This is a genomic window from Permianibacter fluminis (genome assembly GCF_013179735.1).
Classification (GTDB): Bacteria; Pseudomonadota; Gammaproteobacteria; order Enterobacterales; family Permianibacteraceae; genus Permianibacter; species Permianibacter fluminis.
Genome location: NZ_JABMEG010000001.1, coordinates 1,033,485 through 1,089,853, shown reverse-complemented (window position 1 = coordinate 1,089,853; position 56,369 = coordinate 1,033,485). Strand labels below are relative to the sequence as shown.

Annotated in this window: 54 protein-coding genes (2 of these 54 cut by a window edge); 20 read left to right on the top strand and 34 right to left on the bottom strand. The window is 60.1% G+C overall.

Annotation, left to right across the window (positions count from 1 at the left end):
• The 9 genes from HPT27_RS04865 to HPT27_RS04825 all read right to left on the bottom strand — a co-directional run.
• A protein-coding gene (locus HPT27_RS04865; RefSeq protein WP_172239737.1) for a DEAD/DEAH box helicase crosses the window boundary here: on the bottom strand, positions 1-160 show its 5' portion. 1,235 nt of this gene lie to the left of the window's left edge; only the first 160 of its 1,395 coding nucleotides appear in the window; its start codon is at positions 158-160; its stop codon lies off the left edge, out of view.
• A 352-nt stretch (positions 161-512) separates the two neighbouring features.
• On the bottom strand, positions 513-1,571 hold the full coding sequence (locus HPT27_RS04860) for a saccharopine dehydrogenase family protein (RefSeq protein ID WP_172239734.1): 1,059 nt from the start codon (positions 1,569-1,571) through the stop codon (positions 513-515).
• Entirely contained in the window at positions 1,568-2,425 is an 858-nt protein-coding gene (locus HPT27_RS04855; protein ID WP_172239731.1) for an SDR family oxidoreductase, read from the bottom strand. The genes HPT27_RS04860 and HPT27_RS04855 overlap by 4 nt, the downstream gene beginning before the upstream one ends.
• Before the next feature lie 105 nt (positions 2,426-2,530).
• Positions 2,531-4,564 carry an ATP-binding protein gene (locus HPT27_RS04850; protein ID WP_172239728.1) on the bottom strand — a complete coding sequence of 678 codons (2,034 nt, stop codon included), beginning with the start codon at positions 4,562-4,564 and terminating at the stop codon, positions 2,531-2,533.
• A 10-nt stretch (positions 4,565-4,574) separates the two neighbouring features.
• Entirely contained in the window at positions 4,575-4,862 is a 288-nt protein-coding gene (locus tag HPT27_RS04845; RefSeq protein ID WP_172239726.1) for a hypothetical protein, read from the bottom strand.
• Between the two features lie 52 nt (positions 4,863-4,914).
• Positions 4,915-5,721 carry an SAM-dependent methyltransferase gene (locus tag HPT27_RS04840; protein ID WP_172239723.1) on the bottom strand — a complete coding sequence of 269 codons (807 nt, stop codon included), beginning with the start codon at positions 5,719-5,721 and terminating at the stop codon, positions 4,915-4,917.
• A gap of 119 nt (positions 5,722-5,840) precedes the next feature.
• Positions 5,841-6,548, bottom strand: a complete 708-nt coding sequence (locus tag HPT27_RS04835) for a YoaK family protein (RefSeq protein ID WP_172239720.1) — start codon at positions 6,546-6,548, stop codon at positions 5,841-5,843.
• On the bottom strand, positions 6,545-7,246 hold the full coding sequence (locus HPT27_RS04830; RefSeq protein WP_172239717.1) for a DUF2238 domain-containing protein: 702 nt from the start codon (positions 7,244-7,246) through the stop codon (positions 6,545-6,547). Before HPT27_RS04830 ends, HPT27_RS04835 begins: the two co-directional genes overlap by 4 nt.
• 293 nt (positions 7,247-7,539) lie before the next feature.
• Positions 7,540-8,538 (bottom strand): LysR substrate-binding domain-containing protein, encoded by a 999-nt coding sequence (locus HPT27_RS04825; protein ID WP_172239714.1) that lies wholly within the window; start codon positions 8,536-8,538, stop codon positions 7,540-7,542.
• A gap of 510 nt (positions 8,539-9,048) precedes the next feature.
• Here HPT27_RS04825 and cysG point away from each other — a divergent pair.
• From cysG to HPT27_RS04805, 4 genes are all read left to right on the top strand, one after another.
• Entirely contained in the window at positions 9,049-10,494 is a 1,446-nt protein-coding gene (gene cysG / locus HPT27_RS04820) for a siroheme synthase CysG (protein ID WP_172239711.1), read from the top strand.
• 105 nt (positions 10,495-10,599) lie between these two features.
• A complete protein-coding gene (gene apaG, locus HPT27_RS04815; protein WP_172239708.1) occupies positions 10,600-10,980 on the top strand; it encodes a Co2+/Mg2+ efflux protein ApaG in 381 nt (126 codons plus the stop codon).
• Positions 10,981-11,135: 155 nt separating this feature from the next.
• Positions 11,136-11,942 carry a symmetrical bis(5'-nucleosyl)-tetraphosphatase gene (locus HPT27_RS04810; RefSeq protein ID WP_172239705.1) on the top strand — a complete coding sequence of 269 codons (807 nt, stop codon included), beginning with the start codon at positions 11,136-11,138 and terminating at the stop codon, positions 11,940-11,942.
• 126 nt (positions 11,943-12,068) lie between these two features.
• On the top strand, positions 12,069-12,737 hold the full coding sequence (locus HPT27_RS04805; protein ID WP_172239702.1) for a hypothetical protein: 669 nt from the start codon (positions 12,069-12,071) through the stop codon (positions 12,735-12,737).
• 67 nt (positions 12,738-12,804) lie between these two features.
• Here the strand turns inward: HPT27_RS04805 and folA are convergent, their stop codons facing one another.
• Both folA and HPT27_RS04795 read right to left on the bottom strand, forming a co-directional pair.
• Positions 12,805-13,380 carry a type 3 dihydrofolate reductase gene (gene folA, locus HPT27_RS04800; protein WP_172239699.1) on the bottom strand — a complete coding sequence of 192 codons (576 nt, stop codon included), beginning with the start codon at positions 13,378-13,380 and terminating at the stop codon, positions 12,805-12,807.
• Between the two features lie 65 nt (positions 13,381-13,445).
• Positions 13,446-13,802, bottom strand: a complete 357-nt coding sequence (locus HPT27_RS04795) for an ArsR/SmtB family transcription factor (RefSeq protein ID WP_172239696.1) — start codon at positions 13,800-13,802, stop codon at positions 13,446-13,448.
• A 114-nt stretch (positions 13,803-13,916) separates the two neighbouring features.
• Here HPT27_RS04795 and HPT27_RS04790 point away from each other — a divergent pair, with 114 nt between their 5' ends.
• The 4 genes from HPT27_RS04790 (at position 13,917) to HPT27_RS04775 (ending at position 19,059) form a co-directional block, all read left to right on the top strand.
• A complete protein-coding gene (locus tag HPT27_RS04790) occupies positions 13,917-14,990 on the top strand; it encodes an efflux RND transporter periplasmic adaptor subunit (RefSeq protein ID WP_172239693.1) in 1,074 nt (357 codons plus the stop codon).
• Entirely contained in the window at positions 14,987-18,349 is a 3,363-nt protein-coding gene (locus HPT27_RS04785; protein ID WP_172239690.1) for an efflux RND transporter permease subunit, read from the top strand. Before HPT27_RS04790 ends, HPT27_RS04785 begins: the two co-directional genes overlap by 4 nt.
• A 114-nt stretch (positions 18,350-18,463) precedes the next feature.
• Positions 18,464-18,673 carry a YgaP family membrane protein gene (locus tag HPT27_RS04780; RefSeq protein WP_172239687.1) on the top strand — a complete coding sequence of 70 codons (210 nt, stop codon included), beginning with the start codon at positions 18,464-18,466 and terminating at the stop codon, positions 18,671-18,673.
• Positions 18,674-18,675: 2 nt separating this feature from the next.
• The gene (locus HPT27_RS04775) at positions 18,676-19,059 is read left to right on the top strand and encodes a DUF302 domain-containing protein (RefSeq protein WP_172239684.1); all 384 of its coding nucleotides are present in this window, start codon (positions 18,676-18,678) and stop codon (positions 19,057-19,059) included.
• 198 nt (positions 19,060-19,257) lie between these two features.
• Here the strand turns inward: HPT27_RS04775 and HPT27_RS04770 are convergent, their stop codons facing one another.
• Positions 19,258-19,770 (bottom strand): beta-lactamase hydrolase domain-containing protein, encoded by a 513-nt coding sequence (locus HPT27_RS04770; RefSeq protein ID WP_172239681.1) that lies wholly within the window; start codon positions 19,768-19,770, stop codon positions 19,258-19,260.
• A 213-nt stretch (positions 19,771-19,983) separates the two neighbouring features.
• Between HPT27_RS04770 and trxC the strand changes: the two genes are divergently transcribed.
• Positions 19,984-20,436: a thioredoxin TrxC gene (trxC, locus tag HPT27_RS04765; RefSeq protein ID WP_172239678.1), complete on the top strand. Its 453-nt coding sequence runs from the start codon at positions 19,984-19,986 to the stop codon at positions 20,434-20,436.
• Here the strand turns inward: trxC and HPT27_RS04760 are convergent.
• The 4 genes from HPT27_RS04760 to HPT27_RS04745 all read right to left on the bottom strand — a co-directional run bounded on the left by HPT27_RS04760 (position 20,424) and on the right by HPT27_RS04745 (position 25,890).
• Complete coding sequence (locus tag HPT27_RS04760; RefSeq protein WP_172239675.1) at positions 20,424-23,270, bottom strand: response regulator; 2,847 nt, start codon at positions 23,268-23,270, stop codon at positions 20,424-20,426. The two genes, trxC and HPT27_RS04760, sit on opposite strands and share 13 nt — an antisense overlap.
• 8 nt (positions 23,271-23,278) lie before the next feature.
• Positions 23,279-24,073 (bottom strand): thymidylate synthase, encoded by a 795-nt coding sequence (gene thyA / locus HPT27_RS04755; RefSeq protein ID WP_172239672.1) that lies wholly within the window; start codon positions 24,071-24,073, stop codon positions 23,279-23,281.
• A gap of 65 nt (positions 24,074-24,138) precedes the next feature.
• Positions 24,139-24,945 (bottom strand): prolipoprotein diacylglyceryl transferase, encoded by an 807-nt coding sequence (gene lgt, locus HPT27_RS04750; RefSeq protein WP_172239669.1) that lies wholly within the window; start codon positions 24,943-24,945, stop codon positions 24,139-24,141.
• Positions 24,946-25,077: 132 nt separating this feature from the next.
• Complete coding sequence (locus HPT27_RS04745) at positions 25,078-25,890, bottom strand: sulfite exporter TauE/SafE family protein (protein ID WP_172239666.1); 813 nt, start codon at positions 25,888-25,890, stop codon at positions 25,078-25,080.
• A 55-nt stretch (positions 25,891-25,945) separates the two neighbouring features.
• Between HPT27_RS04745 and HPT27_RS04740 the strand changes: the two genes are divergently transcribed.
• The 6 genes from HPT27_RS04740 to HPT27_RS04715 all read left to right on the top strand — a co-directional run bounded on the left by HPT27_RS04740 (position 25,946) and on the right by HPT27_RS04715 (position 29,076).
• Positions 25,946-26,719 carry an NRDE family protein gene (locus HPT27_RS04740; RefSeq protein ID WP_328820216.1) on the top strand — a complete coding sequence of 258 codons (774 nt, stop codon included), beginning with the start codon at positions 25,946-25,948 and terminating at the stop codon, positions 26,717-26,719.
• Between the two features lie 317 nt (positions 26,720-27,036).
• On the top strand, positions 27,037-27,447 hold the full coding sequence (locus HPT27_RS04735) for an ExbD/TolR family protein (protein WP_172239660.1): 411 nt from the start codon (positions 27,037-27,039) through the stop codon (positions 27,445-27,447).
• 144 nt (positions 27,448-27,591) lie between these two features.
• Positions 27,592-28,011, top strand: a complete 420-nt coding sequence (locus HPT27_RS04730; RefSeq protein WP_211197852.1) for an MmcQ/YjbR family DNA-binding protein — start codon at positions 27,592-27,594, stop codon at positions 28,009-28,011.
• 29 nt (positions 28,012-28,040) lie between these two features.
• The gene (locus HPT27_RS04725) at positions 28,041-28,349 is read left to right on the top strand and encodes a DUF3301 domain-containing protein (RefSeq protein ID WP_172239657.1); all 309 of its coding nucleotides are present in this window, start codon (positions 28,041-28,043) and stop codon (positions 28,347-28,349) included.
• 26 nt (positions 28,350-28,375) lie between these two features.
• Positions 28,376-28,786 carry a hypothetical protein gene (locus HPT27_RS04720; protein WP_172239654.1) on the top strand — a complete coding sequence of 137 codons (411 nt, stop codon included), beginning with the start codon at positions 28,376-28,378 and terminating at the stop codon, positions 28,784-28,786.
• Positions 28,787-28,788: 2 nt separating this feature from the next.
• A complete protein-coding gene (locus HPT27_RS04715; protein ID WP_172239651.1) occupies positions 28,789-29,076 on the top strand; it encodes a hypothetical protein in 288 nt (95 codons plus the stop codon).
• 72 nt (positions 29,077-29,148) lie between these two features.
• On the opposite strand, the gene HPT27_RS04710 is transcribed toward HPT27_RS04715, so the two are convergent.
• Both HPT27_RS04710 and HPT27_RS04705 read right to left on the bottom strand, forming a co-directional pair.
• Positions 29,149-30,186, bottom strand: a complete 1,038-nt coding sequence (locus tag HPT27_RS04710; protein WP_172239648.1) for a DUF1338 domain-containing protein — start codon at positions 30,184-30,186, stop codon at positions 29,149-29,151.
• A gap of 223 nt (positions 30,187-30,409) precedes the next feature.
• Positions 30,410-31,489: a saccharopine dehydrogenase family protein gene (locus tag HPT27_RS04705; RefSeq protein ID WP_172239645.1), complete on the bottom strand. Its 1,080-nt coding sequence runs from the start codon at positions 31,487-31,489 to the stop codon at positions 30,410-30,412.
• 276 nt (positions 31,490-31,765) lie between these two features.
• On the opposite strand from HPT27_RS04705, the gene HPT27_RS04700 reads away from it, so the two are divergent.
• The gene (locus HPT27_RS04700) at positions 31,766-32,206 is read left to right on the top strand and encodes an Lrp/AsnC family transcriptional regulator (RefSeq protein WP_172239642.1); all 441 of its coding nucleotides are present in this window, start codon (positions 31,766-31,768) and stop codon (positions 32,204-32,206) included.
• 33 nt (positions 32,207-32,239) lie between these two features.
• Here the strand turns inward: HPT27_RS04700 and HPT27_RS04695 are convergent, their stop codons facing one another.
• Positions 32,240-32,986: a hypothetical protein gene (locus HPT27_RS04695; protein WP_172239639.1), complete on the bottom strand. Its 747-nt coding sequence runs from the start codon at positions 32,984-32,986 to the stop codon at positions 32,240-32,242.
• Positions 32,987-34,159: 1,173 nt separating this feature from the next.
• On the opposite strand from HPT27_RS04695, the gene HPT27_RS04690 reads away from it, so the two are divergent.
• The gene (locus HPT27_RS04690) at positions 34,160-35,302 is read left to right on the top strand and encodes a hypothetical protein (RefSeq protein ID WP_172239636.1); all 1,143 of its coding nucleotides are present in this window, start codon (positions 34,160-34,162) and stop codon (positions 35,300-35,302) included.
• Between the two features lie 174 nt (positions 35,303-35,476).
• Positions 35,477-36,439 carry an AraC family transcriptional regulator gene (locus tag HPT27_RS04685; RefSeq protein ID WP_172239633.1) on the top strand — a complete coding sequence of 321 codons (963 nt, stop codon included), beginning with the start codon at positions 35,477-35,479 and terminating at the stop codon, positions 36,437-36,439.
• A 67-nt stretch (positions 36,440-36,506) separates the two neighbouring features.
• On the opposite strand, the gene HPT27_RS04680 is transcribed toward HPT27_RS04685, so the two are convergent.
• The 3 genes from HPT27_RS04680 to HPT27_RS04670 form a co-directional block, all read right to left on the bottom strand.
• Positions 36,507-36,722: a cold-shock protein gene (locus HPT27_RS04680; protein WP_328820209.1), complete on the bottom strand. Its 216-nt coding sequence runs from the start codon at positions 36,720-36,722 to the stop codon at positions 36,507-36,509.
• A 287-nt stretch (positions 36,723-37,009) separates the two neighbouring features.
• The gene (locus tag HPT27_RS04675) at positions 37,010-40,495 is read right to left on the bottom strand and encodes a pyruvate carboxylase (protein WP_172239627.1); all 3,486 of its coding nucleotides are present in this window, start codon (positions 40,493-40,495) and stop codon (positions 37,010-37,012) included.
• Between the two features lie 139 nt (positions 40,496-40,634).
• Entirely contained in the window at positions 40,635-41,438 is an 804-nt protein-coding gene (locus HPT27_RS04670) for a patatin-like phospholipase family protein (RefSeq protein ID WP_172239624.1), read from the bottom strand.
• 113 nt (positions 41,439-41,551) lie between these two features.
• Between HPT27_RS04670 and HPT27_RS04665 the strand changes: the two genes are divergently transcribed.
• On the top strand, positions 41,552-42,223 hold the full coding sequence (locus HPT27_RS04665; RefSeq protein ID WP_172239621.1) for a nitroreductase family protein: 672 nt from the start codon (positions 41,552-41,554) through the stop codon (positions 42,221-42,223).
• Between the two features lie 16 nt (positions 42,224-42,239).
• Here the strand turns inward: HPT27_RS04665 and HPT27_RS04660 are convergent, their stop codons facing one another.
• Positions 42,240-42,494 carry a YfhL family 4Fe-4S dicluster ferredoxin gene (locus HPT27_RS04660; protein WP_172239618.1) on the bottom strand — a complete coding sequence of 85 codons (255 nt, stop codon included), beginning with the start codon at positions 42,492-42,494 and terminating at the stop codon, positions 42,240-42,242.
• 120 nt (positions 42,495-42,614) lie between these two features.
• Positions 42,615-43,103, bottom strand: coding sequence for a pantetheine-phosphate adenylyltransferase (gene coaD, locus HPT27_RS04655; RefSeq protein ID WP_172239615.1), 489 nt, complete (start codon positions 43,101-43,103; stop codon positions 42,615-42,617).
• A 78-nt stretch (positions 43,104-43,181) separates the two neighbouring features.
• On the opposite strand from coaD, the gene HPT27_RS04650 reads away from it, so the two are divergent.
• On the top strand, positions 43,182-43,457 hold the full coding sequence (locus HPT27_RS04650) for a PilZ domain-containing protein (protein WP_172239612.1): 276 nt from the start codon (positions 43,182-43,184) through the stop codon (positions 43,455-43,457).
• 78 nt (positions 43,458-43,535) lie between these two features.
• Here HPT27_RS04650 and HPT27_RS04645 read toward each other — a convergent pair whose 3' ends face one another.
• The 10 genes from HPT27_RS04645 to pilQ all read right to left on the bottom strand — a co-directional run.
• Positions 43,536-44,117: a DUF2846 domain-containing protein gene (locus HPT27_RS04645; protein WP_211197851.1), complete on the bottom strand. Its 582-nt coding sequence runs from the start codon at positions 44,115-44,117 to the stop codon at positions 43,536-43,538.
• Between the two features lie 11 nt (positions 44,118-44,128).
• Positions 44,129-45,733 (bottom strand): GMC family oxidoreductase, encoded by a 1,605-nt coding sequence (locus HPT27_RS04640; RefSeq protein ID WP_172239609.1) that lies wholly within the window; start codon positions 45,731-45,733, stop codon positions 44,129-44,131.
• Between the two features lie 491 nt (positions 45,734-46,224).
• On the bottom strand, positions 46,225-46,749 hold the full coding sequence (locus tag HPT27_RS04635; protein WP_172239606.1) for a twin-arginine translocation pathway signal protein: 525 nt from the start codon (positions 46,747-46,749) through the stop codon (positions 46,225-46,227).
• A gap of 33 nt (positions 46,750-46,782) precedes the next feature.
• Positions 46,783-48,201: a coniferyl aldehyde dehydrogenase gene (locus HPT27_RS04630; protein ID WP_172239603.1), complete on the bottom strand. Its 1,419-nt coding sequence runs from the start codon at positions 48,199-48,201 to the stop codon at positions 46,783-46,785.
• A gap of 849 nt (positions 48,202-49,050) precedes the next feature.
• Positions 49,051-49,527 carry a hypothetical protein gene (locus HPT27_RS04625; protein ID WP_172239600.1) on the bottom strand — a complete coding sequence of 159 codons (477 nt, stop codon included), beginning with the start codon at positions 49,525-49,527 and terminating at the stop codon, positions 49,051-49,053.
• A gap of 48 nt (positions 49,528-49,575) precedes the next feature.
• The gene (hemE, locus tag HPT27_RS04620) at positions 49,576-50,649 is read right to left on the bottom strand and encodes a uroporphyrinogen decarboxylase (protein ID WP_172239597.1); all 1,074 of its coding nucleotides are present in this window, start codon (positions 50,647-50,649) and stop codon (positions 49,576-49,578) included.
• Between the two features lie 146 nt (positions 50,650-50,795).
• On the bottom strand, positions 50,796-52,409 hold the full coding sequence (locus HPT27_RS04615; protein WP_172239594.1) for an AAA family ATPase: 1,614 nt from the start codon (positions 52,407-52,409) through the stop codon (positions 50,796-50,798).
• 232 nt (positions 52,410-52,641) lie between these two features.
• On the bottom strand, positions 52,642-53,715 hold the full coding sequence (gene aroB, locus HPT27_RS04610; protein ID WP_172239591.1) for a 3-dehydroquinate synthase: 1,074 nt from the start codon (positions 53,713-53,715) through the stop codon (positions 52,642-52,644).
• Between the two features lie 3 nt (positions 53,716-53,718).
• Entirely contained in the window at positions 53,719-54,240 is a 522-nt protein-coding gene (aroK, locus tag HPT27_RS04605; protein ID WP_172239588.1) for a shikimate kinase AroK, read from the bottom strand.
• Positions 54,241-54,454: 214 nt separating this feature from the next.
• A protein-coding gene (pilQ, locus tag HPT27_RS04600) for a type IV pilus secretin PilQ (RefSeq protein ID WP_172239585.1) crosses the window boundary here: on the bottom strand, positions 54,455-56,369 show its 3' portion. Its footprint extends 149 nt past the window's final position; only the last 1,915 of its 2,064 coding nucleotides appear in the window; its start codon lies beyond the right edge, outside the window — the gene reads right to left on this strand; it ends in the stop codon at positions 54,455-54,457.

Genomic DNA, 56,369 nt, shown 5'->3' with positions numbered 1-56,369 from the left:
CGGCGGTTTTGCCGGTGCCGGTTTGCGCGGCAGCCATGATGTCGCGACCGGTCAACACGGCCGGAATGGCCTGCGCCTGAATCGGTGACGGGGTTTCGTAACCTTGCTCGGCAACGGCGCGCAACAAGGGCTCGGACAGACCGAGAGTGGTAAAGGACATGATTTTTCTCAAAGCTGGCAGAAGGAAATGATGGCGCACACAGGCAAACCATCACACCAGCGGGGTACTGCGGACAGCCGATGGCATCGGCGGCAAGGCAGGAACGGACTGGGCGAAATCGCGGGGCGATCTGGCACATCAAACCGTGCGGTGACGTGTGATACGGGCAACTGCTGGCGGGAGGCCCCATCTACCGGGCGCGCAGACTAACCGATCGGTGCTGATAAAACGAGCAAAACCGCAGCAAGCGGTACGCCTGTCAGGCAACACGAGGGCGTTGCCGGCGCTCGTTGCGAACGCACTTCGCTGACGCCTGATGCAGGCGTCGGCTGCCGGCGCTTGCGGCGGGCGTCTATTGCAGCTGCAGGGCGCCGGCCCCCGGCAATCGGCAGATCAGGTTCGCATCGACCAACCGTGAGGGCGTGAAGGCGCCGCCCGGCCCTTTGTAGTGCTCCAGGTGGGCGACCACAGCCAACGCTGCGTGCACGGTCAGCGTGTAACCATTCGGCACCTCGATGCGGGCGGTTTTGCTCGCGCCACTCGCGTTGCGCGCTTCGCCCCACACGTAGGTGCGCGCCTGACTGCGCACGCTTTCACTTGGCCCGCGCACTTTCTTTTCAATCTGCTTTTTCATGAACGCCTGGACAAAACCGAGGCCCAGCAGCGCCCGGATCCAGTTCAGTCGCTTCAGCTTGCTGACCAACGCAGGCGATGCCGGGATATAGACTTCGATGTTGGGAATGCCGGTGCTGTGATAAGCAGTCGAGACATCGCCCCAGGGAATGGTCATCGCCAGTTTTTCGCCGTTGCCAAAATCGATGCGACGAGTCTTGGCTGCCAGTGGCACCGTTTTGATCACGCCACCTTCGCGGATTTTGCCGCCTTGCGCCAACCCCTCGACCGAGGTCTTGGCGGTGCCGGGACTGAAACTGGAACGGGAATCAAAACCGAGCGCGAGCTGGGTGGCATCCGGCAGCGCCGCTTTCAAGGCACTGGCGACGCAATCGGTTGGCACCACATCAAAACCGACGCCGGGACAGATCACGACGCCGGCTTGTTTTGCGGCAGCGTCCAGCGTCTGCGCGTGTTCAAACACGCTGATCTCGCCGGTGATGTCGAGGTAATTCACTTTCGCCTGCAGGCAAGCCGCCATCATGGGCGCGGCGGTCGCGGAAAACGGTCCGGCACAATGCAAGACGGTTTCGATTCCGGTCAGCTGCGCGGCGATCTGCGCCGGCGTCTCCAGCGCAAAGACCCGATAGGCAAAGCCGAGCTCATTCGCCAAGGCTTCCAGCTTGCCGCGATTGCGGCCAGCCAGCACCGGCTGCAAACCTTGCAGCTTGGCTTGCCGGGCAATCAGTTCGCCGGTGTAGCCGTTGGCGCCGTAAATCAAGAATCCGCTAGCACTCATGACGATTTTCCCAAAGTGGTGGCAGCCTGATTTTTCTGCTGCTGATAAGCGGCCGCTTTGGCGTTACGCTGACGGATGTAATTCAGCATGGCGCGCACATACAAACCGGTCGACAAGCGTTTGAGCCAATACAGCCGTTTGCTTTGCGGCTGGCTGAGCACAAGAAATTTCTTTTTGTCGACCGCGCGAAGAATGTCATCGGCGATTTGTTCGGCGGTAAAGCCGGAGCGCTTGATCAGCCGCTCGACCACGCCGCGCATTTCCGGATTCGGAGTCTGCAGGCTCAGATGCAAATCGGTATCGAAAAATGACGGGCAGGCAACCGTCACCCCGATGCCGTCGTCATGCAGTTCCATCCGCAGCGTTTCCGACAAGGAAATCAGCGCTGCCTTGCTGGCGTTGTAAGCCGCCATGGTTGGCGCATTGGCAATGCCGGCAAACGAGGCGATATTGACCAGATGACCGGCGCGCTGTTGCCGCATCTGCGGAATCACGGCGCGGCAGGCGCGCACCACACCGAACAGGTTGGTATCAAACAGCGCCTGCCAATCGGCAACCGGCGTATCAACAATATGACCGGCGTGGGCATAGCCGGCGTTATTGACGAAGACATCGATGCGACCCAATTGATGCACCGTCGCGTCGACAAAGCTGCGCACACTGTCTTCGTCGGTGACATCACAGCGCCAGCTGAACACGGTCGCCTTCATTGCTTCCAGTTGCGCGCGCGTTTCCAGCAATTTGTCGATATTGCGACCGGCGATCGCGACCGCGCTACCACGCGCCGCATAGCGCAGCGCCAGCGCGCGACCGAGGCCGCTCCCGGCACCGGTGATGGCAACCACGTGGGTCATGGCAGCTCCGTTGGTAAGACCAGTATGGAAAGTCTGTTACCTTGCGGCATTCGGCGCAGCGATGCAAGCGCAAACAATGCTTGTGCTGCAGCGGCTGAGTCAGATTCAGGATACTGCGCCGTTGCGCGGCGCCAACGGCAAACTGAACCAGAACGTACTGCCCTGTCCGGGCGTCGAGATCAGGCCAATTTGGCCGCCCTGGTGTTCGATCAACTGCTTGCAGATGGTCAGACCCAAACCGGTGCCACCGTATTTGCGAGACATCGAACCATCGACCTGGACAAACGATTCAAAAATGCGCTCGTGAAATTCTTTTGGCACGCCGACACCGGTGTCCTTGATGCTGACCCGGACCGCATCGGGCAAGCATTCAGCGTGGATATCGATGGCGCCGTGATCGGTGAATTTGCAGGCATTGTTCAGCAGATTGATGAACACCTGCTGGATACGGGCCGGATCGACCCAGACCCGCGGCAATTCACCGGTGACATGATTGCGCAGCAGCAGGGATTTTTTCTGGATCTGCGGCAGGCAGATCAACAGCGCCTTGTTCAGCGGCTCGCGAATATCGACCGACTGGCAATCGAACATGGCGTTGCCACTGCGCAAATGGGCCGACTCCAGCAGTTCATCGACGACCTCGGTCAGGCGCCGGCCACTGTCGGAAATCATCGCCGCGTATTCGCGGGCATGCGGCTCCAGCGGCTCGGCCAACAGCAATTCTGACAAGCCAACAATTCCGTTCAGCGGCGTGCGCAGTTCATGCGAGGTATTGGCCAGTACCCGGTCCTTGACGGCATCCAGCTCGCGCAAATGCACGATATGGCTCTGCTCACGGCGCAGTTCCAGTTTGTGCTGCCGGCGAAGGTAGTAGAACGTCGCCAGCGACAGCAACAAAATGCTGACAATGACCACCAACATGAATCCCTGACGCTGTTGCTGCAGTTCCAGCTGCTGCACCCGGTTCTCGGCGCTGAGTAATTCAATCTGCCGGCTTTTGCGTTCGCTGTTGAATGCAGCATCCAGCAGCGCTGCACGCTGGGTGCTGCGCTCATCAATCAGGGTTTGCCGGAGATCACCCGCCTGTTCCAGATATACCAGCGCCTGGGACAATTGGCCCTGCTGCTTTTCCAGGGCATAGAGATCATCGAGGATGATGACCAGATTGGCTTGATCATTACGCTGGCTGGCTTTGTCGCGCAGCTCCTGCAACAGGCTGCGCGCTTCGTTATAGCGCTTCAGCTGCACCATGGCGTTGGCCTTGATGCGCAGCAAGTTGACGTCGCGGGCGTTGTTGCCGGTTGCCATCATCAGCGCCAGACCGCGCTCGGCGTGCTGCAGCGCTTCGGTCGGGCGGTTGAGTTGCAACAGCTCGTGGCCAACGGCGGCGTGATAGATGTGCGTTGCCAGCTTGTCGCCATTGGCGCTAGCCAGCGCCAGCGCCGACTGGTAGGCCTGCAGGGCTTGCTCGTGGCGTCCCTGGACGCTTTCAGTCAAGCCGCGCAGCTCGGGTACCGACATTTGCAAATAGGGTAGCTCGGGGTGTTCCTGCAGCAGTTTGTTGATCAGGCCGATGTAACTTTCCGCTGGCGCAAACTGGCGCAGATCAATCAGCAGAACTGCGATAGCCTTCAAAGTGCCGCCGCGCCGTTCTACATCGTCCGTCTTTTCGTATGCCTGCAGCGCCCGCTGCTGCGCCACCAGCGCCTGCTCCGATAACCCGGCATCACGATAGATGTAGCCCTGGATCATGGCGGCACGCGCCGCAATGGCAGTGAACCCTCGCTGTTCAGCGAACCGCTCGTTGTTGATCACCTCGGTGAGCGCGGCAGCGGAGTTGCCGGCAAAATACTGGGCATAAGCGCGATCATTGCGCAGCATGGCGATGGCGACCGGATCGGTCTGTTCGGAAAACCGTTGCAAGGCCAGATCGGCCAGTGCGATGGCACGAGCGGTGTCCTGGCGGCTGTAGTAGCCCACCAGATCCACTGCAGCCGGTAACTGCTCTGCGGCAGGCAGTTGCTGCCAGCGTTGGTACAGCTCGTTGGCCGATTGCTCGGTCAGTGCCGCCTGGGCACTGACCGACAATTGCAGCAGCAGCGCCAGGATGACCCAGCGCAGCAGCTGACCAAGGCGCATTACCACATCATCAGTGCGTGCTGCGGGTCGCGGCGTCCGCGCGTTTGAATTTGCCAATGTTGTTGTTGGTGTTGTTATTGGCATTGTTATTCCACTGCATATAGGTCATGCCGAGTTCTTTCATCATGTGCTGATGCAAGTGATGCGGATCTTGCGCCGCTATCAGCGCACATTCATCAGCATTCAGGCCGATTTCCTGCAGCAGTTGCTGGCGGCTGTCAGTGCCGGCTTCATAGCGCCGCTGATACTCCGGATTGATTGCCAGTTGCTGAAAAAATTGTGCGAGTTGACTAGCCATTGCGGTGCTCCCTGTTGTGGTGGTGAATCCCGAACGGATTTTCGCCGGCTTTTCAAGCCGGCGAAAAGGCGGCCAGATCCTGTTCGCTCAAACCCAGCTCAGCCAGGCGCTCGCTGGCAAACTCGGGCAAGCACAGGGCTGGAATCAGCAAGGTACTATACGGTTTGGTCGCAATCGAGAGCAAATCGGCCAGCGGAAACCAGTCGATGCGGGTCGGAAGGCCCGGAATGGAGGCCGCTTCGTAAATACACAGGCGGTGGTCTGGCGGAAATTGCGTGAGCAGCATGTTCTGGATGACCCGCATGGCATTCGGGCCCGGTGCGTATTCGGTCAAGGTGCATTCACCGACGATGCCAATTTGCCACAGCAACATGGTAACGGTGGGATCGATCGGCCGACGCGAGAACAGGAAGGCGGTCGCTTCGTACGACACGCAACCGTTGTCGGACGGATCGATGCCCAGGTCGGCAAACAGGCAATCTTCGGCCGAGATACCGGGCAACATCCGGGCCCGGTAGCCCAGCGCCCGCAAGCGCCGGATGGCTTCATGAGTGGGCGTGACAAAGACGCCGGGATGACCGTAGAACACCGTGCAGACATACTTCCCGGCCTGTACTTCATCGATGATGCGCTGCGTCATCGCTTCGTAGGTTTGCGGTCGGGTGCGGCCGTCGCCATACAGCGACATCAGGCTTTCGGTCTGCGGATTGAGCTGCAACAGATAATCCGCCATCACGCCATTCGGAATTGCCGCAAGCACGATGTCGGCGCGTTCAATTTGCGCTTTTGCTTCCATGGTCAAGTGACCAAAACTGATGCCGGTGCCGACTACTACCAGTTCGCCTTTTTTTGCCGTCATGTGCAGTCACCGCTCCTGTGGTTTTCTGTTGTCATCGAGGGATTTTTTTTGCGCCAAGGGTTTGAATGGTCGACCGGTTTGGCGACGGATCATTTCTATGTTCGTTTATCGGGGTTCGTTTATCGACGGTCGTCCTGTTGTCCGTGGCCAATCACGGGGCCGGTTTGCCGGCTCTGCCGGTGCCGATAAATCCAGTAGCACAGTGACAAAAACGCCGCCATGGCCGCTGGCGCTGCCAGCGCGCTGTAACCCCAGCGCAGATACGCTGCTGCACCAACAGTGCCACCGACAATGAAGCCACTGAGCAGAAACAGATACAGCTTCACCCGGCGGCTATCGACCGGCAAACCGCGCAGCGCCTGACCCAGATAAATCCCGAGATCGGTGAACATGCCGGAGACATGGGTGGTGCGAATCACCGCGCCGCTGTAAGTACTGGCCATGGCATTTTGCAAACCGCAGGCAGCGGACGCGAGATAGTGGCCGGCATCTGAACCGGAATTGAGCAAAACCATCGCCAGCAATAACAACAGTGATTCCAATAGCAGCGCCACGCCATAGCGGCGGCCGAGCCGCAGATGAGCATCGCGAATGATGAGACCGCTGGTGACCGCACCCAGAACGAAAAACAGCAGGATCAGCAACAAATGCCAGCTGGTGGCGAAATCAGCCTGTGCCAGCGTGGTGCCGAGGATGGTCGAGGTGCCGGTCAGATGCGACACCGCCTGATGCTTGAAGCCGAGAAAGCCAACCGCGTTGACCGAGCCGGCAATGAACGCCAGCGCGACGCCGCCCGTTTCCACCCACGGTGGCAGCCGTGCCGTCATGTTGCGCGCGCTCCCGCAGCCGGTTTGTCCGCCGGATCGCGCCGCGATGGCTCGGCATTCGGCAGCAGGCTCTGCAATTGTCGATCGTGATAACGAGCCAACGTCAGTTGCGCGAGGATGGCACCGACGCCCGCCAGCGCCATGTCTTTCTGGGTATCCCAGACATCGCCTTGCAGTGCCAGAAATTCTTCGGCGTTGCCACCGAGTGCAACGGCAGCGCCCCACTCGATCAACTCATAGACCGAGCTGATGGCCAGACACACGCAGCAGACCAGAAAAAACAGCCAGCCACCGCGCTTGAGCGGCGTCAGTCGCAGCAGTAATTCCCGCGCCACCATGGCTGGAATGAAACCCTGAGCCAGATGACCGACCCGATCATAGTGATTGCGACTTAAGTCCAACGCATCTTTCAGCCAGTCGAACGCTGGCACCCGGGCATAGGTGTAATGACCGCCGACCATCAGGATCAGGCTGTGCAGCAGAATCAGCACGTAGAGCAAAGTGGTCAGCGGAAAGCGGCGCCGGGTCCCTGTCAGCAGCACAAGCGCGACCAGTGCCGGCGTCACTTCCAGCCACCAGGTCAGCCGATCAAATGGCGCGATCGCAGACCAGATCAGCACCAGCGTGAACACCGCCAGCCAGCCCAGCGCAAACCGTAGCGTAAGGTTCGGAGTGGTCAGCGGCGCGGTGGTGGGCATTGAGAGTAGCTCGCAGCGATTTGCCCCGAGTGTAACAAAGCGGGCGATTTGTCCGGCAGCTATTTGGCAAGCGTTCTTTTTGTCGCGGGGCTTTTTTCAGAGGCTGTTTTCGGAGGCTTTTTCTCCGGGAGCTGTTCTTCAAGAAGCTTTTCTTCGGGGAGCTTTTGTCGAGCGGCCCGCTGTTGTTGATACGCAGATTGCCGGCCGACGCTTGTCAGCGGTTGCATGCGACGCAAAAAAACAAACCCCGCCGAAGCGGGGTTTGTTGACCGGTTACGGCATCAAACGACGACTCAAGCCGCCTTGATGATGTCGATGCTGCCTTGCGACCAGCGCGGCGTCCGGTCGATCAGCGGATACACGCTGCTCTGCCCGGCGATGATCGCTTCCAGTTCGGCCTGACCGATATGCGGGGTTAGCCACTCCAGCAGCTGGCGACCGTAGCGGCGCAGCAGCGTGTTGTGGCGCAGCAGCACCCAGGTCAGGCAGGACGGAATGGCGCTCGGCGCCGGCAACGCGACCAGCTCGTTCAGATCGTCACGGCTGACCGCCATTTCGGCCAGGATGCCGACACCCATGCCAGCACGCACATAGGTTTTGATCACATCGGCATCGCGCGCGGTGATGGCGTATTTCGGCGCCAGCCCCTGCTCGCGAAACGCCTGGGTCAGCGAGCTGTCGGCATTGACCGACGAGTCGTAGCTGACCAGCGGGTACTTGGCGAGATCGGCCAGTTGCAGCGGTCGCTTGAGCTGGGTCAACGGGTGATCTTTGGGTACCAGCACCACGCGCTGCCAGCGATACGCCGGCAAACTGATGAGCCCTTCCGAGGCGGCACCGGTGCTGGAGTTGAATCCGAATTCCACGGCACCGCTTTTCACCTTGGCAACGATGTCGGCATCGCTCTCTTGGGCGATATGCAGCGACACATCCGGATAGCGCTGGCGGAAACGGGCAAGCGCTTCGGGCAGCACGAAGCGGGCCTGGGTGTGGGTGGTGGCAATGGTAATGGCGCCTTTGGCGTCGGCACGCGAATCGGCGGCCAGCGATTTGATGTTGGCGGCTTCGCGCAGGATGACGCGGGCCCGTTCAATGATGGTTTGACCGGCCGGCGTGATGCTGTCGAGGCTTTTGCCCTTGCGGGTGAAAATCCGCAGTCCGAGCTCGTCTTCGAGTTGTTTCAGCTGCTTGCTGATGCCCGGCTGGGTGGCGTACACGCGCTCGGCGGCGAGTGTGATGTTCAGGCCTGAATCGGCAATGGCGATAAGGTAGCGTAGCTGTTGCAGGGTCATGACAACTCTCTCCGTTGCGATCGTTGCTGGCGGCGGTCCACAAGGTTCATCTCGGCATAAAATCGTTTGGCTACTGGGTTACCGGCACAGGTAAGTTTTACGGTTTTCATTGGATTACTCCTGGTTGTATAGCTATTTCGGATAGCTTTCGGGCCATAGCCATTTGGATGGCTACACGGCTGACTATACCGGCTTATAACGATTCGTCAACTGGCAAATTCATTATTTCCGGTCTGACCTGCTGGCTCACATTGTTGCAACGCAGCAAGCCGAATATGCCCGCATCGAAAGCCGGAGCGCAAGCCCTTCCGGCGTCGGCCATATGCCGGTCTGTTATGGCAACCATGCCGGCCGCCATTTCCCGCGCTTCCTGCCAGTCCGTACTTTGGCCATCCAAATGCGCTCGATTGTCCGGGCGTTTTCCTGACCCGGCGCGAGGCGCCACCCGCAGCAATGACGCTGCGGCAATGGGCGGGCGTCGGCTGCGACGTCTGTCGCATGGAGACCGCCATGGATTACTTTCCGTTGTTTCTGAATCTGCACGGCCGGCCGGTACTGGTGGTCGGTGGCGGTGCCGTTGCTGCCCGCAAAATTGATCTGCTGCGCACTGCCGGCGCCCGGGTCACGGTAGGCGCCCCGGAACTGCTGCCGGAATTGGCGGCGCTGGTCAGCACCGGAACATTGCAGTGGCAGCAAGGCGAGTTTGATCGCAACTGGTTGCCGCACAACACACTGGTGATTGCGGCCACCGATGATCGCGCGGTCAATGCCCGGGTCGCGCGCGGCGCCGAGGCGCTGAACATTCCGGTCAATGTGGTCGATGATCCGGAACTGTCACGATTCATCGTGCCGGCTATTGTCGATCGCTCACCACTGCTGATTGCGATCAGCAGCGGCGGCCGGGCGCCAGTGCTGGCACGCCGGGTCCGCGCGCAACTGGAAACCGTGCTCGATGAATCCCTCGGCCGCCTGGCCGATCTGGCCGAACGCTTTCGCGGCAAAGCCAAACAGGTTTTTCGCTCGGTCGGCGAACGGCGACTGTTCTGGGAAAAGGTCTTTGACAGCAACGTGCCGGCGCTGGTGAAAGCGCATCAGGATGCCGATGCTGAACACGCCATTTCGCAATTGCTTGCTGGTGAAGCGGTCAATCGATCGACCGCCGTCACCGCACCGGGTCAGGTCAGTCTGGTTGGTGCCGGTCCCGGCGATCCGGGTCTGCTGACGATCAACGCATTGCGTGCACTGCAGCGTGCCGATGTGATCGTGCACGATCAATTGGTCAGTCAGGCGGTGCTGGATTTGGCGCGCCGCGATGCCGAGTTGATCGATGTCGGCAAGAAAGCCGGCGATCACAAAACCTCGCAGGAGCGGATCAATGCGCTGCTGGTCACGCTCGCCCGCCAAGGCAAAAAGGTGGTGCGCCTGAAAGGCGGCGACCCGTTTATTTTTGGTCGCGGCGGCGAAGAGCTGGAGCAGTTGCGCGCGCACGATATCCGTTTTGATGTGGTGCCCGGCATCACTGCCGCGCTGGCCTGCGGTGCCTACGCCGGCATTCCGCTGACCCATCGCGAGCACGCCCAATCGGTGCGTTTTGTTACCGCGCATTGCCAGGCCAAAACCGGTGACAGCAGCAGTCACGAGCCGCTGGACTGGCCGTCGCTGGCCCGTGATCGGCAGACGCTGGTGTTCTACATGGGCGTTGCCCAGCTGGAAACTATCCGCACACAATTGCAGGCCCACGGCCGCGCCGGCAGCACACCGTTTGCACTGATCGAAAACGGTTCGCGGCCGGAGCAACGCGTGATCACCGGCACGCTGGCCGACTTGCCGGAACAAGCCGCCGCTTTTGCGGTGCGCTCGCCGGCCCTGCTGGTGGTCGGGGAGGTCGCGGCGCTGGCCGAGACGTTGCATTGGTATGGGCAATTGCCGCAGCAGGCGGCAGCGAAAGCGGCCTGAAGCCGGTCGCGCCGGCCTTGTGCCGCCGCTTGCGCGTCGCCATATTCGGACCGACAATGCAAACAAGGCACCGGTCCGCTACCGGACCCGCAACAGGAGACCGACGTGGAGAGAACGCCGTACCATTTCGACATCAAGGTCAAAACCCAGTACGTCGAGGATCAATCCAATCCGGACGACAGCCGCTATGTGTTCGCCTACACCATTACCATCAAGAACGATGGCGATCTGCCCGCGCAACTGGTCAGCCGGCATTGGGTGATCACTGACGCCAATGGCGAAACGCTGGAAGTCAAAGGTCAGGGCGTGGTCGGCGAGCAGCCGTATCTGAAACCCGGTGAAGAATTTGAATACACCAGTGGCACCGTGCTGGCAACTCCAGTCGGCAGCATGCAGGGCACTTACCATATGAAGGGCGATGACGGCGCCAAGTTCGACGCCATGATCCCGGCCTTCAGTCTGGTCGAGCCGGGTCAGCTGCACTGAAGCGTTGGTTGACTGCGTTCGCAGAAAAACAAATGGCCGGCTTTGCCGGCCATTTGTTTTTCTGGCTGCACGGCAGATCGGCTAAGCTGCCGCCATTCGCGTTGCATTTATAATTTATTCGCGATTTACCGTTTGCTCACGACAGGTTACCCACGATGGCGACACATGCAATTGGCGATCTGCAAGGTTGCCTGCATCCGCTGAAAGAATTGCTCGGCAAGCTGCAGTTTTCCGCCGATCGCGATCAACTCTGGTTCTGCGGCGATCTGATCAACCGCGGCCCCGACTCGCTCGGCACCCTCCGCTTTGTCCACGGCTTGCGTGACAACGCCCGCATCGTGCTTGGCAATCATGATCTGCATTTGCTAGCGGTAGCGAGTGCTTGCCATCCGGTCAAAAAAGGCGACACTCTCGACGACATTCTGCACGCACCGGATCGCGACATATTGCTCGAATGGTTGCTGCAACAACCGCTGGCAATCCAGCAGGATCAGTGGCTGATGACGCATGCCGGTGTGCCACCCGGTTGGCGCGCCGAAGATGCCCTGCGCGCCAGTGCCGAAGTCAGCCTGCAATTGCAGCGCGACCCGCGCCAGTTTTTCAGCGAAATGTATGGCAATGAACCAAGCCGCTGGCAGCCGGATCTGCAGGGCAGCGAACGCTTGCGTTACAGCGTCAACGCGCTGACCCGGATGCGCTTTGTCAGCGCCGACGGCGCGCTGGAACTGAAGCAAAAAGGCGCGCCGGGCAGCCAGCCGCCGACGTTGATGCCTTGGTACCGGCACCCGGATCGGCCGGCGGCCGACCATGAGATCCTGTTTGGCCACTGGGCCACACTCAATGGCAAGGCCGATACCGCTGGTGTCCATGCGCTCGACACCGGCTGTGTTTACGGACAGCACCTGACGGCCTTGACACTGGAAACCCGGGTTCGGACACAGGTGCATGGTTGGCAGCGCTGACGACGGCAGGTACTGGCTGACCCAGCCGACGCTCATGCTAGACTGGCCGAAATTTGCCAGCGCACGCCGCCAAACGTGCGTGCGCGCCCTCACCTGCTCGCGCTAACGCCAACAAGGAACTCTGCAATGCGCACTGCTCTGCTGCTCTCTTCGCTGGGTTTTGCCAGCCTGCTGCTCGCCCCTGCTCACGCCGCTGATCCGCTGACCGGCCGACCGCTGAAAGAAGATTCGCGATATCTGCACAACAGCCAGTTTCTGCTCAGTTTTGGTATCCAAAATGGCGGCAATGAGATGTGGGCGTTGACGGATAAAGATACCGGCGAGCAAGTCGATAGCTCGCGCGCCGGCGGCTATACCCGATTGACCTTCGGTGGTGATATCGCGCTTGGCGCATCGGCATTCAGCGTCGAAGTTGTGGCGGGAGTGCTGCAAGACTCCCTCAGAGGAGACCTCGATTCGGGCAAGTCGGTATTCAAACGAAAAATCATTGAGTTGATCCCATTCTGGAATTTTGACCGACATCGCGTGGGGGTCGGCGCAGTGGCTCACCTCGAGCCGACCTTCTATGCCAACCCTGCCGGCCCAGGTGGATACAGCCAAGAATTTGAGGACGCGGTTGGTGCGGTACTTCAATACGATATTCGTCTCGACCAGAATATTTCGGTGGGCGCTCGTTACACCTATATCAGCTACGAGAAGACCGATGAAATTGAAATGATTGGCTCGCGGCCGCTGCTACCAAGGAATGAATACAGCGGCAACGCATTTGGCATCCATATCACCTATGCATTTTGAGTCAAATTGAGCAAAGAAAAAGGCCGCGCAACTGCGCGGCCTTTTTCTTTGCTGACAAGAGCAATGTTCAGACAATCTTCCAGCCCTTTTCCACTTTCGCCGCTTTCACTTCTTTCGGCGCGTCAACGGTGCGCTCGTAGACCACGAAACTGTAGTTGTACGGGTTTTCCGCGTCCGGCGTGTGCGACTCGGAACTGATCTCGCGCCAGCGGTGTTTGGACAAATCCGGGAAGAAGGCATCGCCGGGCACGTTCAGTTGAATGAAGGTCAGGTACAACCGGTCGGCGATCGGCAGCGCCTGTTCGTAAATGCTGGCACCGCCCATGATCATGATCTCTTCAGCGGCATGACCTTCGGCAAGCTTCAAAGCCTGATTCAGGTCACGCGCCAGCACGACACCGGTTGGCTGGTAATTCGGATCGCGGCTGACCACGATGTTGACCCGCATCGGCAGCGGCTTGTTGCCGATCGATTCGAAGGTCTTGCGGCCCATGATGACCGGCTTGGCCATGGTCAATTGTTTGAAGTGACGCAGATCGGCCGGCAGATGCCAAGGCATCTTGTTGCCATAGCCGATGACCCGGTTCGCGGCCATGGCGGCGATCAGGGCGATACGGGGTTTTGCTTGAATGGTAGTCGCCATTCCAGGTCCTTGGGTTAGCGGCTGCTGCAGCTGTTCAGTGTTGCTCGGGTCGCGAAGTATACCGATTAGTTGCCATCTGCCGGCAGCTGTCCCTGTTGCAAAAGTTGCTGCAGCGCCAGCGTCGTTTCCGCCTGTTTGACCAGCTGACCACAGACGATGTCGCAGAGCTGGTAGGTGCTGGCATTGGCCATGCGGTAGTAGGCCGCGGTGCCGCGCGGTTCACGCAGGATCAGGCCAGCTTGCAGCAGCACGCTCAGATGCTTGGAGACATTGGCCTGGGTGCTGGCGGTCAGTTGCACCAGCTCGCTGACATTGCGCTCGCCATCGCGCAGCACATTGAGCAGCTTTAGCCGGCGCGGTTCAGCCAAGGCTTTGAACACTTCGGCGACCCGGATCAAGGCCGCATCGTTTAATCCTTCCATACTCGAGGTCCCGGCTACGGACTGGCAGTCCCGGTGGAGCAGCATCATAACAGAGGCTTGACTATATATATACATAGCCATATAGTTATATATAGATTTTAACGGAGCCCACTCATGCCTGCCCGTTTCCAACTGCTCAGCCTGATTTTGCCTGCCTTGCTGGCGGCCACGCCGGTGGCTAGCGCCGCCGATACCGTCGCCAGCCAAAGCCTGGGCCAGACCCCGTCCCAAGCCCTGCCAACCCTGACCGTGCAGCGCAATCAGAGCGGCGGTCGCTATGTCGCCGATGGGGTGGTAGAGGCCGTCCGGCAATCAGTGATTTCGGCGCAGACTTCGGGCCGGGTGGTCGAACGGCCCGTCGAGGCCGGGGCGTCAGTCAAGCGCGGTAGCCTGCTGTTGCGCATCGATGACCGCGAAGCGGCACAGGCCGAATCGGCCCGGCGGGCCGAGCTGGCCGCTGCCGAAGCGCAATTGGCCAATGCCCAGAGCGAGTTGGAGCGGACCCGGCAACTGTTCCAGAAAGCGTTGGTCGGCCAGGCCGCGCTGGACCGGGCCGAAACCAGCCAACGCGCTGCGCTGGCCCAGGTCCGGGCGCTCAGCGCCTCGTCTGAGGTCTCCACCACCCAGCGCAGCTTCACCCGGCTGCTGGCGCCCTATGACGGCCTGATCGCGGCCGTACAGGTGCAGGTCGGCGACATGGCAGTGCCCGGCAAGCCGTTGCTGACGGTGTACGACCCGACCGCGATGCGGGTTATCGCGTCGCTGCCGGTCGCCCAGCTTGGCCAGTGGCAGCGCGAACAGCCGCTGACCATCAGCCTGCCTGATAACGCCCTGACGCTGGCGGCGTCCGCCGTCACCGTGCTGCCAGTCACCGACCCGAATGCCCAGCAAGTGCAGATCCGGCTGGAACTGCCGGTGGCACCGGCCGGCCTGCTGCCCGGGATGCTGGCCAAGGTGGCGTTTCCCGTTGGCAGCCGACCGCGCCTGCTGGTGCCGGCCAGTGCGGTTGTGCAACGTGGCGAGTTGACCGCGGTGTATGTGCTGAACCGGCAGAACGGTTTCAGCCTGCGGCAGATCCGCCTTGCCGGCACCGACGGTGACCATGTCGAAGTGGTCGCGGGCCTGAGCGATGGCGAAACCATCGCGCTCGATCCGTTCGCCGCCGCCCGGCAGCGAGGCACGCCATGAGCCATTCACCCTCGCCGGATGAAAACAGCGCCGCGCTCGGTTTTGCCGGCCGCATCGCCGCCCGTTTTCAGGACAACGCCCTGACCCCGTTGCTGGCGCTGATCGCCGCATTGCTCGGCTTGTTCGCGGTGCTGGTGACTCCGCGCGAAGAAGAACCGCAAATCGATGTGACGATGGCAACGGTGCTGGTGCCGTTTCCCGGCGCGTCGGCCAAAGATGTCGAGCAAATGATTGCCGTGCCGGCCGAGCAAGTGCTCGGGCAATTGGCCGGGCTCGAACACATCTACTCGGTTTCCCAGCCCGGTGCGGCGCTGATCACGGTGCAGTTTCAAGTCGGCGTCAAACGCGAAACCGCGCTGACGCGTCTGTACGACGCCGTGCACAGCAATGCCGACTGGTTGCCGGCCAAACTCGGCGCCTTGCCACCGCTGGTCCGAGCCAAAGGCATTGATGATGTGCCGGTGCTGGCACTGACGCTGGCCAGCCAACGCCGAGATAACAGCGCGTACGATCTCGAACGCGTTGCGCACAATCTGGAAAACGAATTGAAGCGCGTGCCGGGCACGCGCGAAATCAAAACCCTCGGCGGTCCCGGCCGGGTTATCGAAGTGCGGCTGGATGCGACCCGACTGGCCGCTGCCAACCTGACTATCGCCGATTTGCGCTATGCGCTCAGCAGTGCCAATCAGGGCCTCGCGGCCGGCGATCTGGTGCAGGACAACCACAGCATTCGGGTCGATGTCGGACCGTTTCTGGATTCTGCCGACGCGGTTGCCAATCTGGTGGTTGGCGTGCGCCGCAACGTCAGCGATCACAGCAGTGTGCCGGTGTATCTGCATCAGGTTGCCGAAGTCGTCGAAGGCCCGGCCAGCCCGAACCATTACGTCTGGCATTGGCAACGCACCACAATCGGTGCAGACGCAAACACTGATCGAAACACCAATGCTGACGTCGCTACCAACGCCTTGCTGACCGGCGAGCAACCGGCGGTGACCTTGCAGATCACCAAGAAACCCGGCAGCAATGCGGTGACCGTCACCCGCGCCGTGCTGGCGCAGGTCGAACAACTGAAAGGCGTGTTGATTCCGGATGAAATCAATGTTCATGTCAGCCGCAATTACGGCGAAACCGCCAATGCCAAAGCCACCCAGCTGATCCAGAAACTGATTTTCGCCACGCTGTCGGTGGTGGCGCTGGTGTTGTTCGCGCTCGGCAAGCGGGAGGCGGCGATCGTTGGCATCGCTGTGCTGCTGACGCTGACCGCCACGCTGTTCGCGTCCTGGGCCTACGGCTTCACGCTGAATCGGGTGTCGTTGTTCGCGCTGATCTTTTCCATCGGCATTCTGGTCGACGACGCCATTGTCGTGGTCGAGAACATTCATCGGCATCAGCAGTTGCACCCGGGTCTGTCGCTTTCCGCCATCATTCCGCGCGCCGTCGATGAAGTCGGCGGCCCGACCATACTGGCGACCTTTACCGTGATCGCTGCGCTGCTGCCGATGGCCTTTGTCAGCGGATTGATGGGCCCGTACATGGCGCCGATTCCGATCAACGCCTCGATGGGCATGCTGATTTCACTGGCGATCGCATTTGTGCTGACGCCGTGGCTGGCACGACGCTGGTTGGCACATGCGGGTTCAGCACACACAGGCTCTTCACATGCCAATTCTACAAATAACGAGCTCGCGAACCGGCAAGACAGCAGAAGTCTGCGACTGTTCCAGCGGATTTTCACGCCGTTGCTCGCCGAGCAAACCGGCAGCAGGGCGCGGCGCAAACTGCTCGCCCTGATCGGCGGCTTGATCGCACTGTCACTGGCCTTGCCGGTACTGCAGGCGGTGGTCATGAAAATGCTGCCGTTCGACAACAAATCCGAATTCCAGCTGATGGTCGATCTGCCGGAAGGCGCACCCGTCGAGCAAACCGCCACCGTGCTGCATGCGCTCGCTGACTATCTGCAAACCGTGCCGGAAGTGACCGACTATCAGGCCTATGCCGGCTTGTCAGCGCCGATCACGTTTAATGGCCTGGTGAGGCAATACGATTGGCGACAAAGCCCGGAGCTTGGCGATCTGCAAGTCAATCTGTTGCCGAAGAGCGAACGCCACGAAAAAAGTCACGCCATCGCCCAGCATCTGTTGCCGGCGCTGCAGCAAATCGCCGATCAATATGGCGCTGATCTGAAACTGGTCGAAGTACCGCCCGGTCCACCGGTGCTGGCGCCGATCGTCGCGGAAGTTTACGGACCGGACGATGCCGGTCGCCTGCAGGTTGCCAAACAGGTTCGGGCTGCGTTCGCCGGCCATGCCGATATCGTCGGCATTGATGACAGTTCGGTCGCGCCAACGACGCGGCTGCAATTGCAGGTCGATCGCAACCGGGCAGCGCTGCTTGGAGTATCGCAAGCGGAAATCGCCAGCACGCTGCGCACCGCGCTGAGCGGCGAAGACGTCACCTATCTGCACGATGGCCTGGCCAAGTATCCGGCGCCGGTCCGGTTGACCTTGCCGCGCGCTAATCAATCGCAACTGGATGACGTACTGAAGCTGACCGTCACCAGCAGTACCGGCAAGCAGGTGCCGCTGTCGGAACTGTTGCGGGTCGGACACCAGCCACGCGAACAGGTGCTCTATCACAAAAATGGTTTGCCGGTGATCTACGTGGTCGGTGACAAAAGCGGCCAGCATGATCACAACGACAGTCCGCTCTACGGCATGTTCGGCATCCGCAGCGAGCTCGACAAAATCAATATTCCGGGTCAGGGTCGGCTCAGCGAATACTTCATCAAGCAGCCGCCGCAGGCCTGGACCGGATACGCCATCAAATGGGATGGCGAATGGCAAATTACCTATGAAACATTTCGTGACATGGGCGCTGCCTACGCGGTCGGCCTGCTGCTGATCTATCTGCTGGTGGTGGCCGAATTTCGTTCCTACATCACGCCGCTGATCATCATGGCGCCGATCCCTTTGACGATTATCGGGGTAATGCCCGGCCATGCCCTGCTCGGTGCGCAATTCACTGCCACCTCGATGATCGGCATGATCGCGCTGGCCGGCATCATCGTGCGCAATTCAATCCTGCTGGTCGACTTCATTGAACTGCAGATCAAGCAAGGGCTGCCGTTCAAGGATGCGATCGTGCAGTCGGCCGCGACCCGCGCCCAGCCGATCATTCTGACCGGATTGGCGGCAATGCTCGGCGCCTTCTTCATTCTTGATGATCCGATTTTCAACGGTCTTGCCATCTCGCTGATTTTCGGCGTCATGGTTTCCACCGTGCTGACCCTGGTGGTCATCCCCTTGCTGTACTTCATCGTGTTCCGCCGCCGGCATTTGCAGGCTGGCGTGGCGAGCTGAAGCTGTGACGGAACCTGGTTTCAGCAGTACGGGTTTTTGGTAAGTGCTTTTTTATGGATCGTTTTTGGTAAATCGTTTTTCTGGTGAGTTGGCGTTATTGAGAGGAGTGCAATCATGAAATCCTGGCAAATGGTGCGGATGTTCGCCGGCTTCTTTGTCTTGTTGTCGCTGGCGCTTGGCGTCGAGCAGAGCCCGTTGTTTGTCTCGTCCTATTGGCTGCTGTTCACCGCCTTTGTCGGCCTCAACTTGTTGCAGAGCGCGTTCACCAAGTGGTGCCTGCTGGAAACCATTTTGCGCAAGCTTGGCGTGCAACCGGGAGTCTGACCATGCGTTACGTTGTCGACAGCAAGAAAAGCGTCGAGCAGGCAGTAGCGGATTTGACTGCGTCCGTGCAACGCCACGGCTTTGGCGTGATCCATCAGCACGATCTGCAGGCAACGATGCGCAACAAGGGCGTTGAGCTGCCAAACGCCTGCCGGGTGCTTGATGTCTGCAATCCGCACAAGGCAAAAGAAGTGCTGAGCGCCGACATGGGCATGGCAGCCGTGCTGCCGTGTCGGGTCGCGGTATATGGCGATGAAAAGGGCACCCATATCGGCATGATTATGCCGACCGCCCTGCTGGCGATGTTCAGCAATGCCCCGGAGATGTTCGGCGTTGCCGAAGAAGTACAACAGAAATTGATCACGATGATCGGCGAGGCGCGCTGAAACAGCACTATCGCCTGCCGTGCCGGCAGCTGCTGTCACGGTCATTTGGTGGGTTGTGCTGCGAACGATACCGGGCGACCTCTGGCATGAGCCCGGCGACAAGAACATAGCCACACGAACACAGCTACACGAACACGGCCGCAAAAACACAGCAAGCTCGCCATGACCGGCCGCAGCGGTCATGGCGATTGCAGTCAATCAGTGCTGCGTCGTCGGCGTGCTCAATCGCTCGCGCACCACTTTTTCCAGCGACGTCATGCCGGCACTTTTGCCGAACTCGATGGCGTCGTCGACACTCTGGCCGCTGGCAGCGGCCCGTAAGGCCAGCAAGGCACCGGCGCGATTACCACTGGCGCAGTGCACCAGGGTTTTGCCGTCGGCCTTTCGCATCGCGCTATCGAGTTTGGCCGCGTTGCCAACGGTAACATCGTCAGCGCCAGCAATCGGAATGGTCACGTAATTCAAACCGAGCTCGCGTGCGCTGGCCGCTTCATCAAAACCGGCGTCTTCACCGGCACCGCGCAAATTGATGATCGTGCTGACGCCGGCCGCTTTCAGCTTTTCCATATCTGCCCGACTGGGTTGGCTACCGGTCACCAGTTCAGGGCTGATTTCCTGAACGGATTTCATGTCAAGCGCCGGCAACTCGGCCGCGCGCACCGGGCCAAACACGGCCAACATCAGCAACGGGGCAATCCATGCGGTTTTCATGTTGCGTTCCTCCTGATTGAAAGTGAGTGGACGGAAAATTTCAGGGTGGACATTACCTGCACCGAATCCTGTTGCTGTGATCAACGTGCCTGACGACGACTGCAAGGCAAAAGGTACATATGCAGCGCGGACTTGCAAACGGGTTAACGCACCCCATTTAATTGGCAATCCTTATTCGGCCGGGGTACTGGCCATGCGCCATGGCAAACCATCATGACCGATCTCGCTCACCTGACCTGCCCCAGCTGTCAAACCGGCAATCGCATTGCGGCCGAGCGCTTGGCACAACAGCCGCTATGCGGTCAGTGCAAGGCGCCGCTGTTTCAGGGCAAACCGGTGGAAGCCACGACCAGCACGCTGGCGACCATACTGCGCAATACCGATCTGCCGGTGGTCGTCGATTTCTGGGCACCGTGGTGCGGCCCGTGCAAGGCCTTTGCGCCGATTTTTACTGATGCCGCCCGCAATCTGGAACCGAACATCCGCTTCGTCAAAGTGAACACCGAAGCGGAGCCGCAACTGGCCGCCCAATTCGCCATTCGCAGCATTCCGACCCTGATGATCTTTCACGGCGGTCAGGAAATTGCCCGGCAAGCCGGCGCCATGCATGGCGGACAATTGCGGCAATGGCTGGTGCAGGAACTACTCGGCGATCAGGCTTCCTGAACGCTCGCCGTCAGCAAATTCCAACGCTTCAACACTTCCGCCAAGGCATCCAGTTTGACCGGCTTGGTCAGGTAGTCATCCATGCCGGCAGCCAGGCATTGCTCGCGGTCGCCTTTCAAGGCGTGCGCGGTCATCGCGATGATCAATTGGTGCTCGCCATTCTGTTCGTGTTCGCGGATCGCGCGGGTCGCATCAAAGCCATCCATGTCCGGCATCTGGCAATCCATGAACACGGCATCAAAGCGCCGCTGTTGCAGCAAGGCGGCCGCCGCGCGACCACCGTCCAGCGACGTCACCTGAAAGGCAAAACGCTCAAGCAACTTCTGCGCGACCCGGCGATTGATGTCGTTGTCATCGACGATCAGCACTTGCCGCTGCCCGTGACTGGCGAGCGGCGAAACGGTGTTGACGGAAGGTAACGGAGCCGCCGCCAACGTCGGCTCCGGCAGCACAGCCGGCGGCAGCAAACTCGAAAACAATTCGGCCGGCCGCAGCGGCAACGGCACGATGCCATCGGCCTGCAATTGCCGATCACGCAGTTGTTTGCGCGCCTGCGGACCGGCCAGCAACAAAATGCGACAACCGGGCAGCTGCTGTTTCAGGCTGGTCAATCGGGTGGCGGCATCACTGCTGGCCGGCAACAATAGCAGCGCCGGGCGCGCGGCAATGAGCGACGCCGGGCCGACGCTGCCCACTTCGACGTAACGCACGCCGGCCTGTGCCAGCAACTGCTGCAACTGCTGGTGCAACTCCGCCGGCAATTGATAACCAAATACGGCCGGAACCGGCAGCGCCGCGATCGCTGCTGGCGCGGTCTCCAGCACGCTCAACTGAATCTGCACGATGAAGCGCGAACCTTTGCCGATCGTACTCTCCAGACTGATTTCTCCGCCCATCAGACGAGCCAACTGGCGACTGATGGTCAAACCCAAACCGGTGCCGACCAGCGCCCGGGCATCGGCAACGCCTTGGGCAAACGGCTCGAACATTTGCGCCTGCTGCTCCGGCGCAATACCGATGCCGGTGTCCTCGACAACGAGCTCCAGCGTCTGCCGGGCGCCAGCTTCACCTCGCCATCTGGCGTGCAAGGTGACCGAACCCTGCTCGGTAAATTTGATGGCATTGCCAAGCAGGTTCAGCAGAATTTGCCGCAGCCGCAGCGGGTCGCCATGAACCCGCACCGGCGCCGTCAACGGCAGCTCGTACAGCAGCGTCAGTTGTTTCTGTTCGGCTTGCAGCGCAAACACATCGAGCACCGATTCGAGCAATTGGCGCAAATCGAAGGTCTGCTCATGCAGCTGCAAGCGGCCGGCATCGAGTTTGGACAGATCCAGAATGTCATTGACCAGCCCGAGCAGCGCTTCACCGCTCTGCCGTATCGTCTGCAACAGTTCGCGCTGCTCGCCGTTCAACGGCGTGTCCTGCAGCAACTCGCTGACGCCGATGATGCCGGTCATCGGGGTGCGGATTTCATGACTCATCTGGGCCAGGAAACGGCTGCGACTGGCGGCGGCCGCTTCGGCGGTCTGCCGGCGATGGCGCAGGCGAAAGAAAATCAGCAAACCGATTACCAGCAACAGCAGCGCCGCCAGCGAGCCGGACCAGATCGTCAATTGCTGCTGACGCACCTGCAATTGCTGAATCTCGTTTTCGCGGGTCAGCAGCGCGATCTGGTTTTCCCGCTGAGCCAAGGATTGCCGACTCTCGAACTGGCCGATCCGCAGCGCGGCTCGCTCGGAAAAAATATCCCGGGCCAATTGCTCGCGCTCACGACTGGCCGTGAGTGCGCCGCGCAAATCGCCTTGCGCTTCGAGTAGCTGAGTCTTGGTTTCCAGCACTTCTTGAAGCTGGGTGCGATTGCCGATGCGTTTGCTGATCGCTTCGGCCTGCGCCATTTGTTGATTGGCTTCGCGAAAATCACCTTGCTGCATGGCCAGCCGCGCCAGCTCGCTGCGGGTATTGGCTTCACCGGCTTCGTCGCCAATCTGATCCCGCAAGGCAAGAGCCTGTGCAAACGCGGCGCGCGCCGCACTCGACTGTTTCAAACCACTCAAGGCCAGGCCGCGATTGTGCTGAATATGGGCCTGCACATACGGCTGCTGCTGCTGACTGGGGATGGCAGCCGCGCGCTGCGCCCAATCCAGTGCCAGCTGGAACTCGCCGGCGCGGATATACGCTTCTGACAGATTGCTGCAGGAATAGGCCTGCAGTTTTTCATCACCGATACTGCGCGCCAGCTGCTCGGCTTGCCGCAGCATGGCAAAGGCATCTTCGAGCCGTTTGAGATTGAGGAACAACACGCCCAGATTGTTCAGCGTCGAGGTTTTCCGGCTCAGGTTGCCGAGCGCATCTTCGAGTACCAAGGTTTGTTGAAAGTAATTCAAGGCGCCTTCGGCATCGCCGAGATTGCGGCTGATCACGCCAAGCGTATTCAGGTTGCGCGCTTCCGCTCGCTGGCTGCCGAGCTCGCGGGCCAGCATGAGACCGCGCTCGGCTTCGCGCTGGGCACGGGCGTAATCACCGAGCATCGAATAGGACCAGGCCAGATTGGCCTGCAGCAGACTGTTCAGCTCACGACTGCGAAATTCGGTTTGCCGCTGCAGCAGCGCCAGCGCTTCGCGCGCCGTATCAAGCGCGGCCTGTGGCTCCGAGCTGCGATCCAGCTCGGTCAGTTGATAGAGCAATTCGGCGCGTTCGAGACCGCTGGCCTTTGGTAGCGCGGCTTCAATTTTGGGCCGATCGGCAGTAGTGGGTGCGACGCTGTCGATGGCTCGGGCAGCACTGCCGAACCAGAGCAAGCCACTGGTCAGTAGTACCACGCCGAGTCGTTTCATGTTGGTGCTCAGACCGCGACCGGCGCTTTGATCGCCGGGTGGGATTGGTAATCCAGAATCTGGAAATCCTCGAACCGGTACGAGAACAAATCGGCCGGTTTGCGGACGATCTGCAGCCGCGGTGGAGGTAGCGGTTTGCGGCTCAGCTGCTCCTTGGCCTGCTCGACATGATTGCTATACAGGTGGACATCGCCACCGGTCCAGACAAAATCACCGACCTGCAAATCGCATTGCTCGGCCACCATGTGCGTGAGCAGCGCATACGAAGCAATATTGAACGGCACGCCGAGAAAAATATCGGCCGAGCGCTGATACAGTTGGCAACTGAGCGCGCCGTTGGCGACGTAGAACTGGAACATCGTGTGACAAGGTTGCAGCGCCATCTTGTCCAGATCGGCGACGTTCCAGGCACTGACGATCAGCCGACGCGAATCCGGCGTCTTGCGGATCTGCTCCAGCACTTGTGAAATCTGGTCGATATGGCGGCCATCCGGCGCCGGCCAGCTGCGCCACTGGTAGCCGTAAACCGGCCCCAGATCGCCATTGGCATCCGCCCATTCATCCCAGATGCTGACGTTGTTGTCCTTCAGGTACTTGATATTGGTGTCGCCATTGAGGAACCACAGCAGCTCATGAATGATCGAGCGCAGGTGCAGCTTCTTGGTGGTCACCAGCGGAAACCCTTCGCGCAGATTGAAGCGCATTTGCGCACCGAACAACGAACGGGTGCCGGTGCCAGTACGGTCGGTTTTGATGGCACCGTTTTCCAGCACATCGCGAACCAGATTCAAATAATTTTGCATCGCCCTTCTCAACTCTAGCGGCGCGATGAGCACAGCGCGCCGAAACCCCGTTCAATTCTATCTCGTTACTTCGCCAGCGCCGGCGCCGCATTACCACGCCGGTAAGCCAGCACCAGCAGCACGACACCGGTGGCGATCAATGGCACGCACAACCATTGGCCACGCGACAGCCCGAGTGCCTGCAGGCCCAGATGCGCATCCGGCTCGCGGAAATATTCGACGATAAAACGGAACACGCCGTAACCGGCAGCGAACAGGCCGCTGACCGCCATCCGCGGCCGCGACTGGCGGGAAAAAAACCACAGAATCAGAAACAACAACAAGCCTTCCAGCAGGGCTTCATAGAGTTGCGACGGATGCCGCAACAAGTGCAGCGAATCAGTCGGAAAACGGAACGCCCACGGCACATCCGGACCGGCTTCGCGGCCCCACAATTCGGCGTTGATGAAATTGCCGATGCGACCAAAGAACAAACCGGGCGGCACCAACGGGGCAAAGAAATCCGCAACATCAAACACGGCGCGCTTGTTCGCTTTGGCATACCAAATAAAAGCCACCAGCACGCCGAGCAAACCGCCGTGGAAAGACATGCCGCCTTCCCAGATCCGGAACAGGTACAGCGGGTTGTCGAGGAACAGGCCGAATTGATAGAAGAACACATAGCCAAGCCGGCCACCGAGCACGACCCCGAGAAAACCGTAGAACAAAAAGTCGCTGACCTGTTCGCCGGTCCAACCGCTGCCCGGTTTTCGCGCGCGATGGTTGCCAAGCCACCAGGCCGCCAGAAAACCGAGCAGGTACATCAAACCGTACCAGCGCAGCGCCACCGGGCCAATTGAAAAAATCACCGGATCAATAGCCGGAAAATCCATCGTGCGTCCTTTTCGTTCTGTGCGGCAAAATCGTTTGGTTTTACTGAATTCGTTTGTTCTTGCTGTAACCGATCGATCGAGATGAATGCCCGATCAGCGCACGCGGGTTACCGGTGCAGCGAGGTGACCGAGTCAATGCCCGGTCAACGCCCGCACTGCCAGGCGCAGCCCGACAATGGCCAGAAACAGCGCAAACAACTTGCGCAGCCGCGCCGCCGGCCAGCGGTGCGCCAGTTTGGCACCGATCGGCGCGCTGAACCATGACGCCGCGGTGATGGCCAGCACGGCGGGCCAGTATACAAAGCCGGTCGCGCCAACAGGCAGCGGCAGTGACCAACCAGCCGCGACATAGCCGAGCGTGCCGAACAGCGCGATCGGCAAGCCGACCGCCGCCGAGGTCGCCACCGCCTCGGTGATCGGCACGCCGAAATGCAGCAGCAGCGGCACCGTCAGCGAGCCACCGCCAATGCCAACCAGCCCGGACAGGCTGCCGATCACCGCGCCGAACCCGGCCCAGACCGCACGACCCGGTCGCTGGCGGGTGCCGGTAGTGATGCCGGTCAGCGCTGTACGCACGGCAAGCGCCAGGACAAAACCGGCGAAAATCAGCGTCAGCAGCTGCGAACCGAGCCGCGCCGCCAGCCAGCCGGCGCCGGATGCGGTCAGCGCCACGGTCGGTGCCAGCCGCCAGAACAGCGGCCATTGCACGGCGCCGCGGCTGGCATGAGCGCGGGTTGAGGCAACCGCGGTCAGCACAATCGCGGCCAGTGAGCTGCCGATGGCCATCGGCATCAGGGCGTCCGCGCTGACGCCCGCCAGCGGCAACAACAGCAACAACGCCGGCACCAGAATCAGGCCGCCGCCAATGCCGAGCAGGCCAGCCAGCCAGCCTGAAAGCGCGCCAACCAGCAGGTACACTGGCCACTGCAAAAACGCGGAACCCATCACCGCCTGTCCACCCGCCACCGATTCACCTGTTTTGTCTGGAGCTGACGCCCGCGTGTGCTTGATTGTCTTGGCCCGGGACCAACACCCGGATTACCCGCTGATTGTGCTGGCCCATCGCGACGAATTCACCGCCCGGCCGAGCCGGCCGCTGCATTGGTGGCCGGACCGCGAGATTCTGGCCGGCCGCGATGAACTGGCCGGCGGCAGCTGGCTCGGCGTCAATCGCCACGGCCGCTTTGCCGCCGTCACCAATGTCCGCGAGGGCCTGCCCGAAGCCAGTGCTCGCTCACGTGGCGAGCTCGTTACCGACTGGCTGGATAACCCCGGCTTGCAGGCCGAAACCCACGCCGCCCGGTTGGCAAAGGCCGCGCAGTATAGCGGCTTCAACCTGCTGTTCGGCGGCTGGCAGCAGGGTGAACTGGCGCTGCATTACAGCAGCAACCGGTTTGCGCCGCGGGCGGTGCCGGCGGGGATCTGGGCGTTATCGAACGGCGACTGGAATGCGCCATGGCCAAAAGCCCGGCTGGCCAAAACGGCGCTGGCGGCACTGCTGGCGACTAGCACGGCGCCGGACGCATCGTGGCTGGATGCCCTGCTCGATCGGCAACCCGCCGCCGATGCCGAGCTGCCCGACACCGGCATCGGGCTGGAGCGCGAACGCTGGCTGTCACCGCTGCTGATCACCGGCGCGCACTACGGCACCCGCGCCACCAGCCTGCTCAGCATCCGCGCCGACGGCCAGCTGCAGCTGATCGAGCGCAGCCTCGACCCGGCCCGTGACGGCGCGATTACCGGCGTGGTGCAGGAAAGCCTGATGCTCGTCTGAGGGTACCGGCGAGTCCCACAGTAAATCGGTGACGCGGGCGGTCGTCATGGCCGCGTCGTGGCGATGTTGTAGCGACTTTGCAGCAACGCGGTAGCGATGTTGCGGCGATGTCACCGCCGCGGGATGCGCGATATCAGCGCAACTGGCCTGACCGGAACCGGGCGACGCGCGGGCCGAAAGCCCGCGCCAGCCTCGACGGCGAGCGGCAAAATTCACCGGGAAGCCGATCTGGATCGCTCCCCGGCCGTCGGCTATAGTGCCTGCCCCGGTCTGTCGGCCGGGCCGGTTTGCTCTATACCCAGATAACGAGATTCGCCATGCGCAAGAAACACGGTGGTGCCGCAGAAGACGCCGAAATCGACATGACCCCGATGCTCGACATCGTGTTCATCATGCTTATTTTCTTCATTGTGACGACCTCGTTCGTCAAAGAAGCGGGCATGGACATCCAGCGGCCGTCCGGTAAGTCCGCGTCGACCACCAAGGCCAAGGCCAACGTGCTAATTACCATCAACAGCGCCGGTCAGGTCGTTGTCGATGAGCGCGAAGTCGATATCCGCGCCATTCGCGCCCACGTCGAAAAGACACTGGCTGAATCGCCGGATGCCTCGGTTATCGTTCAGGCCCACAAAGACAGCGACACCGACATCCTGATCAGCGTGGTCGATGCCGCGCGCGAAGCCGGTGTTGAAAAAGTCTCGGTCGGCACCTACGACCGCGACAAATAACCAGCTACCTCGGCTTGGTCAAAAGGCAGCTTCGGCTGCCTTTTTTGTTGGCCGACATTTGCCGGCCAGCCGCTGATTTGCCGGCACCGGAGGCTTGCATTACCGTGCCCGCATCCCCAGCATGCTGGGCAGAATGAGCGCAGCATGACCCGACCGATGAACCAGACCGCCAACACCCGCCTGCGCACCGCGATCGCGCAGCTGGCACTGCAGCTGCCGGGTGTCAGCAGCGATATCAAGTGGGGCAGCGTGTTGGTGTACTCGGTCGCCAACAAGATGTTCTGTTGCCTGACCTCTGATACCGAGATAAACGCCGAAGCGGAATCCGCCGCGCGAAATGCATTGCGGATATCGGTAAAAGTTTCGCCGGAGCGATTTCTGGAATGGACCGATCAACCCGGCATCATTCCGGCGCCCTATCTGGCCAAGCATCACTGGGTCAGTCTGGAGCCGGCCTGCACTTTGAGTCAGGCCGATGTATTGAACATGATCGAACAGTCGTATCGGTTGGTGCGAGCCAAACTGCCACGGAAAACTCAGGCGGCGCTGGCAGCGACGTCGTGAATGACCCCACGAATTGACGGAAGACTTTGATGAAGCGTTTGTTGTTCTTTGTTTTGATTGGCGCCATTGCCGCGTTTTGGTGGCACAGCATGCAGGCGCGGGAAAATGCCCGGCAGGCGGCCAAGCGCGAATGCGAGAAATTTGGCCTGACCCTGATCGACGACACCGTCGAGCGCATCCATATCGGTTTTGGTCGCAGCCACGGCGGCGGCTCGACATTCGTCCGCATTTACCAGTTTGAATTCACGCCGAACGGCGCCCGTCGCTACAAGGGCCTGGTGCGGATGCGCGGCACCACCGTCGAAGACATCCGGATGGAACCGTACGAAGCCGCCTGAATCCATCAGACGAGGAGCGCGACACCATGAAAATGCCGTTCTGGTTCTTGCATGTGTTGACGGTGCTTGTGTTGACGGTTCTCGTACTCGCTGGCTGCGCCAGCAAAAATGCATCACCGGGCCCCGCCAATACGCCGGCCCCGGCAACCGACCGCGCCGCTGGCGAACGCTCGACTGACGAACGCAACAAGACCGTCACGCCCTTTACCGGCGCCGGTCACGATTACGCCACGGCCATTCAATTCAGCGACATCAACAATCCCATTGCGTTCAGTCAAAAGCAGCAGGAATGGCTGTGGCTGAATTACCGCGACTGGAAAAAACAAGGCCAGTCCCTGCGCGAAAGCAATGGCGTGCAATATGACGAGGTTCGACTAAGCAATGGCAAGGGTGAAACACGGGTGATTTATTTTCGGATGCCGAAAGGTGCGAAATAAAAATGCAACTGGAACTGAGTGTTGTAGGGCCGGTATTTTTCTCGCCTGATGACGAGGAGACCTTCTTCTCTTGGCTACGTCGAATTGAGGTAATTTCTCAGATTCGCGGTCAGCATCGGCTACTGCACATGGAATTCAAACATACACCTTCAGCAGAAGAAGTCATCAGCTTGCTGGTTTTGTTCCGACGCTGGCAGCTCGATCTTTCGGCTCTAGAACCCTTTCGCAATGAAGATAACGGCCACCACATTCTTTGGCAGAGATCGGTAGCTGAGGCCGTGCGCAAGTAGCTGATACAACGGGTTAGCCCAAAAACAAAACCCCGCTTAGGCGGGGTTTTGTTTTTGGATCTTGAGAGGGACTTACGCCACTTTCGCCGCATCAGTCATTTTGAAAATGCCGGTGGCATTGCTGGAATCAAAGGTCAGGTCCAGTTTCCACTCACCTGAGACTTCATCCAGGTATTTGTCGCGGCTGATGAATTCGTAGAACGAACCCGGCACCGTGTAGGTGGCGACCCGACCATCGGCATCGACCATCCGGCGCTCGACTTGCGCCGCTTTGAACGCCGTCTGACGGACGCGGCCATTGGCCGACACTTCCACCGCTTCCTTGATCGAACGGCCCAGCGCTTTCTGTTCCTTGGTCAGTTCAAACACATCGCTGACCCGATCGGTAACGTGGTTGTAGGCATTGCCTTCGGTGCTGATCCAGGCCATCTCGGCCGATTCTTTCAGCAGCACGTCGTAATCGGCGCGGGTCACTTCGCCGTGCTGGCGGGCAAAGCACTCGACGATGTTCGGCAGCAACTTCAATGCTTCAGCCATGGTCAGCGCTTTCTGCTCGCTGAGTTTGCCGAGCAACGCTTTGCTGTCCGCCATCAGCGGGTCGCGCGAGTTGCCAACAACGTTGGCAACGGCTTGCTGGAACGCCGGGGAGAATTGATCGACATGCAATTCGGAGACGAAGAACTGGGCGATATCGGCCGGCAATTCGCTGTGGGTGTACACGTGGCCGGTCATTTTCAAACGCGGCAGCGGATACAGACCGCCGATGACAAAACCGAGCGGCTTCAGGATGCGATCAAAGGCGAGATGACCGACCGGCAGGGCACCCATGTTTCCATAAACAGGATTGGCGACAACAGTGCGCAGCGCGCCGTGATCGAAGTTGATCTTGCGGCCGATGCGGATCGCTTCATCAACGTACTGAGCGCCTTCCGGCACCCGCTTCAACAGATCCGAGAACAGCGCCATGTTCATGGCTTGGGCGAGTTCGGCACGGGTGACGTTGTCGCTGCTGCCGAGCAGGCGGGCTTCGACTTCCATGGCGTTGAACAGCCAGACCGCGCGCTCTGCGCCCAACACCGACGACACCAACTGCTGCACGTTGCTGCTCATGACTGCCTCGCTACCGGTTCCGGAGTGACATAAAAATGGCCGGGCGCTTTACCTTGGGGCAAAACACGGTCCGACCAGTTTGCTGCATTGCAATATATCGGAATGCTCAGGATTTGACCAGCCCTGCCAGCTGGTTGCGGCTAGGGGCTTTCCCCCTCTCCCTAACCCTCCCCCTTGACGGGGGAGGGCCGGGGAGAGGGTGAAGCCGCGCTCGGGGAATACCTTAAGCCGTGTACAGACCGCCAAAGCGGTTGGCCAGGAACTCGTCCAGCTTGACCGCTTCCTGGGCCACGAAGCCCTTGCGCGGCAGCTTGCCGGCGCGCATCAGCTCCATTGCGGTAACGATGCCGGCCGCGGTGGTCAGCTGGATGGCGGTCATGTTCAGGCCGGCGATGACTTTCGGGAAAATGCGGGTCGCGAAGGTCTGTTGCTGGTACTTGCCGTCTTTCCAGCCAGTCACCGAGACGAACACCACGACCATGTCCTGGCTGGTGTACGGCATCGAGTGTTCGAAGATTTCTTTCAGCGTGTCGCGCTTGTCGATCATGCGCAGATCGTTGATCAGCAGGCGCAGAATGCTGTTGTGACCCGGGAAGCGCATGGTTTTGTAGTCAAGGTTGCGGACCTTGCCTTCCAGCGTTTCGCACAGCGTGCCGAGGCCGCCCGAGGTGTTGAAGGCTTCGTATTCGTCGCCGTCGATCAGCAGGGTTTCCAGACCTTCCAGCGGCTGCACCTTCATGAACTCGCCATTGACGATGGCATCGCACGGCTCGCAGTACTCGTTGATCAGGCCATCAGTCGACCAGGTCAGGTTGTACTTCAGGGTGTTGGTCGGGTAGCGGGTCAGCGCACCGACGCGCATTTTCACGTCCTGCAGCTTGTCGAACTTGCTGGCCAGGTCAAAACCGGCAATACCGATGAAACCCGGGGCCAAACCGCATTGCGGCATCAGCGCGGTTTCGGCGGTCTTGGCGATGTCCTTGATGGCATTGGTGGCGGCCACGTCTTCGGTCAGGTCGAAGTAGTGCACCTTGCACTCGGCAGCGACCTTGGCGACGTTCTTGGCGGCGAAGAACGGCAGCGCGTTCAGCACCGCATCGGCGTTCTTCAGGGCTGCGGCCAGCGAGGCTTCGTTACCAGCATCGACGATCACGCTCTTGACGCCCGGGATACCAAAATCGACCGGACGCATGTCACCGACGGTCACTTCGTAGTCGCCAGTCGAGGCCAGCATGGTGGTGATGGCAATGCCGATCTTGCCGCCGCCGAGTACCAGAATCCGTTTGAAATCGTTAGCTGCCATGGTGTTATCCCTCCGTCGTATTCGTGAAAAGCGAGTGCGCCCTGACCCGGGTCTGAAGCGTAGGCCCAGACCGGAAAAGTGGGGGCGATAGACGGGGCAAATTCTGCGCAGCAGCTTCGTCGGAATACAGCGAGCATTACGACGAAAAGCAGGCTAGACTCGTCGGAATGACGATATTGCTGGTTGTTTCGGCGAGATGCGCCTGATTCAGGCATGGACTCAGCCGGAAGCCTCCCCCTCTCAGCACAAACCCAACTCACTACGCGAATGAACCCCATGGATCCACTCGACGATCTCGACCGCCAACTCCTCACCCTGCTGCAAGCCAACGCCCGCGAAGCCACCGCCACCCTCGCCCGCAAACTTGGTGTCGCCCGCACCACCGTGGTCGCCCGCATTGCCCGTTTGGAAAAAACCGGCGTCATCGGCGGTTATGGCGTGCGCCTCGGCAAACCCGGTGAAGAAAAAGGCCTGCGGGCGTACTGCGCGCTGCAGGTGGAACCGAAAGTCGGTCCGGCGGTGGTGAAGCGCCTGGGACGTTTTCCGGAGATTGAAGAGTTGTCAGCGGTCAGCGGAATTTGGGATTACATGTTGTTGTTGCGGGCCGAATCGCCGGAGCGGCTGGACCAAGTGTTGGATGAGATTGGGGCGATTGAGGGGGTTAAGCAGACGACGACGGCGGTGATGTTGGCGAGGAAGATTGATAGGCGGGGGTAAGCTTTATGGTCATCGACTCGGACAACATCAAATCTAACTTGTGCGAGCCCCACTCGGACCCCTGATATGCTTTTCATAATAAGCACGGAGTCTATCTACGTAGATCAAGCCCGCTTTTAATCGATCGATGTCATGGCATTCAATCATGCCGCTCGCTGCGAGCGTGCAATGCACCAAATGCATCGCCAACTCCTCCAAGAATGCATTGAGCAACCCCTCGTCTTCAATTGGCCCGAGCCTCGGAGAGTTGTTTGGCGAAACTAATAGAAAGCCTTTATATGTTGGGTGATTAGCATACTCAGAGAGTAATCTATATGGTTTATCTCGTCTTTGATTACTAAACCTTTGGTTCTGCTCGAGAGCTCTCCTGATTACTACCGGGGCGTACTCGTTCTTAATAACGGTCGCGTCAGCAGACCGCCAGTGGACAATTTTGTCTGGGAACAAAGAAAAGTAGTCAAGCAAGTTAACGATTTCTAACATGTCCCTGATCAGCTGAAATCCCGCTTGGAAGTACCCCGATAATCCAAGCTTCAGCGAAGATGCCCCCGAATTGAACACTCGAATTGCCAGCAGCTGAAGTGTATGTTGTTCGCTGCCAGCTGGAAAATCCTCCTGCAGCAGCAAAAAGAGATGATCAAGAGAATCATGTATAGCGTCAACATGATCGCAAAAATCACCCTTGGATAGAATCTTCTCGATCGAAGCAAATCTAACCCGCTCTTCATGTTCATGCATGCGAGCCAGATTCTCCGGGAAACTTCTGCTTGTATCATTCATCTGCAACTCCTCAGATATCTGTGAACCGGAGAGCGTCTTGCGGCACTTAGCATCGCTAATGGATTTTAGCGCAAACATTTACTGGGGGATCTCGAAATTCAAGATCGCTGCCGGGTCTCGCCCCGGCGGGCGACCTACTTTCGTGGCGCACGAAAGTAGGCAAAGCACATTGCCTGTATTCCTCGCCGCTAAAACGGTGATGCTGTTTTAGCGGTTCCCTGCGCTACGCCATTCCAGCTGGGGCTTTTCAGACAGCACATCCCTGTGCAGTCTGAAAAGGCTTCGGCGTCGTGCCTCGCCCCTTCGCTGCGCTGCGGGCTGTTAACCCAGCTTCCATTACGTTGCTCGGCTCGTCAGACGGCGGGAAAGTCAAAGGCACGCTGCGCGCAAAAAAAACGAAAACAACCTGTCGTTCCCGCGAAGGCGGGAACCCAGGGACTTTGAAACATGGAAAGACACTGGGTCCCCGCTTCGGCAACTGCTCCTGCGTTGCTCTACCTCCTGCATCCATGCAGTCGTACGCGGGGATGACAGACCAAGAAAGAAATGCCGAAGCAACCAACCCCAGCTAGAACCCGGGGCCCCCATTCGCGCCAACCGGCGATTCGGCGTTAGCGGCCGGGTGCGCAAGCCAGGACGGCTTGCGCAGCATTGATAAGGCAGGACGCCGCATCAATGCGTGCCCGAAGCCGATAACGCCGAAGCGACGGGCGGAGTCTCCGAAGCAACCAATCCGATTCTGGCGCGTGGGGCGTGTTCTCTTTGGTTACTTTCTCTTGCACGAGCAAGAGAAAGTAACTCGCCCGCCGGGGCGAGACCCGGCGACTCTGACCGATTACAGAAATTCGGAATAGCCGAACAGCTCGGCGCGGCAACTACCCCGCCCCATCCCTCCCCTTTACAGGGGAGGGGGAAGGTAACCGCACCAGCAACGACTGGTAATTGATCAAGCCAACGCGACAAAAGCAATTTCCGCGAAAGCCCACAGACTCGGCCGCGCTCGGATCAATCGCCAAAAAAATTCCGAATGCCGGTGCACCAAATCACGAAAACCACGTTAAATCCTCACCCAGCCTAAACCGGCCGGCTGGCATCAGGTCCAATACCGCCAGATTCCGATTAACCATGCCGACCCGCGCCAAGCGCAGCGGTTCATACCGCAAGGAGCGTTTCATGCATCACGACTCACAACGGACAAGCACCCGGCGATGGCTGGTGGCGGCTTATGTGCTTGCCAGCCTGGCCAGCGTGGCGGGATGTGGTGGTGGTAGCGGTGGCGGTGATGATGGCGACAGCAATCCGCCACCGACCGAACCCAGCGTGCAGCAGCGTCAGCAAGCGGCGATTGAGACCGTTCAGCACAATGTCGCGTGCACGTCGATCACGCCGTTTTATTGGGAGATCGGCGATCAGAACAACAGTTTGGCCAGTGGTAGCGGTGGCGATGGGTCGGCGGCAGCACCAACGGCAAGCACCCTGATGTCGATTGCTTCAGCATCAAAATGGTTGTTCGGTGCCTATGTGCTGGAAAAGCAGGCGGTTACGCCCGAGCATCCGCTGTCGGCCGATGAGCTGACCTATCTGAATTTCACCAGCGCTTATCACAGCCTGTCGTCCGGCAGTTGCACGCTGAGCCACAGCGTTGGAGATTGTTTTACCGCCGCCCATATCGGCGGTCACAACGACGATGCCACCGCAGCGGATATCGGTCACTTTTTCTATAACGGCGGTCATTTTCAGGCCTATGCGACAAACTCGCTTGGCCTTGGCAACACCTTCGACAATGCCACGACCGAGCAACCCAAGTTGGCGGCGGAAATGCAAAGCCAGCTTGGGCTTGATATCAGCGTGTTTTATTCCGATCCGCAGCTGGCCGGTGGCGCCGTGATGACGGCAGAAAACTACAGCCGGTTTCTGCGCAAAATTTTGTCTGGTCAGCTGCGCATGCATGATTACCTGGGCCGCAACAGCGTTTGCACGCACACCAACTCCAGCGACTGCCCGAGCGCCCTTTACAGCCCGGTCAATCAATCGGAACCGGGACTTGGCGAGAACGATATCAGCGATGAGGCCTGGCATTATTCACTCGGCCATTGGGTGGAGGATGATCCGACGGTTGGCGACGGCGCCTTCAGCAGTGCCGGCGCCTTTGGTTTCTATCCCTGGATTGACGCCAGCAAAACCTGGTACGGCGTCATCGCCCGACGCGACAGCAGCCAAGTTGGTGGTTCCGACCCGAGCGGCAGAGCCTATTTCACCTCGGTGCAGTGCGGCCGCCTGCTGCGCAAAGCCTGGCTCAGCGGCAGCGCACAGTAAGCCGGCAACGTCTGCCGAAAGCGTGGCTGTGGCAACGGATTCAATAGCTACGGCGGCAGCCTGTGATCAACGCTCGGCATGCCTTGCGCCGCGTTCGTTGAAACGGGCGGCGTGCTGTACAGCACCCGAAACTGCCGTTATCGTGCCGACCTCCCTGCACCGCTGGATCTCGGCATGGATTCCGATTTGGCCAATCCGCATCGGGCGGAATATCTGGCTCGGGTAAACCGGGTCATCGATTATGTTGCGGCCCATCTCGATGGCGATTTGTCGTTGCCAACGCTCGCCGCTGTCGCGCATTTTTCGCCGTTTTATTTTCACCGCATTTTCAAGGCGATGACCGGAGAAACGCTGAGCCAGTTCATCGCCCGGACACGGCTGGCGCGGGCCTGTTTTCTGCTGCGCAATCAGCCGGAACGATCGGTGACCAGCATCGCCTACGACTGTGGTTTCTCCAGCCCGGCAACGTTTGCCCGGGCCTTTCGGCAGGAGTTTGCGACCACGGCCGGCGCCTGGCGTTTGCAAGCGGATGCCGATCGCAAGATTGGCAAACTGCTCGGCAAGCCGGGCAAAGCGCCGATGATCCGGCAACTCTATCGTGCTCCGGCAAGCCAACCCCTTGCTTGGAGAATCGAAATGCAAAATGGCCAAACCCTGAACGTAACGGTCGAGACGCTGGTGGAACGCAATGTCGCCTATATCCGTCACTTCGGTCGTTATCACCAAGATGTGGAACTGTTTGAGCGACTGTTCGGCCGCTTGCTAACCTGGGCCGCGCCGCGCGGGCTGGTCAATTTTCCGCAGTCGGAAGCGCTGACCGTTTTCGGCGGCCACCCGGACAGCACCGACCCTGAGCAGCTACGGGTCGACGTCTGTCTGACGGTGCCAGTCGGCACCGCGGTTGGCGGCGCGATTGGCTGTCGCACCCTGTCTGGCGGCCAGTACGCGGTGGTGCATATAGAAGCGCCGCTGGCAGACTGCTACGCCGCCTGGGACGTCGCTTTCAACGAATGGCTGCCAGCCAGCGGTTTCCAACCGGACGATCGGGATTACTTCCTGAATCACCGCAACGACCCGAAAAGCCACCCGCGGCAATGGCACATCGTCGACATGTGCATTCCGGTCAAGCCGCTCTGATCCAAGGCCGAATCGCAGGCGAAAAAAAACCCGGCAGTGCCGGGTTTTTTCACATCAACAGCTGGAATTAATCCAACGGCTTGATGTTCGAGGCTTGCTTGCCTTTTTGGCCTTGCACAACGTCGAAGGACACTTTTTGGCCTTCGCGCAGCACTTTGAAACCTTGAACCTGAATCGCCGAGAAGTGCGCGAACAGATCTTCACCACCGCCATCAGGAGTAATGAAGCCAAAACCCTTGGTTTCGTTAAACCACTTCACAGTACCAGTTGCCATGCTTTCCATCTCTCACAGAATTAAATGAACCAGGGCGCCCCTGCGGGCTGAAACCCCTTTTTTACGAGACTCAACAGGGTGACACTGACGAGGCGATAAACCGATTTGCAAGGGTGTCCGCGAACACGCAACACACGATGTGAATATCTCGCCCGGGCATACTACCAATCCCGACGGCAAACGCAACGTTTATCCTTGCGGTCCGGGAACTAACCCGCAACCGGTCAAACCACCCGCCAGGCCCGGCCCAGACCGGTCTCACGACCCAGGCGCCCCGGCAGCAACCTGCCCGGCGCCTAGCCTACCAGCTCCAGCAGCAGATCGCGGGCATCAACAACCTGCCCGACTTTGGTATGGACGGCCGTGACAGTTCCGTCAAGTTCGGCCCGCAACACGGTCTCCATTTTCATCGCCTCCAGCGCCAGCAGCGGGTCGCCGCGCTTGACCTTCTGGCCGACCACGACATTGAGCAGGGCGATGCGGCCCGGCATCGGCGCGCCCAGATGGGCCGGATTGCCTTCCTCGGCCTTGCGCCGGGCCTTGGCCTGGCTGACCTCGGCCGGGATGCGGATTTGCCGGCCCTGACCGTTCAGCTCGAAGAACAGCTTGTAGAAGCCGTCGTCATCGACCTCGCTGCGACCGAGCAGCCGGATGATCAGCGATTTGCCCGGCTCGATATCGACCACCACTTCCTGACCGTCGGCGAGGCCATGGAAGAACGCCGGGGTCGGCAGCACCGAGACGTCATCGAACTCGGCCCGATGCTTAGCGAACTCGACGAACACTTTCGGGTACATCAGATAGGACGCCAGATCGGTGTCGCTCAGCTCCTGCTCGCAGAGCTTGCTGGCTTGCTCGCGCTCGGTTTTCAGATCCGCTGCCGGGACGTAATCACCGGCACGGCCAGCCAGCGGCTTGTCACCACGCAGTACTTTCTGTTGCAGCGCGGGCGGGAAACCGTCCGGCGGAAAACCAAGCTCGCCTTTCATCAGCGAAACCACCGATTCCGGAAACGCGATTTCTTTGTCCGGATTCAGCACATCGGCGCTGGTCAATCCGTTACCGACCATGAACAGCGCCATGTCGCCGACCACTTTCGAGGTCGGTGTCACTTTGACGATATCGCCGAACAATTGATTGACCTCGGCATAGGCGCCGGCCACGTCCGGCCAGCGCGCTTCGAGCCCCAGGCCACGCGCTTGCTCGCGCAGATTGGTGTATTGGCCGCCGGGCATTTCGTGGCGATACACATCCGCGGTGCCGGCTTTCATGTCCGGTTCAAACGGCGCGTACAGCTTGCGCACGCCTTCGAAATAGAGCGACAACGTTTGCAGGTTGCTGGCGTCGAGCTGCGGATCGTTGTCGGTGCCGGCCAGCGCCGCCACAATCGAACTCAGGTTGGGTTGTGAGGTCAACCCACTCATGCTGTCGAGCGCGCCGTCGACGATATCGCAACCGGCGTCGATGGCCGCGAGCACACTGGCAGCAGCGATGCCGCTGGTGTCGTGGGTATGAAAGTGAATCGGCAGGCCGACTTCCTGTTTCAACGTCTTGACCAGTTCACGCGCCGCGCGCGGGCGGCAGACACCGGCCATGTCCTTGATCGCCAAGGTATGGCAACCGGCCTTTTCCAATTCTTTCGCCAGCTTGACGTAATAGGCGAGGTTGTATTTCGGCCGTTTGGCGTCGAACAGATCGCCGGTGTAGCAAATGGCGCCTTCGCAGATCGCATCGGTATCACGCACCGCGTCGATGGCCACGCGCATGTTCTCGACCCAGTTCAGCGAGTCGAATACCCGGAACAGATCGATGCCGTTGCTGGCAGCCTGACTGATGAAATAGCGGACGACATTGTCCGGGTAATTGGTGTAGCCAACCGCGTTCGATCCGCGCAGCAGCATCTGGAACAGCGTATTCGGAATCGCTTCGCGCAGGCGCGCCAGCCGCAGCCACGGATCTTCTTTCAGAAAGCGCAGCGCCACATCGAAGGTTGCACCGCCCCAGCATTCCAGTGAGAACAGGTTCGGCGCCAGCCGGGCGTAGTACGGGGCGATGCGCAGCATGTCGTGACTGCGCATGCGGGTCGCGAACAGCGACTGGTGCGCATCACGCAGCGTGGTGTCGGTGATCAGCACCTGTTTCTGATCGAGAATCCATTGGCTGAATTTCTCGGCGCCGAGCTCTTTTAACTTGGTACGTGTGCCGGCCGGAATCGACTGCTGCAACAGCTGTGTCGACGGCGTTGGCGGTTCAATCGGTACCGAAGTTATATGCCGGCCTTTCAGTTCTGGATGGCCATGAATCACCACGCCGCCGAGATAGCGCAGCAGTTTGGTCGCGCGATCGCGGCGCGGCGTTGACCGCAACAGCTCGGGCGTTTGGTCAATAAACCGAGTCGTGCATTTGCCGGAAACAAAATCCGGATGCTTGATGACGTTTTCGAGGAACTGCAGATTGGTGGCAAGGCCGCGAATGCGGAACTCGCGCAGCGCCCGATCCATTCGGCTGATCGCTTCGTCACGCGTCGCCCCGCGCGCGGTCACTTTTACCAGCAGCGAATCGTAATACGGAGTGATCACCGCGCCGCTGTAGGCACTGCCACCATCCAAACGAATGCCAAAGCCAGCCGGGCTGCGATAGGCGGTCAGTCGACCGTAATCGGGCCGGAAGCTGTTGTCCGGATCTTCGGTGGTGATCCGGCACTGCAGCGCATAGCCACGCACCTGAATATCCTGTTGCAATGGCACTCCGCTGCCCTGCTCGCCTTCGATAACGCCGATTTTGGCGCCCTCAGTGATCCGGATCTGGGCTTTGACCAAATCGATGCCGGTCACTTCTTCGGTGACCGTATGTTCAACCTGGATGCGCGGATTGACTTCAATGAAATACAGCGCGCCGGTGTCGGCATCCATCAAAAATTCAACGGTGCCGGCGTGGGTGTAATTGACCTGTTTGCCGATGGCGAGCGCATAGCCGTACAGCTCGGCGCGCTGGGTGGCATTCAGATACGGTGCTGGCGCTTGCTCCACCACTTTTTGATGCCGGCGCTGCACCGAGCAATCGCGTTCGCCGAGGTGCACGAGAGTGCCGTGCCGATCGCCAAGGATCTGCACTTCAACGTGATGCGCGCGCCGCACCAGTTTTTCCAGATAGACCTCGTCGTTGCCAAATGCCGCGCCGGCTTCGCGGCGCGCCGCGTCAATCTGCGACAGCAATTCGCTTTCGTTTTCCACGACGCGCATGCCACGGCCGCCACCGCCCCAGCTGGCCTTGACCATGATCGGAAAGCCGATGCCAGCCGCGAGCTGTTGAATGGTCGCGGCATCGCGCGGCAACGGCCCGGTTGCCGGCACCACCGGCACCTTGGCCAATTGCGCCAGTTCGCGCGCCGCCACTTTGTTGCCAAGCCCGCGCATCACGCTGGGCTGCGGACCAATGAAAGCAATACCAGCCTGCGCGCAGGCCTCGGCAAATTCCGGATTCTCGGACAGGAAACCATAACCGGGGTGAATGGCGTCGACTTCGGCATCGCGGGCAATGCGCAGAATGTCGGCGCAATCGAGATAGGCTTCGACCGGTTTCTTGCCTTCACCAACCCGATAACTTTCATCGGCCTTGAACCGGTGCAGCGAAAAGCGATCCTCGCCGGCGTAAATCGCCACTGTTTTGATGCCGAGTTCATTCGCGGCGCGCATTACCCGAATGGCGATCTCGCTGCGATTGGCAACCAGAAGTTTGCGGATGGGCCGGGCGGCGGCGCTGTTTACGGCTGAAGCGGTCATGACCAGTACGTTTCCTGAACCGGGATTTTGCTACGGTGCAGCATAGCTGGCCATTACCGCAATACCGACTAACGAACTGGCATAAGCCGGCCCGATGCAGACGTATTCAATCGGCGTCGGCGATGAGCGTATTCGACAGTTACGGTCCGACCGCGTTGGCTGGCGGCACCGCAGCGTGCACGTTGCCTGACATTAGTGGCTGCCACGGCTGCGCCAACCGCGCCGTCGTCGTTGCATAAGCCTCAGCGAAGGCCAACGAGCCGCGTTCCAGCTTGAATGGACTGCAGCGGGTCAGCCCGACCAACACCAGCGTGGTGCCGTTGCCACGTTGTGGCGGCCGCAGCGCCGGATCATCGGCCCGACGCCACGGTGACTTGGCAGCCAGATGGTGAATCAGCACGCGCTCGTCATCGGCAACCGCGGCCAGTGCAGGCCGGTCTTTGACGCCGCCATCGAGCAGCGTTTCACCGTTGCGCCGAAGTGGCTGGAACAGCACTGGCAGGGCGCAACTGGCATAGGTGGCATCGACCAGATCACCGGAGTCGATTACCTCGGTGCGTTGACGGCTGGCGTTGTAGACCGACAAGGCCAGCGGGACTTGCAGCGCATCAAAGTGGGTGGAGGGAAAGGTCGCGCGCATTTGCGCCCGGAACTGCTCGCCTTTGAGCAGGCCGCCCCTCCAGATCGCCCAACCCGGATCCCAGAAATCCTGCCGCTTCATCGTGAACAGCAACTGCTGCATCGCTTCGATCGACATGCCGCTGGCATAACAGGCCGCGACCAGCGCTCCCGAACTGGCGCCGGTCAGCCGCGCCGGTGGCAAACCGGCATCGAGCAGCGCCTTGAGCACGCCAAAATGGCCGAAGAAGCCAAAGAAACCGGAACCTAGCGTAAGGGTATAGGGCTGCTCGGCAAGCCAATCACGCAATGTGATCCCAGCCATGGCCGTCTTGGCTGCGGGTTTCGCGGTAGCGATAGGTATCGGTGTAGTCATTTGCATTGCCGCAGAAGTTGGTATTGTTGTCACACACACTCTCGTTAGCCGAACTTATGCCGATGACCACCGCTCGCCTGCACCCGCTGCCACCACTACCTGATTACGATGACACCGAACGACTGCGCCGCAGCACTGATTTCGCCAACCTGGTGCGGCAACGGCGCACGGTTCGTGATTTTTCAGCAAAACCGGTACCGGCAGCAGTGATTGAACAAGCCTTGTGGGCTGCCGGCAGCGCACCCAGCGGCGCCAATCAACAACCTTGGCATTTTGCCGTGATCAGCAACGCTGAAATCAAACAGCGCATTCGCGCCGCGGCCGAAGAGGAAGAGCGAGAATTTTATTCCCGCCGCGCCAGCCAGGAATGGCTGCAGGCATTAGCACCACTCGGCACCGACTGGCAGAAACCATTTCTCGAAATTGCGCCGTATCTGATTGTGGTATTCAGCCAAAAATGGCATCTCGATGCCGACGGCAACAAGCACAAGCATTACTACGCGCCGGAGTCTGTTGGCATTGCCACCGGCATACTCCTGACTGCCCTGCACAATGCTGGTCTTGCCACACTGACTCACACACCGAGCCCTATGGGCTTTCTCGCCGAGTTACTGGGTCGACCGGAAAGCGAGCGAGCGGAAATGATCGTGGTGGTCGGTCATCCGGCGGAACACTGCCAGGTCCCGGTGATTAGCAAGAAGTCGCTGGCCGAATACGTGTCGTACTTTTCCTGATCGCGATTGCCGGGATTCAGCGCGGAGCCGGCTTGCCGGTCAGCTTTTCATAGCGCGCCAGCAGCACCTCGCGCGACTCTTCCTGACCGAGAGGAATGCAATCGACCGGACAGACTTGCTGGCACTGCGGCGCATCGAAATGACCGACGCATTCGGTGCACTTGTCCGGATCGATGACGTAGATCTCCTCGCCCTGCGAGATCGCCTCGTTCGGGCATTCCGGTTCGCAGACATCGCAGTTGATGCATTCGTCGGTGATTTTCAGTGACATGAAACCGTCTCACTCATAAAGCGCAGCCAGCTTGCATAAGCCGCAGCCCGCGTGCACAAGCTGCAGCCAGCGTGGCGGATTTACCCGCGCCGCGCCTTGACCCGGATCAGCGCCGGGCGATCAGGCCCGGGCGGCCGCTTGCTGCTTCAGCGCTGCCGCCACCGCCGGATGGACAAAGGCCGACACATCGCCGCCAAGCAGCGCGATCTCGCGTACCAGCGTTGAGGAAATGAACGACAGGTGTTCGGACGGGGTCAGGAACAGGCTCTCGATTTCCGGCGCCAGCCGACGATTCATGTTGGCCAGCTGGAATTCGTATTCGAAGTCGGAGACCGCGCGCAGGCCGCGCAACAGGGCGCTGGCATGACGCTGGCGGGCAAAATCGGCCAGCAGTCCCTGAAAGCCGACAATCTCGACATTCGGGAAACTGCCCAGCACGCTATGGGCCAGCGCGACCCGCTCATCCAGTGAAAACAGGGTCTTTTTGCTGGTGTGGGCCGCCACCGCGACCACCACATGATCGAACAGCCGCGCGGCGCGTTCGACCAGATCGGCATGGCCGTTGGTCAAGGGATCAAAGGTGCCCGGATAGATAACTGTCTTGCCCATGCCTTGCGCGCCAACCAATAACGATCTAGAAAGGCACATGGTAACCGATGGCCATGAGCCTGCCAAAGCAGCCGCGACATGACAAATCCTTTGAACCCGCGCGCCGAGCGCCTGCCAGCCAGCTTCAAAGTGGAAGCCAGCTGGGCCGGCGAGACCCACGTCTACACCACCCGCAACATCTCCGACACCGGCATTTTTTTGATTATCGACAGCGGACCGCGACCGGCGCTCGGTAGCACTGTGAGCGTCCGCCTGCAGGGCAATCTGGGTTGCGGTGAAGAGCCGCCCACGCTGCCCATGCAGGTGGTGCGGATGGAATCGGCGGGAATCGGGCTGCGCTTTGCCGAAGACTGACGAGTGAAATCTGACCGGCAGGAACTGACCTGCGAAACCTGACTGGCGGGACCTTGCGCCCCGCCAGTCATTGGCGTCTTAGTTGCCGCTACCTTGCACTTGCTTGGTTTCCAGCACGCCTTTCTTGCCTTCTTCTTCGCTCATCAAGTGCAGCGCCGAACCGGCCGACATCATGCCCATTTTCACTTCTTGCCAGACAAAGATGTTCTTGCCGGCTTCGGCCGTGATGTCGAGGCTGGCATTGTTCTCTGTCAGCGACTGAACCTTGTGCGGGCCGGGCGCCACTTGGCGCAGGACAAAGGTATTGGCAGCAGTTTCGCCAACATGTTGACCATCAACGGTCAGCGGCATCTTGATCGCAGCGCCCATCGACTCATTGCGGTAAATATACAAATTGGCCTTGTCTGCAGGCGCGATAAATTTCTTCGAAGCCGCGTCCACTTCCTTCGTGGCCATCGGCACCGAGGCACAGCCCACCGCCATCATCGCAATTACAGCAACCATACCCAGTTTGACAATGTTCTTCATGTTCGTCCCTATCGTTCTGGTGGTTCGATCCTGTGGATCGTTCAGGTAGATCATTCTGGTGAAAACACCGGGAGGTGCTCCCGATGTGTCGCCACAGTACCCGCCCGAGCAGCCGCCGGCAAGCGCGCGCATCCGGCCGACATTCAGTGGGTCAACTCGCCGGCAAGCTCAGTGGCCAATTTCATCACCAGACCATAGATCGACAGCTGCGGATTGACCCCAAGACTGGTCGGGAACAGCGAACCGTCGTGCACGCTGAGGTTGTCAAAACCGCGCAGGCGACCGTGGGAGTCACAGACGGTTTTCGCCGCGTCTTCACCAAATGCGCAGCCGCCCATCACATGCGCACTGACCATCTGCGTGCGCAGCGGATCTTTCGCCAGGCCGGCGATGGCCGTCTTGGCCTGTGCGAGCGCGCGATACGGAGTCGCATCCTTGTGCAGCGGTAGCACCTGCTCGGCGCCGGCGGCGAATTGCAGTTCCGCCATGCGCAGATACGCATCGTGCATGCCGTCGAGCAGGTAGCCAGTGACCGGATAATCGAGCAGCGCGTCACCGTGCGCATCAAGCTCGACCCGGCCGCCAACCGACTGCGGATGAAAGCCGTCGCGGATCAGCGCCAGCGTTGCCTGCACACGCGGCAATTCGCGCATGAACCCGGCGTGTTCAAGTCCGTGCCGCAGCAGGATGGTTGATCCGATCAACGGATGCACCGGCGGCACTTCCAGTTTGTAACCGCAGCGCTCGCTGACGCCGTGCTTCCAGACAAATTCATCGGAATAAATACTTTGCGGCGCGCCGGCATCGGCATGCACCGGCGTTGGCATCAGCGCCACCGAGATGACCACCGGATGCAGAAACGTACGGGCGCCAATCAAGCGATTGGGATCGGGCAACTGCGAACGCAGCAGCAAGGCCGGCGTATTGATCGCGCCACCGCTCAGGACAAAGTGTTTGCCGGTGACGTTGACGCGGACGCCATCGCGATGCTGGCCAAAGGCATCCATCGCGGTGCCGGTCGCCGACTGCACGCGGCTGCCCTGCCAGTTCAGCGTTTCAATGCGCACCCGCGACACCAGCGTTGCGCCAAGTGCCAGCGCATGCGGGATGGTGGTGATCAGCATCGACTGCTTGGCATTCATCGGACAGCCGGTGCCACAGTAGCCGAGATTGGCGCAGCCACGGACATTGCGCGGAATCACTTCAGCGTGCCAGCCCATCCGCGCGGCGCCATCGCGCAGCGCGGCATTGTTGGCATTGGGCGCTACCGGCCAGGGCGCAATGCCAAAGCGCGCTTCGGCGCGCTCAAACCACGGTTGCATCACCGCATCATCAACGCCGGTGGTGCCGAATTCATGCTGCCAGTATTCGCGGGTCGGTTTGGGCGTGCGAAAACTTGAGGTCCAGTTGACCGTGGTCGAGCCGCCGACGCTGCGGCCCTGCAAAATATTGATCGCCTTGTCTTTGGTTTTGCGCGCGGCCGCCTCCTGATACAGCTGGGCGTAAGCCTCGTCTTCGCGCATCCGAAAATCTTTCGCGGTTTTCAGCGGCCCTTCTTCGATGATGAGAACCGACAGACCCGCCTCGGCCAGAATTTCCGCTGTGACACCGCCACCGGCACCGCTACCGATGATCACCACATCGGCGCTGAGCGTGAGACTGTCGGTCAGGGTTTCGCCGTTGATATGGCGCCAGCTGGGGTCGTAGCGATCGTCTGCGTAGGTTTGGTGGAAGTAGTCGCTCGTCATCGGTGTTTCACTGTGCTTGCAAAGCATATTTAACCACCTCCCCTGTGAAGGGTGGGCGTGGGTTTGGGTGAGGTAGTTGCCGCACCGCTGGTTTGATTATTTCCGTTGTTTTTCAGCCGGCTGATGTGCCGGGTCCCGCCCCGGCGGGCGGGTGACTTTCTTTGCGAAAGAAAGTCACCAAAGAAACATGCCCGGCTCCGAGCCGCGCTACGCGCGGTGCCCTGCGCTGCTCATTCCGTTTGGGGCTTTTCTGACAGCACATCCCTGTGCAGTCAGAAAAGGCTTCGGCTTCCTGCCTCGCCCCTTCACTGCGTTACGGGCTACTAACCCAAACTGCACTCCGCTGCTCGGCTCGTCGAACGGGCGGAACTCAAACACCTTGCCAGCAATCCATCATGGTGCTGATTCTGAATGGTAAAACGTGGAAAGCCTTCGAATTGACAGAGTGATCTCTCGTTCGAATGGCTGCATAGCTATCAATACCGTCTAATTCACCGCACCGTAGGTGGTCCGGCATAACCGGCCAAGGCCCAGTTGGCCGGATCGCCATAAAAAGACGCCATCACCAGATTGTGCAAACCGGAATAGGCGGTTTGCAGCAAATCCAGAAAACTGTCGCGCCAGTGATTCAGAAATTGCTGTTTGTCATTCAGGCTGGCGTTGGCCCAATTGCTCCAGACCCCGGCCACCGCCACCCGGCCGGCCTTGTTGGTCAAGAGATCCAGGAGCTGACGCAGTTCGGCTTGGGTGCGTGGATACAGATGCAGCAGGGCTTGATCAAACCGGATGAGCAGCTGCTGGATTTGCTGGCTACGCTGCATCGGTTCTGTTGCCAGCGCGCCGTCCAGCAGCGCCGGGATCAGCGCCGTCAACACCAGCACATCGTCGCCATTGAGAAATTTCAATTCCGCTGGAGCGGCCGGCGCGTCATCACCGGGCGCGATCGCGAGCGTCAAGCCGACCAGCGCGGCGCCGCCAATCAGCGTGCTCAACAACAGTTGGCGACGGGTCAGCATCGGCAGAATTCCTGTTCGGTGTTCTGTGCGCAATCAGCCCAACATGAATTTGAGCATCGCCCGGACCCGACCACCGAACGGCGGATACAAAAGCGGTGCGCCGTTGTAGCGACTCTGATGGAAAATCGGTTTCAGTTTCGAAAAGGTATTGAAGCCGAATTCGCCGTGGTAATGGCCCATGCCACTCGGTCCGATGCCGCCAAAAGGCAGCGCTTCCTGACCGACGTGCAGCAGACAATCATTGAGCGTGACGCCACCGCTGTGGGTTTCGTGCAGCACCTTGTCGATGTCCTGACGGTGGTAGCCGAAGTAATACAGGGCCAGCGGCCGTGGCCGGGCGTTGACGTAGGCAATGGCATCCACCAGCGCGCGATAGGACAGCACCGGCAGCAGCGGTCCGAAAATTTCTTCCTGCATGACCCGCATGTCGTCAGTGGCGTGCAAGACAATGCGCGGGACAAAATGGGTGGCGGTATCTTCGGCGTCGATCAGCTTGATCAGCTGCGCACCTTTGCTTTCGGCATCGGCGATCACGGCCGCGATGCGTTCGCGCTGGCGCGGCGTTGCCAGCGCGCTGAAATCCTGCGGCCAGTTCGGATAGCGCGCGCGCGCCACCCGCTTGGCTTCATTGACAAATTTTTCTTCACTGCCGACCGGCAGCAGCACGTAATCGGCGGTCACGCAGATCTGGCCGGCGTTCATCAGCTTGGTGCTGACGATGCGCTCGGCCGCCAACACCAGCGAGCTGTCGGTGCCGATGATCACCGGGGATTTACCGCCAAGCTCCAGCGTCACCGGGGTCAGGTTTTCGGCCGCTGCGCGCATCACCGCTTTGCCGACTGCAGTCGAGCCGGTGTACAGCAGGTGATCAAATGGCAATGCACAAAAGGCCTGACTGGTTTCAACGCCGCCGTTGATCACCACCAGTTCGTCCGGTGCAAAATGGGCCGCGACCGCTGCCGCCAATACCTCGCCAAAACGGCCGGTAAATTCACTCGGCTTGACCATGACCCGATTGCCGGCAGCAAACGCGCCAGCGACCGCCGCCAGGGTCAGGAACAACGGATAATTCCACGGCGAGACTATGCCGACCACGCCAAGTGGCTGCGGCTGGATCCAGGCCTTGCCCGGCTTGAACCAGATCGACACGCCCTGCTTGCGCGGCTTCATCCACCGATGCAGGTGCTTGCGGTTGTGCTTGATCGCCTCAATCGCCGGAAACACTTCGAGAATGTCGGTTTCGGTCGGCGCCCGACCGCTCCAGTCCTGATCGATCGCCGCGGCCAATTCGGCGCGGTGCGCTTTCAGCATTTTCAGCAGCCGGTTCAGCCGGTCCCGCCGCTCGTCCTCACTCGGAAACAGCTGCCGCTGGTAGCCGGCTTTGAGCTGCTCGAATGGCAGGGTCAGCGGATCGATATTCGGGGTGTTGATGACAGTCAACGCGGCGGTCATGTTCGGGATCTTCGGAAGCCGGGGTAGCCGGAAGCTTACGCTTGGGAGTCGGGCTTGGGAAGTAAGTGACTTGGGGTCAGTTGCAGTTTATTGATGGTTTCGCGGCATGCCCGGCGAGGTGGCTCAGTAGCTGGCATTGCCGGGTCTCGCCCCGGCGGGCGAGGTACTTTTCTTGGCGCAAGAAAAGTACCCAAAAGAACATTGCCTGTATTCCTCGCCGCTAAAACGATGAAACTGTTTTAGCGGTTCCCTGCGCTACTCCACTCCAGCTGGGGCTTTTCAGACAGCACATCCCTGTGCAGTCTGAAAAGGCTTCGGCGTCCTGCCTCGCCCCTTCGCTTCGCTACGGGCTATTAACCCAGCTTCCATTACGTTGCTCGGCTCGTCAGACGGCGGGAAAGGCAAAGGCACGCTGCGCGCCAAAAAAAAACAAATCACACCTGTCATTCCGGCGAAAGCCGGAATCCAATTTGAATTTGGTTTTGGAAAACACAATGGATTCCGGCCTTCGCCGGAATGACAGACTGAGATGCAATGCCGAAGCAACCAACCCCAGCTAGAACCCGGGGCCCCCATTCGCGCCAGCCGGCGATTCGACGTTAGCGGTCGGGTGCGCTGGCAAGGACGCCAGCGCAGTGCTGATAAGGCAGGACGCCGCATCAGCACGTGCCCGAAGCCGATAACGCCGAAGCGACGGGCGGAGTCTCCGAAGCAACCAATCTGATTCTGGCGCGTGGGGCGTGTTTCTTTGCCTTCTTTCTTTGCACGAGCAAAGAAAGAAGGTCGCCCGCCGGGGCGAGACCCGGCAAACCTTGCTTGCGAGACATAACTCGGGATACTGCAGAAACACTACACAGATTTTTTCGCTTCGTATTCGTCAATCAACTTATAGAAAAGCAAGAGGGTGGCCTGACATGTTTCATCGCCTTCTCTTAAGTCAATCCAATGGCGAACCAAACTCCATTCTCGCTCATTTACCAAACGCCCCCTCTTGATGATTTTTTCCAACGATTGAGCGTCTTTTTCGAAGAACCCATCTAGGCATTCGTTAACGATGCGATTATAGGTCTGAACAGCTACGGGACGAATCGCAGGATTGAGCTTTGAGAGGAAAACGGGAATTTCCCTCAACCCTTGCTCCAGCCCCGTTATCAATGAGGAGCGAGCGCCTCTTGCTTCTGGCGCTGTTAGCAGTTGGTTTATTTGTAACAGTGACCTTTCCCAAGATTCGCTTAGCGTTCGGAGTTCATCACTGTCAATTTCCTCGAATGAGTGCAACAGCCGCTGCCACACCTGGAGTAGTAGCTCGAGCTTTGTAGACGCCATTTGGACACTAATCCCTCAATGCCTCAGTTTTTGAGAAATACCCAGCTCTCAAACGTGATACTGCCGACTCAACTCATGCACCGCCTCAACAAACACCCCCGCCTTCTCCGGCGAAACAAACTGATGAATGCCATGGCCCAGATTGGCGACATGGCCCGAGCCATGACCATAACTCGCCAACATCCGCGCCACTTCTTCGCGAATGCGCTCCGGCGTGCCATACAGCACACCCGGATCAAGATTGCCTTGCAGCGCGACTTTGCCCTGCACGCGAGCGCGGGCATCGGCGAGATCGGTGGTCCAGTCAACGCCGAGCATGTCGCAACCGGTTTCGGCCATGACATCAAGCCAGGCACCGCCGCCTTTGGTGAACAGTGACACCGGCACCCGGCGACCGTCATTTTCGCGCTTCACGCCATCAAGAATCTGCTGCATGTAGCGCAGCGAAAACTCGCGATAAATGGCCGGGCTCAGCACGCCGCCCCAGGTATCGAAAATCATCAGCGCCTGCGCGCCGGCCGCGACTTGTGCGTTCAGATAATCGGTGAGCACGCGGGCCAATTTGTCGAGCAGCGCGTGCAGGGTTTTCGGTTCGCCGTACATCAGGCCCTTGATGTGGGCGTATTCTTTTGAGCCGCTGCCTTCGACCATGTACGTGGCGATGGTCCACGGACTGCCGCAAAAACCGATCAGCGGCACCTTGCCATGCAGTTCACGTCGGATGGTGCGCACGGCGTCCATCACATAGCGCAGTTCGGTTGCCATATCTGGCGTTGGCAGTTGCGCAACATCGGCGGCGCTACGTACCGGTTTACGGAATTGCGGGCCTTCGCCTTGGGCGAATTCGAGGCCGAGCCCCATGGCGTCCGGCACGGTCAGGATGTCGGAGAACAGAATCGCGGCATCGAGCGGATAACGACGCAGCGGCTGCAGCGTCACTTCACAGGCCAGCTCCGGGTTTTGGCACAGCGCCATGAAGTTGCCGGCCTGGGCGCGCGTGGCGCGGTATTCCGGCAGGTAGCGACCAGCCTGACGCATCATCCAGACCGGCGTGTAATCGACCGGCTGCCGCAATGCCGCGCGCAGGTATCGGTCATTTTGCAGGGGCGTGGCGCTGGTCATGGGAATTCCTTCAACGATGGGGTGAGGCCGACCGACAGTGAAGCGGTGCAGGGAAAGCAGAACGCCACCGCGAGGGTGGCGTTTGCCAGTTTACCAGTGGCGCGGGCTGGCGCTGAAGCGGCAGACCGAAACCGGCTTGATCCGGATCAGCGTTTGGCCTTGATCTCGTCCTGAATGGCCTTGATGGTCTTGATCCACGGCCCGCCTTTGCGCACGGCTTCCGGCAGCGCATCGCGGGCACGTTCGGCAGCGGCGCGGTCGGCGAAGGGCGCCAGCACCAACACTTGCCAAGGTTTGCCGTCACGGACGCCGTGATAGACCAGACCGCGATCGAGTTTGTGCTGACGAACAAACTGGGCCATGGAGTCGTCATCGCGCAGACCGATGATCTGCACCGCAAAGTAGCCGGGACTGGCATTCAGCAGCGCTTGCTCATCGGCGCTGTAGCGGTCGTTATTGCTGGCCGGCTTGTTGACGGGCTTGCTCACCGGTTTTTCTGCTGGCTTGTCGGCGACCGGTTTGCTCGGCGTCGGCTTGACCGGCTCTGGTACCGGCTTGCTGATGGCCGGTTTGCTTTCAGTTGTCTTGCTTTCTGGCTTGACCGGCGCGAACTCATCGCTCGCCGTGTTATCGGTACCGGCGTTGGCGGCGTATTGGCTATCGGTTTCGTTATTTGCCTCAACGTTCGCAGCATCGCCGCGGCCGGCAGCGTCAACGCTGTCAGCGCCACCGGTCGGTTCCTCGATGATTTCGAGGCTGGCCGGCGCCTCGCCGGTCGGTACCGGTTGAGCGTCGATGGCGAGATCCTGACGGCGGGCATCACCGAGATCGGCACCCGGCTCGGTCGCAGGTTTGCTGGCGCTGGTCGCGGCCTTGTCGCCGCCCTTGATCCAGTCGTTCAACTCGCGCTGATACATCAAGGCCAGCGCCAGCGTGAACACGCCAACGCCGATCAGCGGCAGTTTCAACCAGCTGTGCCGTTGCCAGAAACCGGCCGCTTCTTCGCCGTCATCCACGCTGTGTTCGCGCACATCGCTGCTGAACTCGTCTTGCTCATCGTCCGGGTATTCGTCGCGTTCGTTGGTCACGGCTTGCTCCGCCAATTGAGTGAGAATGGCACCAGGCCAACCTTGTTGTTGCTGCCAGGCCGCGCGCACCACGCTGCGTTCCGGCTCGTTTTCACCTTGCGCGGCTGCCCACACTGTCGCCAGTCGTTGCGCATCATCGACGCTGAATGCCGGCAGCATCAAACGGTGCAAGTCGTGCGGACTCAAGCCGGCAAAATCGAGTTCGGCCAGCGCGGTTTCCAGCATATCGTCGCCAAACAGCACCAGCGTCAGCCGCGGATCTTCACGCTCCCGCTCGCTGACGGCGCATTCGAGCAGACTGCGCAATACATGCAGGTTCAGGTCCTGGGCATCATCGATGATCAGCGTGCGGCGGCCGGCCGGCGCCCGGGCGATGGCCAGCGACAAATCGCTTTCCATCATGGCGATCTGGGTCAGCCCGAGTTGGCGCAGCGCATCTTGATCAATCTGCGCGCTGGTCATCAATGGCTGGGCCTGGATCAATGCCACTGGCAGGGTGTTGGAAACTTGCGCTTTCAAGCGCTTGGCGATGTGGCTGCGGCCCGCACCAGGCGGACCAAATACCAGAATCAGACCGCGACCGTAATGACAGAGATGCTGCAGCTCGTCTTCGAGCTGGGACAGTGCCGGCGTGGCACAGTGGAAACTGCTGAAGCGGGAATCATTGGCCACAAAAAATCCCTGTTTTTGTAGTGCTGCTTTTGTCGCGCTGGCGTCTTGCTTGCGTCGTGCTGAGACCTTGCCACCGATAACACGCTGCGGTTGCCGAGCCGGCGCCGGTGCGAGTAAGCCCGGTGTTTCAGCCGGGCGCCGCGCAATGCCTTATTCGTTCTGATGTTGGCTGCCACGATGCCATAGCAGGGCTGCCGCGGTAAAGCTGGGTACGGCCAGCGAAACGGCTGCGTCAGCGACCCAGCACGCGCCGGACCGGACCGGTTTCAATGCCGTCAACAATCGCCGATCGACCGACCGCGGTTGGCAAAATGAAACGCAGCGTGCTGCCGAGATTTTTCTTGTCGAGCGCCATGTGCCGGAGCAAGGCCTCGTGATCGATGCCAGCGGGCAAGCCAACCGGCAAGGCGGCCCGCTGCAGCCAGTGCCGAGTCCGCTGCGCCAGTGTCCGGTCCGGCAGCGTGCCCAGCTCCGCCGCCAGTTCGGCGGCCAGCACCAGACCGGCCGCAACCGCCTCGCCATGCAGCCAGGCACCGTAACCCAGTTCGGTTTCGATGGCGTGGGCGAAAGTGTGGCCGAGATTGAGCAGCGCCCGTTCGCCCTGTTCGGTCGGATCGCGGGCAACGATGGCGGCCTTGTGTGCGCAGCTGCGGGCGATGGCATGGGCAAGTGCCTCAGCGTCGTGCGCGAGCAGGGCGTCCAGCTGCTGTTCCAGCCAGAGCAGGAAGTCGGCGTCGGCGATCAGGCCGTATTTGATGATTTCGGCGAGGCCAGAGCGGAATTCGCGTTGCGGCAAGGTCGCCAGCGTCGCGAGATCAGCAATCACCGCTTCTGGCTGGTGAAAGGCGCCGATGAGGTTCTTGCTGGCCGGATGGTTGATGGCCGTTTTGCCACCGACCGAGGAATCGACCATTGCCAGCAGTGTGGTCGGCACCTGGATGCAGGCGATGCCGCGCTGGTAGCAGGCCGCGGCAAAGCCGCCGAGATCGCCGATGACACCACCACCGAGCGCAATCAGCACGCTGTTGCGCCGGCGTTTGTGTTGCACCAGGGCATCGATGACGGCGGCAAACTGGCCGAGTGATTTCTGCTCTTCGCCCGGCGGCAGGATCAGCGTCGGCGCATCGGCACCGGCCAAGCCCTGCTGCAGTCTCGGCAACCACCGCGCGGCGACATTATCATCGGACAAAACAAATGCCTGCCGGCCGGCCAGCAGCCGCGACCACAGGTCGGCGTCTGCCAGCAGGCCGGCAGCGATATGGATGGGGTAGGAGCCTGAGCTCAGCGCGACCGTGACTGTCGTCACCGGTTAATCGCCCTGCAGCATGTCACAGATGTCTTTGGCGACGGCCTTGACTGAGCCGCGGTCGGTCGAGACGACATAGTCGGCGATTTCGCGATAAAGGGTATCGCGGTGACGGGCCAGTGATTCCAGCGTTTCTTTCGGATCATCGGTTTGCAGCAACGGCCTACGCTTGTCGCGACGGGTGCGTTCAAGCTGCTGTTCGATGGAGGTTTCCAGGAACACCACGGCGCCGCGGCCAGCCAGTGCGGTCCGGTTTTCCCGGGCCAGAATGGCGCCACCACCGGTCGCCAGCACGATGCCCTGGCGCTGGGTCAGCTCATCAATGACCTTCAGCTCACGCCGGCGAAAACCGTCTTCACCTTCGACTTCGAAAATCCAGTCGACTGCGACGCCGGCCCGTTCTTCGATTTCCTGATCGGCATCGATGAACTCCATCTTCAGCATCGCGGCGAGCTGTTTGCCGATCGTGGTCTTGCCAGCCCCCATGGGGCCAATCAAAAAGATATTTCGCTTATTGGTTTTCATGGATTAACTGCTGAAAAGTCAATGACTTGGAAAAAGGAACACTCCGCCCTTGCGCAAGCAAGGCGGCAAGGGTAGGGGGCCAGCCCCCCGCTGTCAACTTGCAAGAGTCCATAACCGCCAATCCGGCGGCCCCGGCCAAAAGACAGCGCCCGCCCGGCAGAGAGCCGGGCGGGCGCTGGATGACTGGCTCAGGTCGGGCGGGCCGACCGCCCGATCAGCGAACGTTGAGGTCCTTGATGATCTTCGGCGTTACGAAGATCAGCAATTCCTGTTTGTTGTTCTGGTTTTCCTTGTGCCGGAACAACCAGCCAAGACCCGGGATGTCGCCCAGCAACGGTACCTTGCGGACGTTGTTGAAGGTTTCTTCCTCGTAAATGCCGCCGAGCACCACGGTTTCACCGGTACGCGCCAACACCTGGGTATTCACTTCCTTGGTGTTGATGGCCGGACCGCGCGGCGTATCAACGCCCAGGCTGTCCTTGGTCACGGTCAAATCCAGAATGACGTTGTCATCCGGCGTAATCAACGGCTTGACGGTCAGGCTCAACACCGCCTTGCGGAAGGTCACGTTGGTGTTACCGGCCGACGAGGCTTGCAGGTACGGAATTTCCACACCGGTTTCGATGAACGACTCACGCTGGTTGGCGGTAGTCAGACGCGGGCTGGAAATCACCTCGCCACGACCTTCCGACTCCAAGGCCGACAATTCCAGATCCAGAATCGTACCGTCGGTCAAACGGCCAAGGTTGACGCCGATCGAACCGGCCGCATTCTGGGTCGGCATGTTGACGTTCAAGCGATCGGTAATAGTCGCCGTGCCGGTATTGGCCATCGATGCAGCACCATTCAGCGTACCGGCAAAACCACTCTGACTGTTCTTGTCGGACAAACCAAACCGAACGCCCAGTTCACGGGTGAAGTCATCGTTGGCGATAACCACGCGTGATTCGATCAAAACCTGACGCACCGGAATATCCAGCGTGCGAATCAGCGCCCGCACTTCATCCAGCTTGCGCGGCGTGTCCTGCACCAGCAGGGTATTGGTGCGATCATCCACCGACACCTGGCCGCGCTCGGACAGCAACACGTTGTCCTTGTTCTTCAGCAGCTTGGCGATATCGGTCGCTTTGGCGTAATTGATCTGGATGAATTCCGAACGCAACTGAATCAACTCTTCCTGCTGCTTCTCGGTTTCCAGACCCAAGCGCTCACGAGCAGCAATTTCATCGGCCGGCGCCACCATCATCACGTTGCCGTTCTGACGCTTGTCGAGACCCTTGGTTTTCAAAATCAGATCCAGCGCCTGATCCCACGGCACGTTCTGCAGCCGCAGCGTGATCGAGCCACCAACCGAGTCCGAGGTCACCATGTTGATGCCGGTGTAATCGGCAATGACCTGCAGCACCGCACGGACCGGAATGTCCTGGAAGTTCAGCGACAGCCGGTTGCCGACATAGGTCGGTTCACGCAGCTTGCGCTCTTCCACTTCGGCCTTGGTCAGCGGCTTCAGCTCAAGAGTAAAGTTTTCGTTGGCCTGATAGGCCAGATAATCGAACTCACCGGTGGTTTCAATGCGCACGCTGACGTTGCCACCGCGCCGCGAGACATCCACCACTTTGGCCGGCGTGCCAAAATCGAGCACATCAAGCTTGCGAATCAGATCATTGGAAATAGAGGTGCCGATGAAATCGGCAATCACCGTGCGACCTTCCTGCCGGACATCAACACCGATCTTCGGGTTGCCCAGCTTGAAAACCACGCGGCCTTCGCCTTTCTCGCCCCGGCGGAAATCGACCGCCTGAATGCCTCCGCCGCTCTTCACCACTGCCGGTTTGGCAACCGTTGTCGGGCTGCTGCTCGCTGCGGCGGCAACCGTCGTTTGACCACCGCCCTCGCCCAGCAGAATCACCAGATCATTGCCCTCGACGCGGGTGCTGTACGGCACCTGTTGTTCGAGATTGACCACGACCCGGGTCCGGCCTTGCGCTTCGGCAACCGACACGCTGCGGGCAAAGCCGGCGCCTATCGGCATGGATTTTTTGTCGAGCGTCAACGCGACACCGGGCAAATCCAGCGAAATGCGCGCCGGGTTGTCCGTGGTGAACGCTTTCGGCGCCGCCACGGGCTCG

What these genes read in the sequence shown, in the direction of transcription:
- HPT27_RS04680 (WP_328820209.1), bottom strand. Translation starts at nt 36,722, where the DNA reads ATGGAAAGCATGGCAACTGGTACTGTGAAGTGGTTTAACGAAACCAAG.
- HPT27_RS04695 (WP_172239639.1), bottom strand. Translation starts at nt 32,986, where the DNA reads ATGAATGATACAAGCAGAAGTTTCCCGGAGAATCTGGCTCGCATGCAT.
- HPT27_RS04835 (WP_172239720.1), bottom strand. Translation starts at nt 6,548, where the DNA reads ATGACGGCACGGCTGCCACCGTGGGTGGAAACGGGCGGCGTCGCGCTG.
- HPT27_RS04805 (WP_172239702.1), top strand. Translation starts at nt 12,069, where the DNA reads ATGCGCACTGCTCTGCTGCTCTCTTCGCTGGGTTTTGCCAGCCTGCTG.
- HPT27_RS04780 (WP_172239687.1), top strand. Translation starts at nt 18,464, where the DNA reads ATGAAATCCTGGCAAATGGTGCGGATGTTCGCCGGCTTCTTTGTCTTG.
- HPT27_RS04720 (WP_172239654.1), top strand. Translation starts at nt 28,376, where the DNA reads ATGAAAATGCCGTTCTGGTTCTTGCATGTGTTGACGGTGCTTGTGTTG.
- HPT27_RS04775 (WP_172239684.1), top strand. Translation starts at nt 18,676, where the DNA reads ATGCGTTACGTTGTCGACAGCAAGAAAAGCGTCGAGCAGGCAGTAGCG.
- HPT27_RS04790 (WP_172239693.1), top strand. Translation starts at nt 13,917, where the DNA reads ATGCCTGCCCGTTTCCAACTGCTCAGCCTGATTTTGCCTGCCTTGCTG.
- thyA (WP_172239672.1), bottom strand. Translation starts at nt 24,073, where the DNA reads ATGCAAAATTATTTGAATCTGGTTCGCGATGTGCTGGAAAACGGTGCC.
- HPT27_RS04670 (WP_172239624.1), bottom strand. Translation starts at nt 41,438, where the DNA reads ATGGCTGGGATCACATTGCGTGATTGGCTTGCCGAGCAGCCCTATACC.
- HPT27_RS04665 (WP_172239621.1), top strand. Translation starts at nt 41,552, where the DNA reads ATGACCACCGCTCGCCTGCACCCGCTGCCACCACTACCTGATTACGAT.
- aroK (WP_172239588.1), bottom strand. Translation starts at nt 54,240, where the DNA reads ATGAAAACCAATAAGCGAAATATCTTTTTGATTGGCCCCATGGGGGCT.
- HPT27_RS04760 (WP_172239675.1), bottom strand. Translation starts at nt 23,270, where the DNA reads ATGAAACGACTCGGCGTGGTACTACTGACCAGTGGCTTGCTCTGGTTC.
- folA (WP_172239699.1), bottom strand. Translation starts at nt 13,380, where the DNA reads ATGGCGACTACCATTCAAGCAAAACCCCGTATCGCCCTGATCGCCGCC.
- HPT27_RS04850 (WP_172239728.1), bottom strand. Translation starts at nt 4,564, where the DNA reads ATGCGCCTTGGTCAGCTGCTGCGCTGGGTCATCCTGGCGCTGCTGCTG.
- lgt (WP_172239669.1), bottom strand. Translation starts at nt 24,945, where the DNA reads ATGGATTTTCCGGCTATTGATCCGGTGATTTTTTCAATTGGCCCGGTG.
- HPT27_RS04855 (WP_172239731.1), bottom strand. Translation starts at nt 2,425, where the DNA reads ATGACCCACGTGGTTGCCATCACCGGTGCCGGGAGCGGCCTCGGTCGC.
- HPT27_RS04840 (WP_172239723.1), bottom strand. Translation starts at nt 5,721, where the DNA reads ATGACGGCAAAAAAAGGCGAACTGGTAGTAGTCGGCACCGGCATCAGT.
- HPT27_RS04690 (WP_172239636.1), top strand. Translation starts at nt 34,160, where the DNA reads ATGCATCACGACTCACAACGGACAAGCACCCGGCGATGGCTGGTGGCG.
- HPT27_RS04745 (WP_172239666.1), bottom strand. Translation starts at nt 25,890, where the DNA reads ATGGGTTCCGCGTTTTTGCAGTGGCCAGTGTACCTGCTGGTTGGCGCG.
- HPT27_RS04770 (WP_172239681.1), bottom strand. Translation starts at nt 19,770, where the DNA reads ATGAAAACCGCATGGATTGCCCCGTTGCTGATGTTGGCCGTGTTTGGC.
- HPT27_RS04810 (WP_172239705.1), top strand. Translation starts at nt 11,136, where the DNA reads ATGGCGACACATGCAATTGGCGATCTGCAAGGTTGCCTGCATCCGCTG.
- HPT27_RS04860 (WP_172239734.1), bottom strand. Translation starts at nt 1,571, where the DNA reads ATGAGTGCTAGCGGATTCTTGATTTACGGCGCCAACGGCTACACCGGC.
- HPT27_RS04735 (WP_172239660.1), top strand. Translation starts at nt 27,037, where the DNA reads ATGCGCAAGAAACACGGTGGTGCCGCAGAAGACGCCGAAATCGACATG.
- coaD (WP_172239615.1), bottom strand. Translation starts at nt 43,103, where the DNA reads ATGGGCAAGACAGTTATCTATCCGGGCACCTTTGATCCCTTGACCAAC.
- HPT27_RS04675 (WP_172239627.1), bottom strand. Translation starts at nt 40,495, where the DNA reads ATGACCGCTTCAGCCGTAAACAGCGCCGCCGCCCGGCCCATCCGCAAA.
- HPT27_RS04705 (WP_172239645.1), bottom strand. Translation starts at nt 31,489, where the DNA reads ATGGCAGCTAACGATTTCAAACGGATTCTGGTACTCGGCGGCGGCAAG.
- HPT27_RS04650 (WP_172239612.1), top strand. Translation starts at nt 43,182, where the DNA reads ATGACAAATCCTTTGAACCCGCGCGCCGAGCGCCTGCCAGCCAGCTTC.
- HPT27_RS04795 (WP_172239696.1), bottom strand. Translation starts at nt 13,802, where the DNA reads ATGGAAGGATTAAACGATGCGGCCTTGATCCGGGTCGCCGAAGTGTTC.
- HPT27_RS04830 (WP_172239717.1), bottom strand. Translation starts at nt 7,246, where the DNA reads ATGCCCACCACCGCGCCGCTGACCACTCCGAACCTTACGCTACGGTTT.
- cysG (WP_172239711.1), top strand. Translation starts at nt 9,049, where the DNA reads ATGGATTACTTTCCGTTGTTTCTGAATCTGCACGGCCGGCCGGTACTG.
- HPT27_RS04730 (WP_211197852.1), top strand. Translation starts at nt 27,592, where the DNA reads ATGACCCGACCGATGAACCAGACCGCCAACACCCGCCTGCGCACCGCG.
- HPT27_RS04640 (WP_172239609.1), bottom strand. Translation starts at nt 45,733, where the DNA reads ATGACGAGCGACTACTTCCACCAAACCTACGCAGACGATCGCTACGAC.
- HPT27_RS04715 (WP_172239651.1), top strand. Translation starts at nt 28,789, where the DNA reads ATGCAACTGGAACTGAGTGTTGTAGGGCCGGTATTTTTCTCGCCTGAT.
- HPT27_RS04645 (WP_211197851.1), bottom strand. Translation starts at nt 44,117, where the DNA reads ATGCGCGCGCTTGCCGGCGGCTGCTCGGGCGGGTACTGTGGCGACACA.
- HPT27_RS04700 (WP_172239642.1), top strand. Translation starts at nt 31,766, where the DNA reads ATGGATCCACTCGACGATCTCGACCGCCAACTCCTCACCCTGCTGCAA.
- HPT27_RS04630 (WP_172239603.1), bottom strand. Translation starts at nt 48,201, where the DNA reads ATGACCGCCGCGTTGACTGTCATCAACACCCCGAATATCGATCCGCTG.
- trxC (WP_172239678.1), top strand. Translation starts at nt 19,984, where the DNA reads ATGACCGATCTCGCTCACCTGACCTGCCCCAGCTGTCAAACCGGCAAT.
- HPT27_RS04710 (WP_172239648.1), bottom strand. Translation starts at nt 30,186, where the DNA reads ATGAGCAGCAACGTGCAGCAGTTGGTGTCGTCGGTGTTGGGCGCAGAG.
- HPT27_RS04685 (WP_172239633.1), top strand. Translation starts at nt 35,477, where the DNA reads ATGGATTCCGATTTGGCCAATCCGCATCGGGCGGAATATCTGGCTCGG.
- HPT27_RS04660 (WP_172239618.1), bottom strand. Translation starts at nt 42,494, where the DNA reads ATGTCACTGAAAATCACCGACGAATGCATCAACTGCGATGTCTGCGAA.
- HPT27_RS04825 (WP_172239714.1), bottom strand. Translation starts at nt 8,538, where the DNA reads ATGACCCTGCAACAGCTACGCTACCTTATCGCCATTGCCGATTCAGGC.
- HPT27_RS04785 (WP_172239690.1), top strand. Translation starts at nt 14,987, where the DNA reads ATGAGCCATTCACCCTCGCCGGATGAAAACAGCGCCGCGCTCGGTTTT.
- HPT27_RS04635 (WP_172239606.1), bottom strand. Translation starts at nt 46,749, where the DNA reads ATGCTGACCCGTCGCCAACTGTTGTTGAGCACGCTGATTGGCGGCGCC.
- HPT27_RS04625 (WP_172239600.1), bottom strand. Translation starts at nt 49,527, where the DNA reads ATGGCGTCTACAAAGCTCGAGCTACTACTCCAGGTGTGGCAGCGGCTG.
- HPT27_RS04725 (WP_172239657.1), top strand. Translation starts at nt 28,041, where the DNA reads ATGAAGCGTTTGTTGTTCTTTGTTTTGATTGGCGCCATTGCCGCGTTT.
- hemE (WP_172239597.1), bottom strand. Translation starts at nt 50,649, where the DNA reads ATGACCAGCGCCACGCCCCTGCAAAATGACCGATACCTGCGCGCGGCA.
- HPT27_RS04845 (WP_172239726.1), bottom strand. Translation starts at nt 4,862, where the DNA reads ATGGCTAGTCAACTCGCACAATTTTTTCAGCAACTGGCAATCAATCCG.